Raw genomic sequence first — 40,652 nt, 5'->3', positions numbered from 1 at the left:
GATAAAATATTACAGTCAAAAAAAGTAATTGAAAAATCAAACAGCATCAATTTCTTGGGTTATAAAATAGGTTCATTAAAAAGTACATTCGATAGCACTGGTACTTCAACCGGAACTTCTTCTCTCAAAACGACCTATGAACTTTGCGTTCATCTATCAGATAACAAAATTGACAAATATTTAAAAAAAATACAACTGTCGTTTAAATACTTTGACAAAAAGAAGAACCACAACCGAAAATACGCTTTTAAATTGCTTTGTGCTAGAATTGGTTATCTTACATCTAATACCAAATTAAAAAATAATAAAGACAAAGTGTTTGTAGGGATTTATTTCTCAAATCCTTTTTTAAATAGTCACACTTCTTTAGAAAAATTACAAAAAAGATTAAAGTGGTACATTTCTAGGGCAAAATTAAGTGCAGTCGAAAAAACAATAATTGAAAATTATTCATTTATTCTTGGCTTTACAAATAGATCTTTTCATTTTCTGCCATTAAAAAATAAAAAATATAAATCTCATAATCGAAAAAAAAACGATGTTCCAAATAGAAACAATAAAGGCATTTTGCAATTTGGACTTGCAGAAATTAATTCAATTTGGAAATGAGAAAAAGAGCTAGTAAAAATATTGGTTACAAAAAAGAAAGGGTTGTGCTTTCAGACATTCTCCCTTACGAAGTCCCCCCTTTTTTTTCAAACAGATACTTTTATAATTTCTTAATTAATCATAAAATTTCAATTGTAGGGGATGAAATCAGATTTAAAAAAGATCGTTCAGGAACGTTAGAAAAGTTAATTGCCATTTTATTTGGATTAGGCAACTCGAATAAACCAAAAAAAAACAGCTCCAATTATGACTATTATAAAATAGATTTAGAGAAATCACTAGTTACAATTCCTTTCAAATTTAAGGTTACTCATAAAGACAATGACTTCAGAGAACTGACAGTAATTCACCCTATTAATCAACTACATTTAATTGGTTTTTACGATAAATATAGAAATACAATTTTAGATAACTCTTCATTAAGTAAGTTTTCTTTGAGAAGAGCAGCAAAGGTATCATCTCTGAAGTATTTCAAAGATTCTTCGAACAAAAGTAGAAAATCAAAAAGTCCGGAAATTGAAATTATTGAGACAACCGATAAAGAATATACAAGCTTAAAAACATTTTTTTCGTATAAAAAATATAGTAATATATATAAATTCTATGAATCATATGAGTATCAAAGAGCAGAAAAGAGATTCGACAATTTATTAAAATTTGATGTCTCCAGATGCTTTGATAGTATCTATACACACACGCTTCCATGGGCATTGATAAACAAAAAGATAGTTAAAGACAATATCTACTCTGCTAAAAATTCATTTGGCGGCAAATTTGATAAAATTATGCAGCAAATGAATTACAATGAAACGAATGGGATAGTTATTGGTCCTGAATTTTCAAGAATTTTTGCTGAATTAATTCTTCAAAGAATTGACAGGAATGTTGAAAAAGCTCTGAATGAAAAGGGCTATAGATATAAGGAGGACTACGATGTTTATAGGTATGTAGATGACTTTTTTGTTTTTTACACTGACGAAAAAATTAAATTAGAAATACTTAATACGTATAAGCTAAAATTACAGGAATACAACTTATTCTTCAACGAATCTAAAACAAAAAATTTCACTAAACCGATTATTACAAATATTACAATTGCGAAGGAAGAAATAAGAAAGCTTGTTGAGTTTTCAATGATTTTCCAATTTTATGAAAATGAAGCCAAAAGTCAAATTGGTCTGAAATATTATTCTTCCAAAGACATTATAACAAACTACAAGCTAATTCTTTCAAATACCGAAACAAGTTATAAAGATTTACAAAATTATTTTTTATCTATTATATTTAACAAACTAAAAGGGCTAATAAAAAAGATTCAAATTGAGCAAGAAGTGTTATTTGACTTGTTTTCTCAAAAAAGGTTGAAAATATTAGAGATTAATAGTTCATCTGGAGAAGAGAGAGAAGAGAATGAGAAGAAATTACAATCTACTAGAGAAAAACAAGCAGATCAAGAAAAAGTACTTAAAATTTATCATCAACAGCTTTATAAAAACCTTAATGAAATAATCGAGTTAACTTTTTTTATCTATTCGGTTCTACCACGAGTTACTTACTCAATAAAGGTGTGCCATATCCTATTTAGGATAATAGATTTTATTAAAAATCAAGAAAGCACAAAGAAAGCTTATCTCTCTAAAATACCTTATGTCAATGATGATGAATTAAAATTCATTGCCTATGATTTCGACAAGAAACACAATTTGTTTAAAAAAATTTTTGACGGCATCTCTATTGTTTTCAAAAGAAGTTCGTCATCTGAATATGCTGAAGTTGAAACTCTTTATTTGCTACCAATAATAAATGAATTAGGACATCATTATCAATTTGATGAGATACTACTTACTAAGCATTTTAACGTTAATATAAACACCACAAAACTAAATTATGACATAAATTATTTTACAATAATATCATTACTTAATCATATAAAAAGAAATTCAAAATTCAATCATTTGAGGCAAAAATTGCAAGAAATTATTCTTAAAAAATTTACTAAATTTGAAAGCAATAACGCAGAAGATACATTCCTATTAATTGATGTATTAACCTGTCCTTATATTTCAAATACAGATACGGACGCAAACAATTTCAGAAAAAAAGTTCTAAATCAAATTAAATTCTTCGATAACGGCACTACTAATTCTGAAAAACAAAATATTATTGAAAACATAGGGGGAGTTTATTCTAATTTGTTTTTTACCTGGAAAGGTAGCGATATCGGAATAGAATTAAATACTAAAAGAGGCCATAGTGTTTACTAAAGATCATATGGGGCAAGCAATTAAAATTGTAACTCTGAACGCCTTCAAATTTTTGGTGCAGACGGTAACCAATACACACAAGCCCTAAAAAACTCTTAGAGTTTTATACGGACAGGGATGGAGTCCTGTCCTATTTTTTTTTATTAGAAAATGTATTTATTCATAGCTACTACATTTGAATAAATAGTTGATTATTTACATGCCTTTTCCCCAAAATAGACTCAGGTACTTCCTCCAACTCAAACCTCAACTTCACATTAACTCTTTCTATAAAGGCGTTTTGTTTTCTCAAAAGCCCCAGGAGATCATGCACGGCATCCAATATATTAGACAATTTTGAATAATAAAATGAGTGTCTTTTTTTATATTGTAACATTTTTATATCCTTTCCCTAAACCTTACATGAAAACGCAAATCATCATTCTTCTGCTTTCAAGCCTCTCGCTCATCTGTTGCAAAACTACCGGAGAACATAAGGCCGATGCAAGGTTGAGAGAAGCCATTTCCGGCGACTGGGAGGAAATTATTGAAGGGGATGATTTGCCAGTACCTTTCTTTATTTCTCCTGAGGGAATGAGCATATACAGCGACAGTATCGAGTTTTACACTGGTTTTTATAAAGACGACGAAACTACGGGTAAAAGAACAAGTAGACATTTGACCAATTTTGTTCCATATAAAACGAATGAGGGCAACATCATCATCAAAGATCCAATAAGTGGTAAATGGAGAGCAAAATGGAAATTTATCGGCAAAAAAAACGACACGCTACAACTTGCCGTTAACGATTCAACGATCGTCCGATACAGAAAAATTTTAAATAAACCTGACATCTTATCTGACTTCGATCAGATTATTTACTCCAGTTCAGGCTGTTACGGCACCTGCCCGATCATCGACATTTCGGTAAGCAAACAAGGGAGCATTTTATTTCAGGGAGAAGGATATGCAAAGCCGTTGGGCTTTTATTCGGGCCGCATTGATGCAGGGATGAAGGATTACATTTTTGACAAATTCAGACGAGCAAATCCCTTGAGACTAAAAGACTACTATGCTGCTAATCACACGGATGATGAATCGCTGACTACAACATTTATTCAGTCTGGGAAGATAGTTAAGACCATTCATGACTATGGGAAAAAAGCAACAAATGAATTGATTTGGGCCTATGTACCGATCTCTACCGTCCACGATCACATTAAACTTGACAGCCTGCCTCCAGACCAACCCTACTACCCAAAACTCCGTTACTTTGCATTTGAAAAAAATGGACGATTGCTGGAGCTCGAAAAGTCGGAAAGCTTCTTCCTGTGGACTGAACTCATAAAATCAAAACATACCAACAAGACATTTAAACCAAGATACAAAGTCAGCTTCACAGGTAATTACGCTTACTGGGGCCCTGATCCGAATAAAAAAGCATACCAGCATTCCATTAAATCAATATCAACAGACGGCCAATTTTTTACATTTGAATTTAGTGACAGGCAGCCGGCGACGACCTATGATTTGGGATACAACTTCGTAGACCGCAACTTTAAACCGGCTGACTTCAGGCGGAGAAGTGACTAGGCAGAAAATAGATTGTGTAAGACGTTATATATATATTCGCCCCCGGTAGTTCTTCTACCACAAAAAGCCCTTTTAACTTTTATCTAAATACATTTAAATATGCCCCTGACAGACAAATTAAAACTTGTGAGGAATACCGCTTCAAAACTTCAGCAAAATCATACGACTGCGAACATTAATATATTGCTGAGTGAATACGGAATTAAAATAAAAGAAACAAGTTTTGTCCGCGACAAGAAAGGGTATGTAATTGATCTACTCCAGGACCAGTCCGTGGAAACAATTGTAAACCTGGCAAAAAGTCTGGGTCTAAAAATTCCGGAAAGCTTAAAATCCCTACACATTGAAGTTCCTCATAAAGCTGATAAGATATTTATAAGCCATTCAAGTTTAGACCGTAAAATTGTGGAGCAAATCATCGACACTTTGGAAGCTATTGGTGTCCCTAGTGACAAAATATTCTGCAGCTCATTTGAAGGCTATGGCGTAAAATTAGGTTCCGATTTTCTGGAAACAATAAAGAAAGAATTAAACAATAATGTTTTAGTCCTGTTTGTTTTATCTACTAATTTCTATGCAAGTACAATAAGTATCTGCGAAATGGGTGCCACGTGGGTTAAGACCAATAATCACATACCCATTCTTATCCCTCCCTTTGAATACGTGGATGTCAAGGGGGTAATTCCTACTACCCACGGAATGAAAATTAACGAAAAGGATAAATTCAACTCTTTGAAGGAAAAAGTCGAGACCTTGCTACAATTACCATCTGTAATACCAAATGTTTGGGAAAGAAAAAGGGATAAAATTCTTAAAGAGATTAATTTGATTCTTGCATCTGATTACGAGTTATCCTAGTATCTAACTATTGCAAAAAAGACCCGTCAAAAGAAGAAGAGGGTCAATTTTGAATTTTGAATGAGTAAATTATTGGATGATGGAGACCTTATTTAGTTAACTTAGTGATAGGATTAATTAGGAAGACCACGTAAAGCAGAAGACCACGTAAAGCAGTTGATATGTTAAAATTCATAACAAAACTTCTGGTGTTATTCATAGTAAGCACTAATTGTAATGATTTATATGCCAGTCCGCAACTTCCTGATTATATCATTTACAAAAATGATACCCTTCCTACTTATCATTTGCTGGTAGAGCAATATCTACAGAAGAAATACCCCGGTGACGAAAAATTGTTCGGCCTGAGTTTCAGAAACACCTTGAATAAAGATGGCAGCGTTCTTCTCAGCTGCTGGAGAGGATACCAGGCAATCTATAAAATTGAAAACGACAGTTTGTTTTTAGTCTCCATCATTGACTGTGGCTCGATTAAAAATTTCAGAAAGGGAGAGTCAAATGCTAACTTGAGTTTAATCTTTAATGACAAAGTAAAAAATGGCAAGGTATTCATCGACTGGTTTAAAGGAGATATAAGTTTTCGTCTGAAAGACAAGCCCAATGAAGTAATCAGATGGGACGGAGTTTTTGAAGTCATTTATCGTTTCGAAACTTTAATAAGTAGTAGAAATGGTAAAATAACAAAAGAAGAAATCGTTGAAAACTATCTGGACGACCCTGACAGAATAAACAGAAAAAGCAACTACAGTGAGCTTTCTGATATATCAGACGTTCTTTTTGAGAAAATCAAAAATTATAAATGGACCAGGCAAAACGAGTTTGATTGTTCCGAAACTTATAAAATCAGGATCAGCATAAATGGAAAAATCGACCGGGTTACCATGCTCCTTACTGATAACAAATGGAAAGACTTTTATAGCAGAAAAGAATACAAACACTGTATCAATTTCGTCAAAAAATCATTGAGCGACCTGCAATTCGACATCGTGAAACGGAAAGGAAAGCCCATCACAGAATATGTCTTTCTTAAATTGTGGTTTGACGAAGACAGAACAATTGAAAAATGGTGATTATATTCAAGCCATTTTAAGCAAATACTCACAACGCCTACTTCAAAAAATAAAACCTCTCCGTGTGCTCACACAAAGTAAAAATATGTAAATTCGACTATGAACAATATTTATACGTACGAAATACTTAAAAATAACTGGTGTACAATTTGTACCCCAGTTGAAATGAAGGCCACAGATGGCAAAAAAAAGGTGTGGGCATAAGAGGCTAAAGATCTGCTCAGAATCATCCAGTCTTCAACCAATTAAAATCAAATGATCCTCGAAACCCAAAGACTCATTATCCGAAGCTGGCTGGAAAAGGACCTGGACGACCTGGTCGAGGGATTGAATAACCTCAATGTGTCCAGATGGATGGCTTTTGTGCCTTTTCCTTACACAAAGGAAGACGCGGAGCGGTGGATCAGCTATTGTATGAACAACGACCAAGATGGTAATAAGGGCGGGTATGAACTGGCTGTCGAGTTAAAATCGGCTCATAAGGTGATCGGAGGCGTCGGTGTTTCGGGCATCAGTAAAATTCACGGGACCGCCACAGGGGGCATTTGGATCAACGAAAGTTTTCATGGACACGGCTACGGGAAAGAGACATTTGCCGAAAAAATACGGTTTGCATTCGAAGACCTTGGTCTTAGAAAGCTGGAAAACGGCTTTTTTACAGGAAACGAAGCCTCAAAACGCATGCAGGAAGGGCTTGGATATAGAATAGAAGGAATAAGACGTAAGAAATATCGCTGTATGGCCGATGGAGAGTTAAAGGATGAGGTAATTACGGGTTTATTGAAGGAGGAATGGATTAGACGGTTATAGATAGTTATACACTATTAAGGCATTCTAGTATTTTAGATTTTTTTTGATTTAATTGCCGTTGCCGGCCAATAGCAGCGGCACTTTTAAATAATCCTGACTTTTAATCCCCATACTTTTGAAAGACAATGAAAACAGAAAAATATAACCTGAAAGCAGATTCACACGTTTCGAATTTATAAGCGAAGGCTCGAAAGGTGTAATACGAAAGTTGATTGAATTTCAGGAAACGACGATCCCCGGTGTTTACAATCTGGCGTTTGGAGACTTTAACCCTCAAACACAACAAATTGATGATTTAGCTGTTTCTGATAATGGAGATACTGAGAAAGTCTTAGCAACAGTTGTCGATGCTGTTTATACATTTTTCAACAAATATCCGGATGCATATATTTATGCAACGGGAAGTACCAAAACCCGGACAAGATTATATAGAATGGGAATAACGAGGTTTTATGATAAAATGAAAAAAGATTTTTATCTTTATGGACAAATTGGTGACGATTTCGTGGAGTTTAAAACCGGCACAGCATATGATGGATTTTTAGCACAAAGAAAATTTTAAATACTACAATAATGAAAACATTAAAAAATATATCCAGACAAAACCTCCCACTGGTGGTTGTAGACAAAAATCTCGACAAACTACGTGACAAAATTATGTTTCCTGAAAAATTAGAAAAGGCCAACAAAACCCTTTCAACTGCAAAACTTCCGAAAAAGAAGCCGTAAGCCTAAATCCCTGCTCCGCTAACTGGTGGAATATCCGTTTCTATACCCTCATCAGTGTATTACAGTTTTTGATCGTCTCAATCAGCACCAACCCTCCAATTTTCATACATTCCCAAATTTATAAACCTACCTTTCAACTTATCCCCTATTTTTACGCTCCTAAACCAACCTGATATGCGTAGACCTCTTTTACTGATACCTTTTTATGCCCTGGCCGTTTCGGTGAGTGCCCAGAAAAACAACCTTATCCAATATGTGGACCCGCTCATTGGTACTGCCAAAATGGGACATACTTTTCCCGGAGCTACGGTGCCGTTTGGTGCGGTGCAACTAAGCCCGGATACAGATACCGTTTCTTATGATTTTGGTGGTAAATACAATCCTGAAGTGTACACCTTCTGTGCCGGATACCGTTATCAGGACCCTAATATCGTGGGTTTCAGTCATACGCATTTCAGTGGCACGGGGCATTCCGATCTGGGTGATTTCCTGATCATGCCTACACAAGGTAAACTGCAAATGAATCCCGGCACCGCCACGAACCCGGAAACAGGTTTCAGGTCGAGATACAGCCATGCCAATGAAAAGGCAGAACCCAATTATTACAAGGTACTGCTGGAGGACCACAACATTCAGGCGGAGCTGACCACCAGTGCCCGCACGGGTTTTCACCGCTATACTTTTCCTAAAAAAGACGAGGCCCACATCATCCTGGACCTGATTTCGGGTATCTATAACTATGAGGCCAAAAATGTGTGGACAGTGGTGAGCATCCTGAACGACAGCACCGTGACAGGCTACCGCCAGACCACAGGCTGGGCACGAACTCGCACCGTCTATTTCTCAATGACCTTCTCCAAACCTTTCAAATCATACGGCAGCAAAAATTACGACAAAGCCCAGGCTTACAAGGGTTTCTGGCGGAAATTCAACCAGGAAGACAACTTCCCCGATCTGGCCGGACATCAGCTCCGTCTGCATTTTGATTTTGATGCGGAAGCGGGCGAAGCCATTATGGTGAAATTTGCCCTTTCACCTGTGAGCATGTCGAATGCCACGGCCAACAGGCAGGCGGAAATCCCTCACTGGAACTTCGACAAAACCAAAACCGACGGCCAAACCCTCTGGGAAAATGAATTGGGCAGGATCACGGCGAAACTTCCTGAAAAGAAAGACTATGTCAATTTCTATACGGCGATGTACCACGCCGCCCTGATGCCCACCGTATATATGGACACGGATGGCAGTTATAAAGGCCTTGACCATGAGATACACCAGGCCAAAGGTTTTACGAATTACACCTCATTTTCACTCTGGGACACGTTCCGGGCTTTTCATCCTTACCTTAACATCGTCAATCCGTCGAGGAACGCCGACATGGTGCAGTCGATGATGGCACATTACCAGCAAAGCAACCTGAAAATGCTGCCGATCTGGTCACATTATGCCAACGACAACTGGTGCATGAGCGGTTACCACAGCGTATCCGTCATTGCCGATGCGATCATCAAAGGCGTGTACAAAGGTGACGCCAACGAAGCCCTGCAGGCCTGTGTAGCCACCGCCAGGCAAAGACGTTACGAAGGCATAGGCGTTTATATGGACAAGGGTTACATTCCGTCCGAAACCAACAGCACCTCAGTATCTAACACGCTTGAATACGCCTACGACGACTGGTGCATTGCCCGGCTGGCGAAACACCTGGGAAAAACAAGTATTTATGATGAGTTTATCAAACGCTCTGAAAACTGGAAAAATGTTTATGATGCTTCTATCGGCTTCATGCGTCCGAGGCTTGCAGACGGCAGTTTCAGAAAGGATTTTGATGTGTTGGAAACCCACGGACAGGGTTTTATTGAGGGCAATACCTGGAATTACAGTTTGTATGTACCGCATAATCCCGAAGCCCTGATGCAGACCATGGGCGGCGAAAAGAGACTGGTGCGTTACCTGGATTCGCTCTTTACGATGCACCTGCCGGATGCGTTTTTTGCGAATACGGAAGATATCACCCGCGAGGGCATCATCGGTAACTATGTGCATGGCAATGAACCTGCCCACCACGTGGCTTACCTGTACAACATCACTACTCAGCCCTGGAAAACCCAGGAAAAGATCAGGATGATTCTGAAAAACCAGTACGATAACGGGTCAGACGGTCTGCGAGGCAATGACGACGCCGGACAAATGAGTGCCTGGTACCTGTTTAACAGCATGGGCTTCTACCCGGTTGCTCCGGGTTCAGACGAATACTGGCTGGGCAGTCCCCTGGTGCACAACGCCGACATCCGCCTGGAAAACGGCAAAACGTTTTCAGTAGAAAGCATTAATCCCGGCGAAAAGAACGTCTACGTACAGAAAGTCCTGTTAAATGGCCAGCCGCTGAAAAGCCTCCGCCTTAAACACGCGGACATCGTCAACGGCGGCAAGCTGCAGTTTTTTATGGGGAGTAAAAGGCCGTGAAGTGGGAAGCGATTGACTGTAAGCAATAAGCTGCAGGCGATAAGTTATAAGCTTTAAGCTTTTTGAGGTTTGCGAAGTCTGGATTTGGCTAAGCAATAAAAAAAACTGCAACGCAAAGAGCTGCGTTGCAGTTTTTTTTATAACTACCTCGATCCCTCTATTGTTTCAACAATTTCCTGACCAGGACGTCTTCTTTATTGCTTGCTTTCACGAAATAAACACCGGATGGGTAACCTGATAAACTAACGCTTAAGCGATGCGAATCAGACATTTGATCCAGCATCCATTTTTTCAGGATTTTGCCATTTATATCCGTCAGCTCAATGTGCACCGGAAATACTTTGGAAGAAGTCAGCCGAATCTCCACCATCTCGTGAGCGGGATTGGGAGCGATAGTCAGCTCCAGGTTTCCCGGCTTATCGTCAGGTTCATTAGCCAAGGGGGTTTCGATGCTTACCTTAACGACATTTGAAGAAGCGGTACAGCCCTGAGATTTCACCTCAACGGAATAATTCCCTGATTCTTTTGCCTCGTAAATGGCTTCTGTAGCTCCGGGAATATTTAAGTTGTTAACTTTCCATTGATAGCGAGCACTATCGATTTTCGCTACTCCCAAGCTTATGGTGCCCGGTTTATAGATAACTTCCGGAGTAGCTGGAGTAACAATAGCTGCCAGTTTTCTTTCAGATACTATATAGCCTTGAGAACTCAGCTTGCAGCCATTGTCGGTCCTAACTGATACAGTATATGTACCGGTCTCTTTTACTGAATATTTGCTTGAATTAGTTCCTACAGTGTCCAGCCCTTTGAACCATTGGTAAGAAAAAAAATGACTATCCATTTCAGGAACTGACAATACCGTACTCTCTCCTGAACAAAAAAATGAATTCCCTTTAATTTCAATTTCATTTAGAATATCAAACGCTTGACTCTCCTTACTTTCAAGCCAATTCTCACCCATACTATATTTAAAACGATATCCTTTACCTCTGGTACTTCCAGGAATAATAAAACTGATCTCACCATTTGAATAAGAAGCATCTAAACGACGGAAATTGCTTGACGAGGAATCTGAAAGATATACTTTTAAATTATTTTGTTGAGCATCTCCTTTTGGAGGCAAACTAACACCCACTTGGAATCTAATTCTGCACCCCGCAAAAATGGTTTTTTGTTCAAAACCAGCTATAATGCTTTTATTATCAAATTCAAGGAGCGACCCTGGTGCTTGTAAATATGACATTTTCTGTTTGTCGTCAACAACAGGATTAAAAAAAAGCGTGTGTAATCCTCCATAAGAATAACGAGCCCACCAATTCTTACCATCTGTTTCCAAATATGCATAAGATTGCCATGGGCCTATAAAAAAGTAAGTGTGATTACCTGACTTATATACCGATTGGACAGAAATTTCACCGTAAGTATTAATATTAGTCATCTCGCCTGTCATATCATCAATTGCTTGAATAGATCGTCCGTAGATTGATTTATGTCTCCCTCCTTTCTCATTTACAAGTATCAAACTATCTCCATAAATAATATAAATATTCCCTTCGTTGTCTATGTGCGGGGAAGAGTATCTAGTTTTGGTAAAAAGCTCTGAAGTAGCAGAATCATCATTCCATTTTGCACCATCGTAAATCCTGACTCTAACATATGCTCCTATATAGACCGTTACCCAAAGATTACCTTCTTTATCAGTTCTTAACAATATCCTTTGTCCTTCGGTAATATCACTTCCTTCACTTATATCTTTAAACTCCTTTCCATCATATTGAAAGATCCGATTGGTATTTTGTCCATTAAAATAGACAATATTTTTGTTTGAAATCGCTAAATGCTCTGGACGCCCTTCAATAAAATCTTTTGTCCATAATGTGTGGGGGAAGCTTTTCCAACTTCCATTATAATATGTCATCAGACCATTAGAAACTCCCACCCAAAGTCTTCCATCGTTGCCTTGCTTTATAAAATTAACATCGTAGGACATTAATTTTTCAGGTCCTCCAGGAACGATTTCTTTTTGCTCACTTCCATCGGAGGAAATTATGTACATACCTCCATTTCCATACATCCATCTGTTATTTAATTTATCTAGAAAAATATTATTCATTGTTGGATTAAATGGCAGAATAGAGTTTTCATAATTATACATCCTCCATCTTTTCTCATAACTTGTCCTAAAATCAGAAGATATCCAATCCGAACTATCAAGGCCTGTTTTTACCTTATAACGATAGTAAAAAGTTTTATTCGGCGGTAAAGAATCTACAAACATTGTATTGAAAACCCAACCGTTGGCTGATTTTCCCTTGTATTCATAATGCAATCTCTTTTTGACAAGAATCTGGTTAAATTTACTGCTTTCAGACAATTCCAGATCATATGTTTTACTAAGATTCTCTTCCCTAAACCAAAAGTTACCTATGTTAAAAATTCTGTCCAAAAAGTTTAAAGGAACATAGCTACCAATCGAATATGGATATTTATACAAATCCGTTTTAGGCTCTATTTCCCCAAGTTGAGCTTTGCTCCATAACGATGAACTATTATTATTAACAGCTTTAACTCTCCAATTGTACCTCCCATAGTCATTTACCATTTCCCCTAACCGAAAAGATTTATTTGAAATAGTCTTTTCAAATAAAATCTTGCCATCCCAAGCATCTGAGAATTGCACTACATATTGCTCGGCATCGTTGATAGATTTGAAAGACATTATTTGATCTGCTCCTTTTTTAACATCATTCACTCTATTTATAATGGGAGTCCTCAGTTGCTCTTGCGAATGAGATCTAAAAGAAAATACTCTCGACCATTCTCCGTTACCTAAATGATTTTTAGCTCTTACCCTCCAATAATATGTTGTACTTCTTTTTAAGCTCTTCATCATATAAAACGTATTCTCTTGAACAAGCGTGTCAAGGACAATCTTAGAGAAATCATTTGTTTCCGCAACTACTACTTCATAATTGTTGATTTTTTCAACGGAGGACCAAGAAAAAAAGTCTGTAGGATAAAAATCAGTCATATTATTCCTTGGATAATAAGGTGAAACTACTCCTTTTGGCTTTTCGTCCATTCTTTTTAAAAATGGGTAGCTTATCCGTTGGATTACATCAACACTAAGTGGATGAAAACTAGGCACTTGATAACCGCAATAGCTCATAGCAGATCCCCAAATAGTACTTATAGAACCTTCACAATCCCATTCGGGTGTCCAACAGACTTCAATTGGGCCATCTGGCCATTCACAGGAATGTGTGTGTGGAGAACCCAATACATGTCCCAATTCATGCAAAAATAATGAAGGATAAAAATGTGGTGAGTGCTCTTGAGTAAGGAGCTGAAATGCGGCATAATCATCTCCTATTCCAGCTAAACCTGCAATTCCGGAATAGGGTTCTTTATTCCTAATTGTCCACAACATCATGACATCGCGTTTTATATCTGATCTTTTCGCATATTCTTGGCGAAATTTCAAAAAGGAAAGATATGAATTATACCCTTGAGGTTTTGTTAAAAATTCAATGTAGCTTACATTTACCCGAATGTTCAATTGGGCTTCTAAAACTTGGGATGAAGCAAAACGTATTGCGTTATATATAGATTCCTTGATCGCATTAGTATCCTTATTAAAAAAGTTATAAACAGTAGAATCTATAACGACGGCTAGTCGTAATTCTCTTAGTTCATCCTTTGCTAGTCTTGCAGACTTGACAGGCCGAGCCGATCTTACTATATTTAGCAGCTCTGGACTCAATTCTTCACTTGTTCCACATATAAACGATTTCTCGTTTTGTTGACCAAAAGTAAACTGAACCAGAAAAACTAGATAAAAAAAGAGGAAACGCATTTTCATAAGGATAATGATAGTCTTAACGAAGTAAGAATATACAACGTTATCAAACAACAAGGCTTTTGCTTACCAAAAATGACATACGAAACATTCGGCAATATATTAAAAAAACCACCTTCCACAAAACAGGAAAACAAAGAAAGCGGTATTTTGACGACTCGGGGACAACACTACCGGATTCAGAAAAGTATATCAGTAATGGTGCTTTGTATACGCTCAATTATTGAAAACTTTACATACGGTTTCTTTCCAATGATATTTTATTAAAGTCCAAGCCTTAATTCCACATTTTCATCTTTATTTTTGGCGAAGATGAATAAGCTTACTAAAAAGAATCCTCCTGAAGCCATTGTATAAAATTGCTGACGAAAGATTTTTGCAGGTACTGGCTGATTAAAACGCCCGCCACTATTGCTTCAAACTTTCCACATAGTCCAGCCAGATGCTCGCGTAGATAACCCGAAGGGCAATAACGACGGCATCAAAGTCGGCCGTTTTGTTAAGTATTCTTGTTGCCAGTTTGTCGAAATTGTCTTTGTCAACAAGCTCCCAGATAGCATGATTTCTGTCTTTGCCGGCTTCTTTTTGCTGAAAAGTTTCGTACATACTTTTAAAAGCTACTTCTCCGTATTCACCATAAGACCCTTTTATTACACGGTTTTTAATTTGTTCAGGAAGATAGTTTTTCATGGCCTCCCGGATCGTCCCCCGCAATATCCCTTTGCTAAATTGTAATTTTAAGGGGGTGTTCAGGGTTAAAGAAAGCAATTCTGTATTATAAAAAGGATGCTCCTGCTTCATTGATTTTGCTCGCAGATAATTGAAACCGGCTTCGCTCCCTCTCACCGATAAGGCATAATAAAAAACACTGATCATACTCTTTTGTGCTGCAGACAATGGTTTGTTTGTGAGTTTATCCGTATCCAAAGCAATGAGATCATTAGGCTCTTCATCTGCTTTCTGCCAAAGTGCAGGCTTAAATATGCCACTGCCGGCAGCATTTTTCTTTTCTTTTTTTGCTTTCCAATACCTGAACATTGTCTCAAAAACCTCGCCGCCCCAACAGGAAAAATAGCGGTTCAAGACCCATATCGTTTCAATTGAATTTCTTAAACTGAAGTTTTGCTTTGCCTTTTTCAACATAAAGTCACAAGCAAACTTCTTCACACTTTCAATGACACCGGATGCCACCCAAAAGAAATGAAGAACATCCTGGTTTTTATAAAAATCGTACCGGATATCCACAAACCGGTAGATGGCTTCCTGCAACGCCCTCCATTTTTTTTGCTTATACAATTCGTCCAGATACCCCTTTCCTATACCTACCACCTGATCTCCCCCCCTGCCGGAAAGCAATCCATCGATGTGGTTCTCTGCGAAAAAATCAATACTGGTCGATAACATCGAACTCGGCACCAGCATGGCTTCCGGTACGCCGGTTTGCCTGATGACTTCTTCAGAAATTTCATAAACATTTTGTGCCGGTTTAACATTTTTATGGGTGGTTTTATACCTCCGCAGCATCATATCTACAAATTCCTGTTCAGAGGCGAGCACAGAATCAATGTCGTAATAGGAAGTATAAATTGGTTTTTCAGATACCGAGCCTGTTACTGCCAGAATGGAAGAAGAATCGATCCCTCCGCTTATATGGATACCAAGCCGTGAGAAAGGTCTGACTGCGTTTTTAACAGACTCTGTAAAAATCTGTTCAAAATGTCTGATATAATCCTCCTCATCAAGGCCTTTGTATTTCTCAACATCTATTGGTTTTGCCGGGAAGATTCTATCCTCCTGCCCATCTTCAAGCAGTAAAACATGATTCGGTAAAAGGCGATGAACTCCTTCAAAAAATGTCTGGTTGTCAACGATAGAGATCTTTTTCGCCGGGTTTAAGAAATCTGCCAGGTGCCTGTAATTAACCAAGGCGGCCATTTCTCCGGAAGTAACAACATCATTAATAGAAAAAGAAAACAAATACCTGTTTCCGGTATTGGCATAAAACAGGGGAGTTAAACCGAAAAAATCACGGTAAGCAATAGTTCGTTTCCGGGCATAATCGATCAATACAAACGAAGTATCGAATGTAATTTCACTATAAAACATTTCGCTTTGGGTGTAAGCCTCTATAATAGCCTGTGCAGACCACGGCTTAGCACACCAAAGCGATAGTTCCCCGGAATAGTGAGTACCCGTGTACTTTCCGTCAAGGAAAACCGGCGGCAAATTATTCATTTTCGGTAATGAATAATTTAATGAGACTTAAGCTCCATTTTCAAACTCAGACGGGCCTCCGTCAGGGAAAAGAGAACCACCGCCCATGGTTAATTTTGAAACTTGTCCAAATTTTGTAAGTTTTGGGCTTTTGTAGGCACGCTTTGGCGTACCAATCTCAATAAAGGGGGCTTTTTTTTGTTTTTTCATGTTAAACATTTTTTGTAAGAAATTACCACATCAGGTATATTTTACATATAGCTTATGTAATCATTTAGACGTGAAGGGTCACAAAAAGTAACATAAGAGTGTGAAAAATTAAACAATCTCCCGCATTAAAATAGTGCAGTCATCAAAAAAAAACCTCATCAAAACACTGATTATAAACACATTAAATAAAAAATACAGCTTATTCCTCGAGCATTGAAATAATTAAAATATTTTGTCATATGTGACTTCCCGACTGTTTTATCTGTGAATTGAAGCGGAAAAAGAACCGTTTAAATCCGCAGGGATTGTTGCTGCCGGAAGTGATTACACTCATGACGCGTTTCAACAGATCATATTTTAGTGACTTTAGGGCTTTTAACAGTACGAAGGCGAAACCTCCGCTCAACAGAAACGAAAATTCACTAAATTTGAAAGCGATGAAAACAAAAAAATAACAATGCAAAATAAACTGACAACCCTCACCCCATTCCTCGTAGTTAAAAACGGCAAAGAGGCGGCGGAGTTTTACAAGGCTGGTTTCGGTGCGGAGATTCTCGACAGATTTGAAGGGCCTGACGGGCGGCTGACAGCCAGGATCAGTGTGGACGGGGCAGAATTCTGGATGGGCGACGAAGAACCGGAATACAACAACCTCAGTCCTGAGACCGTGGGTGGCACTGCCGCACGGTTCGTCCTGACCGTTGAAGACCCGGATGCCCTGTTTACTAAAGCCATGAACGCCGGAGCAAAGCAGATATGCCCGATGACTACAGAGGAATTCTGGAGGATAGGAAAACTCTACGATCCGTCCGGCCACATCTGGGAAATCGGCAAGCCGTTGGACAGCTCTCCAACGTCTCAGACGTAAGCGGGCGTCCCGCGGTCTATGACCGCCTACAGGTCCGATATTCGGGCTAATAGTGCCAACTTTAGCCCTAAACTTCCCAAATCCTGATATTTCTGATGCTCAATTTCATGTTTTACCTTCAAATTGGCAGTCCGAGCTCCAATTTGGCAGTCAAAGCTCTAACATTGGCAGTGCGAGCTCCAATTTGCCAGTCAAAGCTCCAACATTGACGGTCCGAGCTCCAATTTGGAGGTAAAAGCTGTAATTTGCGAGTCAAAGCTCCAATATCGGAGCTTGATAGCTCTAAATCGGAGCTCTGATGCTCTAAATTAGAGCCTTAGGGCTCAAAATTCGAGCTATCGAGCTCTAATTTGGAGGGTGACAGCTCTAAATCAGAGCCCTGTTGCTGCAATTTAGAGCCCTTGGGCTCCAAATTGCAGCATTATAGCTGTAAATCAGAGCTATGAAGCTCTAATTCAGAGGTTTGAGCTCCAATTTTGCCCCGCTCAACGACCTCTCTGACGTAAAGAGGGGGACGGCCAGTCGGGAAAATGCGGTCTCTGACCTTTGCCAGAGGGCACTAAAAGTTAAAAGCTAAAAGTCAGAATCCCGGATTCATATTATTCCGGTCAGAGACCGGATGACACCGTCTTCACGTCGGAGACGTTGGACAGCGATCATAAATTCCTGAGCAAACCAATCCACTTATCAGATTATTTATATTTTCTCATGATTTCTCTGCCAAATCATGTCCTGTATTTATTATTTTTTCAGTAATATTGTTAGTCAGTTATTTTAAATCCATTTTGTTTATTTTGAAGCGAAACAGATAAAGGAGTGGATGATTATTGACAAGCTTTCACCCTGCCCTGCCAATGGCCTGAGGGCCTGATGGTTTCACTCCCCCGTAGCGAAACCGCTTCTCCTGATAAACAACATGGATTTACTCATAAAAGACACTCATTACGCTCATTTTGAGTGCAATACCCTGTTATAGCACCTGAAAAACTAACTATTAAAAATGACTAAAAAATCGATTAATGCGACCGATCTGTTTCTGCTCATGCTGGCATTGCTCCTCATCAGCGTAAGTTTTTACCAGACCTGGCTTGGGCTTGAACAAATTTTCGGAGAAGCCTCCCTTGTTATTGCACTGGCCCTTTCTCTCCTTTTGCTTTTTCTTTGCTGGATGATCCGGGCAGCCAAACTGGAAGGACGTTCGCCCGTGAGTCTCATCCTTATCTACATCTTTATCGCTTCGTTTTGTTTTATCGCCAATTTCAACGCTCTTTACACGAGGTTTATGCGTACAGACATCTATACCAGCGAGTTAAGAGACATTAACCAGAAATACAATACCCTCGAAACCGACATACAGAGCAAACTGGGGTACAAATACGATAAAGAAACTACCCAGAACATCGAGATCAAGAAGAAACAGCTGATGGAGCAGATCAAAGATCCGGGCAACAAAGGCCTGGGCGAAAGAGCCAGGGCCCTGATCAAGGACATCGAAAAACTGACGGGGCAAAAGGTTGATTTCCTCACCCCTCAGGACAATGATTACGAGGACTTGTCTGAAAGAATGGGCAGGCAGGTTGATAATATGATGAACGACTTGTCGACCAATGAACAGGAACTGAAAGCGGATGTCAACACGGCCGTTTTGAAATGGAACAAAAAGATACAGGAAACGCTCCTGTTGTCTAAAAAAGAAAAGGACGAAGTTTCCCAGGGCCTTATTGATGAATCCCTCGGTGAATATAACAAACTGGGCATCAGGGCAGGCTCTGTGCTGGGCGGCGATAGTTTCAGGTTTGAGCCGGTCTTCTCCAAAACCCAGGACGTAGGCAAAATCGGGTATGCTTTTGAACATGCGGTGCAGCATTTCGGGATTTACCAGGGCGTTGTGCTGGCGGGTTGTATTTTGCTGGACTTCCTGATCGTGATCCTTATTCTGCTGGTAACCGACCCGGCCACCAGGAGCAACCAGAGCGGCAGTGTATTTAACAACAAACGCAGCGGGACAACCCTCATTCCTAACCACTGAGACCATGAGCGAAGAAAAAGAGCAACTGACCCCATTGTCTTTTGATAATGATACTGAAGAGACCCTGCAACCGCTGATCCTGGACCACCAGGAAAATAACAGCAGGGGTTTTGTGCCCATAGCCCAAACCACGACCAATTCCATCAAGGAAAAGGACAGTAACTTTGTTTTCTTTTTCGGCACCGCCGAATCAGGGAAATCAGTGATATTGTCTTCCATGCTTTTTTACCTGAGTTCCCAGGCCGGGGCCCTCAGACCAAAACTGAGCACGCCCAACACGAAAGAAGCAGAAGTATTGCTGTATGATTTCCTGGAAAACCTGCGTAAGGGCATCCTGCCGAGCAGAACCACCCGCGACCAGGTCACCCGGCTCGACCTTGTGTTTGAGCCCAACAACCGCTCCAAAAAAGTCAAACCGGTGAACCTCACCTTTCTCGAAACCTCGGGTGAAAACCACAATGAGATCAGGAGAGGCGGGCATTATCATAACAGCATCGAAGAATACCTGAGTGCGAACATTCCTCTGAGTTTTATACTGGTTACCAGCTATGAAACGGCTCACAATGACGACGTCCTGATGTTTACATTTCTGAACGAACTGGAAAGAAAAGGTAAAAGTCTGAAATCAGTAGATGCCATCCTGGTCATTTCCAAGTGGGATAAATCCGGTTCATTCGGGGTGTCGAACGCTGAGCAGCTCGAAAACTTTATCAGGGAACGCCTGCCGATGACCAGCCAGCGGCTCGACACCTATGGCCTCAACAAAACCTACTATACCATCGGCAACCTGGAGAAAAACAGCACAGGCGAAGAGAGACTGACCTCGCTGAACCTGCAGACCGCCCAGGTGTTGTCGGAATGGCTGTACAGAAGCATTACCGGGTATGACATCAACTATGAAGGTACCTTCTGGGAACGTATAAAATTCAGTCTGTTCAAATGAATGTAGATTTAATTGCATTTGGTACATTCGGAACCCCACACGGATTCAGACAAAGTTCGTTTTTGAGAAACCCTCATTTTCTGAAGGTGAAAACGTTTGACCTGAACACCAATGCCATCAAATTGTTTCCCGGCAATACTGTTTACTCCATCAGGAAAGAACACGTCGACGGCCTGAATGCCATCGCCTACTCGGTGTATTCCTATGCCAAAGAAAGAACCTCTGACAGGGGCGGTACTTTTATAGGTTCCAGCCTGCTTTTTTATGAGAAAATCGCAGAAGAGGGTCTGACGGTCCGTTGTCTCCGGGAATTTCACGGTGATGTGATGAAGGACAATGTGGCCGGTGATATCCTGCAGGTCAATCATTCCGATAAACTCGTAGCTAAAAAGCCAGGGCAGTTTGATAAGATCGGCAACAGCTTAAAGAACATCAGCTACGACCTGAATTTTGAAGAAAATACGCTGAAAAGCCTGGTGGTGTACAGCGAAGTGACACCGGAAAGCAAGCTGACGGAGCTTTTCCGGAAGTCAACGGAGTTACTGGGTCTATATGATACCGTCTTCTTCACGGCCAGTGCCGAAGTGGGTCAGTTTGTAAGAGAAAAACGCCTGTTTAAAATCGTCGATTACCAGGGTTTTATCCGGGAGATCGAATCGTATAGAATCCATAAGGAAGAAGAAAGAAAAAGAAAGATCAGAGAGGGCATAGAGCAACTGGAACGGGAAAGAACCCAACTGACAGAGGCCAGGAACCGTTACGAAAACCGGACCCGGACCCAGACGGAGGAAAATGAAAAACAACATGCAGAAAACCGTCAGCAGATGGACGCCGCCAGGCTGCAGCACGAAAAAGTAAGCCGGCAGTTTGGAGAAAGTCTCCGGCAACTCGGAGAGGCCATCCTGCAAATCAAAGAAGAAAGAAAGGCTCCGGACACAGCCCGGGACATCATCGAAGAAAGCAGAAGACAACTGGAAGCTGCCCACGGCAAAACAGTGCCGGGAACCATCAGGAACATCAGTCAGACAGAGCGAGTCAGAGAAACTGAAAAGAAAGCAAGGTCAGAAGACAAAGAAACTTTCCTGTCCCGTATCAACCTCCCTATATCTCCTGAGATGTACAAGGCCCTGACCCTGTTGTTCTTCGCGTTATGGCTGTTTACCTTGTTATTCTTCTTATTATCAGGCGATAAAAAAGAAACTGTAAAAGTACCTGTCAAGATAACCCAGCCTCAGCCCCTAGTGACTGTTCTTGAAGAGCTTAATCCCAAACCCAACGATGAACTGGACAAAAAAGCCTGGCAGAAACTGGCCCGGAAACTAAAACCCGGCACCAAAATAAGCGAGGTGGTCAAAACAATTTTTGACGCCAACCCCAGAGACATAAAACAGTCATACGCAAACCAGACAGACCTCTACGCCAGACATCTCGCGAAACTCAACCCCACTTGCTTTGAGAAAAAGGGAGACGACGTTTATTTTGTGGGGGATACGCTGAGGAGGGTGATGGCTTATCGGAAGTAGATAAAATATATTCTTAACAACCCTGACAATTAGGATTACCTGAAAGTCTATCACTATCCAACGAAAGAATATAATTATACGTCAAAAGATGATCAACATAAGCTTCCGGGTTATATTTTGTATCCCAGAGTGAGGAATGACCCTGAGGTTGCTTCGCATATCCCTGAAAACAATTAAACACCCTAAACCCGGAATGAAGAATTTTTTAATTATTGCTGCTTTTCTGATCAATTTTCAAGGCTTCGGACAAACAGGCAAGACTGTCAGCGACTCTGCCAAATTCAATAAGTATGTACTCCAACATTCAAGCTCGTTTACTTTTGACGGACAAAAACCCGAAGGCAAAGGCTGGACCATCCTCGAAAAACAATTTGCAGACAACCAGTTTGTGGCCTGGGGAGAATACCACAATTCGCCTTTGATTTCTCAATTATCGACCTATGCTCTTGAAACGGCCGCAAAGAATGGGTTCAAAAACTGGTGCGTAGAAACCAGTCCGTTTGTAGCCGGCGAACTGACCCGGATTTCCAAAATGAAAGACCCTGCGGGAGAAATTCTCGAAATATCCAAAGACAAAGGAGCTTACGGCACCTTCCCTTTCTTTAAAACCAAAGAGGATGCCAGCATGCTGGTCACAGCCAATAAACACAATTTTAAGATCTGGGGCATCGACCAGGAATACCAGATGGCTTTTACCTATTGCCTGGAAAAGGTTTACAATGCCCAGCCGCCAAAAGTTAAGACACAATACAAAGCGGTGTACGACAGTTTGCTGGCCAAATGGTGGATGCCGAAAGTGAAGTTGCTCGACAGCCTGAAAAACGGTATTGCCCAGAAAGACCTGAAAATGATCCTGGAAGACATTAAAATATCCAGAACGATCTACTACGAAGACAATTCACTGATGAGAGCCACGCTGATGAAAAATAATTTCTACCATTATTACGACCGTACCCCGTCTAAAAATGAAAAGGTATTTTTTAAAATGGGGGCCAATCACCTGGCCAAAGGGCTTAACCTGACAACGCATTTGTATGACATCGGCAACGCGGCTTACGAACTTACCCAGCGGAATAAAACCAACTTTACCAATGTGTTTTTTGTCAACAGATTCACTACAGAAAAGGGAGTAATCATCGATGATCTCGAAAGTGAATACAATGAATATCCAAAGGAGTTTCTGAAGTTATATGACAAAGAAAAATGGGTTGTGGTGGATTTACGTCCATTCAGGGTCAGATATAAAAATGATAAAACACTCACGGAAGACACCTATCAGCTTATTTATAAGTATGATTTTGTTGTAGTATCACCGGAAGTAATGAAATAAGCTCCGCTCTCCAACGTCTGAGACGCTGGAGAGCGGACGCCCAGTCGGCGAAACGCGGTCGCTGACCGCCGTCAGACGTTGTTAAAAGACAGTTCCGGCAAGTCAATAACGCAGATTCTCATCACTCCGGTCAGAGACCGCGTTACACCGTCCGATACGTCGGAGACGTTGGACAGTCTGAGAAAAGATCAAACAAGAAATTTGAAGCCCACGCAAGTTTCTCTTACTTTTGATCCATCAGCCATTAATGAAGAAAATCTGACCCCGGATGAACGACAACGACACCAAACGCCTTTCTCGGCTCGTCGCGATACTGACGCAGTTTCAGACGAAACGGATCCTGACGGCTCCGGAACTGGCCCTGAAATTCTCAGTCAGCAACAGGACTATTTACCGGGACATCAAGGCCCTGGAGCAGGCAGGGGTACCGATTCTTACGGAAGATGGCAAAGGCTATACCCTTATGGAAGGTTACCGGGTACCCCCGGTGATGTTTACTGAGAATCAAGCCAATGCCCTGATCCTGGCCGAGCAACTGGTCCTTAAAAACAAAGACACCTCTTTTATCAAAGATTATACAGAGGCCATCGACAAGATCAAGGCAGTGCTTAGGAATACAATGAAGGAAAAAGCCAACCTCCTGGCCGAACGCACCCGGTTTGACCAGAACATCAACCGTGAAAGAAACAGCAATAATTTATCCGATCTGCAATTTTGCATTACCAGCTTTTACCTGGCTAAAATTGAGTACATCAACGAAGCCAATGAAGGCTCCGTCAGGCTGATAGAAGCTTTTGCCTTGCTGCATACCCAGGAAAACTGGCTGCTGGTAGCCTGGTGCCGTCTGAGAAACGGCTTCCGGTATTTCCGCCTCGACAGGATCAGAAAACTGGAAGTCCTCACCGAAAAATTCACCCCTCACAAAATGACTTTGCAGGAGTTTTTTGACAGGAATCATGGGGAGCGATAAGCTGCAGGATAAGCTTTAAGCAACAGGCTGCAGGCGATTAGCTTTGATCAGAAGCCGTGTGCCTCAATTCATCTTCCTTACTGCCTATAGCTTAAAGCCTTTTTTTATTTTTACCCATGTTGTACCCTTGACATACCGCTGTCACAGCACGCTCTTAGGTTTGCATCATAAACTAAAAAAAACAAAATGATGATGAATCAATTAGCCCATCTGAACTGGATCAGCGTCCTGGTCGCCTTTGTCGTGTACTTTATTCTCGGAGCCTTGTGGTTCACGTTGTTCTTCAGCAAACCCTACAAAATTTCTTTAGGGAAAGAAAACGAAGTGCTACCCAATAAACCCATTTTTATCGTCGGGCCTGCCCTTTGTTCCCTCGTGATTACCCTCGCAACTGCCGTGTTAATGTCTGCCCTGCACATTGAAACTATCGATGCAGCCATAGAGTTTGCATTGATTGTAGGTGTGGGATACCTGGTAGCCAATACGGTCAATATCGCCATCAATCCCAACGTTCCAAAACCAATTCTTTACGGAATTATCAGCGGGGCCTATCATTTATTGGGTATTCTGATAGTAAGTGTTATTTTAGTGGTATAATAACCGGAGAAAGGAAAAAGCCTGTCATGTCCTTGCTCCTTTTTCCTTCCTGCTCTCTCCAATAACAACAAATGAAAAAAGAAACAGAAACTTTTTACCCTGAAAACCGCGATGAATGGCGGAAGTGGCTGGCAGAAAACCACAGCTCAAAGCAGTCTGTCTGGCTGATTCATCACAAGAAAAAAACCGGCGTGCCCTCGGTGGCCTGGAGTGATGCGGTGGATGAAGCCCTTTGCTTCGGATGGATAGACAGTACCCGCAGATCTCTGGAAAATGATATGTTTATGCAGTTTTTCAGCAAAAGGAAAGCGAAAAGCGTCTGGTCAAAAATAAACAAAGACAAAATAGAACGGCTCACAGAAGAAGGACTGATGACACAAGCGGGTTTGGCGGTCATCGAAGCAGCCAAAGCCGACGGCTCCTGGACCACATTGGACGAGGCGGAAAAACTGGTCATTCCTGCCGACCTGACAGCCGCGTTTCAAACCCGGCCGGGCTCGGAAGATTTCTTTTTAAGCCTGAGCAAGTCTTCCAGGAAAGCTATCCTGCAATGGTTGTTACTCGCCAAACAACAGGAAACCAGGCAGCGACGGATCAATGAAATAGCCGAACTGGCCGGGCAAGGATTGAAACCGAAGCAGTTCTGAAGGAGAAATTTCATAATGGATTTAAGGCAACTTATTCCTACATTTGAAAGAAAAATATAGCCGTAATGAGCCAGATATTAAGACATCAGATAGAAAAAATAATTTCGCTTACCGATGCGGAGTTTGAGTATGTTTTGTCTCATTTCAGGTTCAGGAAATTTAAAAAACACCAGTTTGTGGTGCAGGAAGGGCTGCTTGTTGAAAATGATTTTTTTATCCTGAGCGGTTGTCTGAAATCCTACAGCACAGACGCCAACGGCAAAGAACACATCATCCAGTTCGGGCTGCAGGACTGGTGGATCACCGATTACCAGGCTTATTACGACCAGGGTGTGGCTACGGTCAACATCGACTGCGTAGAAGAAACCGAACTGCTTTGTCTGTCTTATCAAAACCGGGAAAAACTGTGTGCTGAGATGCATAAGATCGAACACTTTTTCCGAAAAAAAACCAACAAAAGAAATGTGGCCCTGCAGCAACGCATCCTCTCCTTACTCAGCAGCAGTGCGAAAGAAAGATACGACAAACTGCTGGAGCAATATCCACAGCTTTTCCAGAAAGTACCCAAACAACTGATCGCCTCTTACCTCGGCGTTACCCGCGAAACCCTCAGCCGTTTCAACGCTTCCTCAAAGTAAAATGTGAGGTACCTCACATGAAACTTGTGCGGTACGTCCTTTCAGATTTTTACTGCCCTGGAGAACTTTGCATCATCAAATAATTCAAAAAAAAATGGCAAAGTTCAAAATTCAGAAAACAAGCAGCGTCGTCAACTGGACGGGCAAAAAAGTATTGGGGCTGCACACCGGAACCATCGGTATTGCAGACGGTCATATCGACCTGGAAAATGGTAAAATCAATAGCGGAGAGGTCGTTATAGACATGACTTCGATCATCATTACAGACATCGAAGACCTGAAAACCAACCAGGATTTTAAGGACCATTTATTCCATGATGATTTTTTTGGAGTGGATCATTTCCCCACTTCCAGCCTCCTCATCGAACATGGAACAGCCCTGAACGACAATCAATTCAGACTGACGGGCATGCTCACCATCAAGGGCATAGCCCACCCGGCGAGTTTCATAGCCAGAACAGAGGTGTTTACTGATACCCTGCATTCGCTTGGTGAGATTGTCATCGATCGTACGCTGTACAACATCCGTTATGGCTCCGGTAAATTTATTCCCAACCTGGGAGACAAGCTGATCCACGATGATTTTGTGCTGCAATTCAAGATAGTCGCCCAAAAGGAAAGCTGATGAAACGGCGGAATGCATTGAAAGGCATGGCGATAGCCGGAATTTCATTAAATTCGTTACCTGGTTTTGGAACAGTAAACCCTCATAAAACAAACAAGAATATGTGGAATAATACAAAATTTACGGGGCTGCTGGGTATTCAATACCCGATAGTTCAGGGACCGTTTGGCGGTGGTTTGTCCTCGGTTGCCCTCACGGCGGCAGTGTCGAACGCCGGAGGGCTGGGTTCTTTCGGCGGGCAACCGTATTCAGCAAAAGAAATCATTGAAACCTCTGCGGCCATCAGAAAAGCAACGGATAAGCCCTTCAATATCAACCTTTGGGTCAATGACAGGGACCGTCGTCTGGCAGAATTTGACAGTGAGGATTATAAAAAATTGACGGATTTGTTCACCCCTTATTTTAAAGAACTCGATTTGCCCATACCCGAAAGACCCACTAACCTGGGAGCTAAATTTGAAGACCAGTTAGAGGCCATTTATGAAGTCAGACCGGCGGTTTTCAGTTTTGTGTATGGTATACCGTCTGAAGATATCCTGGAGAAATGCAGAAGCCTGGGCATCAAAACAGTCGGGGCCGCCACTACTGTTGATGAAGCCATCGCCCTGGAAAAAGCAGGCGTGGATGCCATCGTCGCCACAGGCTGTGAAGCGGGCGGACACCGGGTTTCGTTCTTAAGATCAGCCGAAGATTCCCTGACAGGGACTTTCGCCCTGATTCCTCAAGTGGCAGACAATGTAAAAATACCGGTGATAGCCGCAGGGGGCATTGCTGATGTGAGAGGGGTAAAAGCTGCCCTGGCCTTAGGGGCTGACGCAGTGCAGATGGGGACAGCCTTCTTAGCCACCAACCAGTCTAACGCCACGCAGGACCACAAAGACAAACTGTTTTCAGAAGAAGGAAAAGATACCGTACTCACCAAAGTTTTTACGGGAAGACTTGCCAGGGGACTGCGAAACAGGCTGACGGAAGAATTAAAGGATAGCCAACATCTGATGGCCCCTTATCCTCTTCAGGGCAAATTTATGGGCCATCTGAAAGCCTACCCGGCCACAGAAGGCAGCAACTCAGCCTTCAGGTCTTACTGGTCAGGCCAATCTGCCTCCCTCCTGAAATTCAGGGATGCCGGAGAGTTGATGTTATCGATCATCAATGAAATGAATAAAGCCTGAGGAGATTCAGATTCGTAAAAGCAAAACCGGTTGGGTTTTGCTTTTTTGTTGAAGTTCCTTGATATCCTTCATTCCCCATAATTTGAAAAGGATTCAGTTCATTTTTCCAACTTTTAACACCATCCACCAGCAATAAACCAAAATTTTCCGCTTATTTTACATCTGTAAAAGCTATACTGTTGCTATGACTGCGGGCAAAGAAATTTTATTATTCCTGGGGGCTCTCGGGGCCTTCAACGGGCTCGTGCTGAGTGGGTATTTTCTGGTTACCTCCCGGAAAAAGCATGTGTCGACCATTTTATTTATCGGCCTGCTCCTGATGCTCAGTCTGCGGATCACCAAATCTATTTTTGCCTCGCTGGACCGTTCATTGCCCAAAATCTATCTGCAGATTGGTCTCACTGCCTGCTTTTTTATCGGACCATTCCTCTATTATTTCCTGAGATCAGCCCTTAACCCGGCCAATCCCTTTCCGAAGTCATCCAGGCGTAACCTGATCATATTAACAGCTTTTATCCTGATCACCGGCGTGGTCTACTCTTATCCTGCTTATCCTAAACTCTGGAATAAATACTTTGTCCAGTTCATTTACGCAGAATGGTTTGTCTACATGGTGGCTTCAGGCTTTGTATTGAAAGGCTTGTTCAAAAATCTCTTTACCCGCGACTACAAAATGAAACCCACCGAGATATGGCTGCTGGCGATCTTCGGATGCACAGCCCTGATCTTCACTTTCTTTCAGCTGGCTTTATGGATCGCTTCTTTTTCATTGTATCTCAACGGTGCGGTGGCCTTTTCTTTCAGTGTTTATCTTATCCTCTTCATGCTTCTGCATAAGAAAAAGAGCAGCGACTTTTTTATACCAGGTCAGCCCAAATCTCCGGCCCGGAAAGTAAACGACGAAGATGCCGACAGGTTGATCGCCAGGTTGGAGAAAAGTATGACAGAAAAAGGATTGTACAGAAATCCCGATCTCAAACTGCATGAAGTATCCAAAGAACTCAATATCTCAGGTCATCAGTTGTCACAGCTCCTCAACGACAACCTGGGCAAAAACTTCACTACTTATGTCAATGAATTCAGGATCAATGAGGCCTGCAGCATGATTGCTTCCAGTAATCGCCTCACTCTGGAGTCGATAGGCTATGAAGTAGGATTCAACTCCAAATCTACCTTTTTTGCAGCTTTCAAGAAGCTTACCGGCAAGACTCCCGCTGCCTATCAGCAAAAGACGCAGTCAGACCCTGCCGTATGACGGTGCGGATTTATAAAACCGTACTCCTGATTCCTTATTATGCCCCTTCCATCCGCTGATTGTTTTGGAATTTTGAACAAAAAACCAAAGCAAACTTATGTACAAGACACTCCTGATTTTCTTCATCAGCCTTCATGCTTACGCCCAGCAGGGAATTATCAAGGGAAAAGCCATCGACCTCAACACCCGGAAAGGGGTAGAATTTGCGACGGTTTCCCTGCTTTATGCCAGGGATTCATCCATCATCAAAAGCACTTTTACAGACGCTATAGGAGCATTTGAAATAAGCCTTGTGCCGGAGGGAGTTTACCTGCTCGCGGTTTCGTCGGTGGAATACGAAAAAACATACAAAGGCCCGGTGACCATCAGCCCAGCTCAGCTGATTTCAGATCTTGGCGAGGTGGCTATGCAGGTCAGCCAAAAGACTTTAGGCGAGGTAAGAGTGACAGGACAAGCCCCTTTGTTCAGCAACAAAGCCAATGGAACGGTGGAAGTCAATGTGGCCAACACCCTGCTGGCCACGAGCACCTCTCCCATCGAAATTCTTTCCAGGTCTCCCGGCGTGAACGTGACGGAAGACGGCATCTTTGTGCCGGGAAAAGGCGAAGCCATCATTTACCTGAACGGAAGGCGTATCACTACCGAGCAATTCGCTTCCATTTCGGCATCCCAGATCAAAAAGATGGAGATCATCGCCAATCCGTCTTCGAGATACGATGCGGAAGGCAAGGCCGTAATAAACGTAATCACCATTACCAATGCCGACGAAGGTTACAAAGGCAATATCAGGCAGGTCTTTACGGCCTCAGATTTCAGTCCGCCCAGCGGCAACACGAACATGGATGTCAATTATAAAAAAGACAAACTTTCCCTGACCGGAAGCTACGGGCTGTTGCTGGGCAGAACCCGCGAAATACTGAATACGACCCGTTCGAGGCTGAAATCGGCAGACCTGTTTCAGTCTGTCCTGATGACCGACTGGAACAGGCGATACGACAACTTCTCCAATTATAACTTCGGCGGGCAATATGACCTGAACGAAAAAAGCTATATCTCAGCTGAATACAGCGGTTCATACAACCACCTCGGAGGCAACACACAGAGTGAAAACGCCATTACCTCTGCCACCATGAACGGGCTGTTTAAAAGTGACGTGTCCAATAACAATATTGTCCGTAATAATGCTCTTACCTTTAACTACAGCCTAACTCCGGACAACAAGGGCTCTTCGTTGTTCGTCGGTGGACAATATGCCGGCTATGTTTCGGACACAGATGATGATATCAGGGAGAAAAACCTGGTCGGCGGGCTGGCATCGTCCAGACTTCTGAACAACAAAGCCGGTTACAATATCAGGCTGGCTAATATTCAGGCAGATTATTCCAGAGCCATTCATCAGTATCATAAACTTGACTTTGGGGTCAAATACAGCAACGCTCACAATTCTTCTTATTCAGATTTTTATGCCGGCGTCGAGGGTAAAGACCTCGTACCCGACAATACGCGGTCTGCTGACTTTAAATACCTGGAGAACATTCCTGCTGCCTACCTGAGTTTGAATAGTGAAATGGACAAAAAGTTAAGTTATACCCTGGGACTAAGAAGTGAATGGACCAGCTACACCCTGCAAACGGACGTAAAAGGATTTGAAATGATTAGGGATAATTACCTCAATCTCTTTCCCAATGCCCAGGTATCTCTTAAACCGTCTGATCAATTTCAGCTGAGCCTGTCCTATACTTCCAGGATCACCAGGCCGCGGTACCAGGCCCTGAATCCTTCCGGCATTTACCAGGATGCCTACACAAGTATTGAAGGCAATCCTTTTCTGAAGCCTGAAAAAACCAATGCATTTGAAATAGGTGCCACTTATGATAAATATTACTTAAAAGCAGGATACACCCACACCAAAGATGCCATCTCGGGAGCAGCCGTACAGGGAGAAGCAGAAAACAGCTATGTCCTGAAGCCCATGAATTTCTCCCGTTTAAACGCCTGGTATGTTTCCTTATCAGCACCGTTTACGCTTTCCTGGTGGAATTCTATGAACACCGTCGATATCATTTACAACAAATACACCAGCGACGACTTTTCATTTGTTCTGAGAGCCAGCCGGCCTCAACTGAACCTCTATTCCGGCAACACCTTTAATATCAGCAATCTGTTTAAAATACAGGCCATCGGCAGGTATAACGGAGACAAGTATGACGGCATTTTTTACCGGCATAACCAGCTCATGGCAGCTATGGGTATTGAAAAAGATTTCTTTGACAAGACACTGAAAGTCAATTTGATGGCTAACGATATCTTCAGGCTGGATAAACCTTCAGGCCACTATGAAATCGGGCAGACTTATATTGATTTTGCCCGAAAGAATAACAACAAATATTACCGGATAACGCTTACCTATAGTTTCGGTCAGCTGAAAAAGGTAAACTATAAAAACAGATCGACAGGCCAGGCAGAAAACAGCCGAGCCTTGTAGCCAGCACCCCGAGGGTGGGCCTGCAAGGCTCGGTGAGTCGTTAATCCTGTCCCTGAGGGGCAGGATTACAATGTCTTGATTTTAATATTCCGGAAAGATATTCCTTTTGACCACTCCTGTAGCCCGATCCGGCCTTTGGTGGCCTTTCCGAATTCAGGGAAATGCTGGAAGCCGGTAGAAGCGATCAGGTCTTTCCAGGCCTGATTAGTCAGGTCTTCCTGTACAGTGAGAACACCGTTCAGATAAAACTCGATCTTACCGCCTGTCTGTTTGATTTCCGACTGGTTCCATTCTCCAACGGGTTTGGGTGATACCGGGTTCTTTTGCTCAAACAGGTTGAACATTCCACCAGCACGCTTTTTAGGGCTGGTAGCATAATCCGGGTGAGAGGCTTCAAGCAACTGATATTCAGGTGCTGAAGCCCATGCTGTAGGAATTTCAGGCTTTTCTACCACATTGATAAATACACCGCTGTTACCTTCTTTCGGGATCTTCCATTCAAATTTCAGATCAAAGTTTTCGAACTCTTTATCAGAAACCAGGTCTCCATGTTCAACTTCGGTGGTGTCGAACCTGCAATGCAGGCTGCTGTCCTGAACCACCCAGGCTGAAGCAACTTTGCCCTTGTTGTACAAATGCCAGCCATCAGTGGTTTTACCATCAAAAAGAGAAACCCACCCATCTTTCTTCTCCTGTTCGGTCAGTTCATTGACTTTGGCCTCCTCCGGTTTGGAAGAACAAGACACCATGGTTAAAAAGCAAAGTGAAACACCGAGTCCGGTAAGTAATTTTTTCATAGAATACATTAAAATTTTAAAGGTTGAATTGCAGGGAAAAATCCCTGGGATAAATTTCAGAAGAAATACTCACATAACCACGTCTGGCGTTCAAGAAAAGAACTCCTGTATTCGAAAAATTAGAATTTGCCTTAAAAAAGAAAATACCAAGGCGTGGGAGTAATTGCATGTAAAGAAAAATACCTTTCCTTAAGATAAAAGATTCTTTCGTACTTTTACACCCAAACTCCGAATTAAAACCATTACCACTTCATATTGGTATCAGCCTTTTACGATATGTATCCGAAAATTCTCTTCTTGCTTTGCTTTGCCTTCCGTCTGACTTTTGTATCCGGGCAAGAGCCTGTCGACGTCACCGACCAGACTTTTAAAATCGGGGCGAAGAAAGACGAGGAACTTTATTTCGGATTTGCGAAGGGCGACAAGATTATCTTTAGTTTCCAGGAAAATGACGGGAAGGAATTAAAAGAAATTCAGATCCTGGAGTACCCTTCCAACGCGAGGTTTTCCGATTATAAGACCTCCAGGATCGAAAACAAGGTCATCCAGGTGACCCAAAAAGGGGTTTATATTTTTCGATTCAACAATTCCGCCATTTCCGGTCGTATCTGTAAAATCAAAATCCAGCGTATTCCCGAAAATGATGATACCCGGGTTTTCAATACGGCAGTGGTATGGCAGGAACAGCAGCAAACCACTTACAACAGCTATACCAAAGATGCCATCGTGGGTTATGACACTTCCTACGTTCAGAAAACCAGGAAGGAACTTGCCAAAAAAGAATTGTCTGAAGACAGGATTATCGAGAAAGTGGAAAGGATACACTCGGCCAGGAATTTTGAAAATAAGAATTATAAAACCATTGAGGTGGTATTCCCAGCCAACGAAGTTTCAGCTTACAAGACCCGGAAAATCATCGGCTGGGCGTACTGGATCGGTGTAGGTAAAGAGGCTTCCGAAGCGTGGAAGAAAAACCTGAGTTTGTTTAAAAACATTGCACAGGGAGCTTCATATATACTGGGTGGCGGACCGCTGGCGGGTATTGCTATCGGCACCGTCGGGACGCTGGTCATGCCCTCGGTAGGCGAAGATGTACAATATTGCTTTTTGCCTGACCTCCGCAACGCGGAAAAGTTCATGAAGAAAGATGCCTCTTACGAAGCCTTCGATAAGGGTAAGGGTGTGGCCGCCTATGGCAAAAACCCGGTCCTGAAAAAGAACAACTTCTATATCGGCCTGCTAAATGACAACCAGGTGCAGGCCATCGACGTGGATGTGAAAATATCAGTGATCTGGGAAACCAGCATTTACCAGGACAAGCCGTTTAAAGAAATGGTGGTAACGCCCCGTTATGGCAAAAAGGAATTTTCTGAACCGGTGATTAAGACGGTGAAAGTGCCGGTGACAGGGTTGTGAAAATTAGTTGAATTTCAAAAGATACGAATTAAGATTATAATTCGATTTCAATAAATCTTATGCTGAAACAAACTTTCATGTCTCTTGTCGGTAATTATTTCGACAATATTCAACTCTCGGAAAAACTCTGGCTTGAATTTGAAAAACATTACTCCCAGAAAAGCAGACATTATCACACACTCGGCCATCTTGAAAATCTGTATATTCAGTTGGAAAAAGTAAAAGACCAGATTGTAAATCAGGATGTTTTATTGTTTTCTCTCTACTATCATGATGTCATATACAAAACGACCAGCAAAAACAACGAACGCAAAAGTGCTGAATTAGCCACAGACAGACTAAAGGACATCAATTATCCTCCTGATAAAATCGCTCAGGTTAATGAAACTATACTTGCAACAGCAAGCCATTCTATAAGTACAAACAATGATATAAATCTTTTCACTGACGCCGACCTGGCCATTCTTGGACAAGACGGGACAACATATCAAAACTATTGCCATCAGATCAGGAAAGAATTTTCTATTTATCCTGATTTTGTGTACAAACCCGGCAGGAAAAAAGTATTGCAACATTTCCTGAACATGGAAAGAATTTACAAAACAGATTACTTCTTTCATTTATATGAGTCTGCAGCCTTAGAAAACATTCAAAAAGAACTGGAAACTCTTTAACACAAAAGAAGCCACCCAAAAAAATCCGGGTGACCTCTTCATATTTTCAAGTGCCTGATTACTTCTTCGCACTGATTTCCTTCAACAATTCATCAACAGCTACTTTCAGCTGCTCGTCCGTACCTTTTGAGATCCAGTCCGGTTGGTTTTCTACGATAATATCCGGTACAGCAGGCCCCAATTCCTGGTTTTTATCAGTGGCTTTGGTATACCATCCGCGACCGGGAAGTCTTACAAATGAACCATCCATCAGGCCTTTACCTCCTGTAGAAATCACAGATCCGTTGGTAGGAACACCCACGAGTTTGCCAATCCCAAGGGTTTTGTAAGCGTGTGAGAAAATCTCCGCGTTGGAATAACTTCCTTCGTTACAAAGAGCGATAGACGGCTTGGTCCAGGCGGCATACACCAGACGCTCTCCGATGGGGTAATAATCCTTGAACTTAAGTTTGTCTTTTTCCAGGTTATCACTCGCTCCTCTCGGGATGGTGTAAGCATGCTGTTTATAGTTCAGGATGGTCATCAGGTAGTCGGTGGTAGACCCGCCACCGTTATAGCGGACGTCAATGATCAAACCTTCTTTTCCAAAACCGGCTGCTGTAAATTCTCTTTCAACCACTTCAAAACTTGGAAAATCCATGCCTTTGATATGGATATAACCAAGGCGACCGTTCGAGAATTTCTCTACCAGTTTTTTCCTTCCGTCCACCCATTCATTATATAGGTCATTAGCGATGCTGGCCGTAAGACGGATCACCACTTCTCTTGATTTGCCGTCAGTTCCTTTTACGCTCAACAAGACTTTTTCATTCACCAGCCCGTTGACCATTTCATGAAAATTGTCATTCTCTCCAATGCTCTGACCATTCACGGCAGTGATCACATCTCCTTCATTGAGCTTGCTTCTTTCTTTATCCGCCGGTGTTTCCGGCACTACGTGACTTACTTTCACACCGTCTGAAACAGGCACCAGTTCAGTCCCTAACAATCCGGTGGCCTCACGCTGGGTATCTGTCCTGTCTGTGACGGTCAATCCCATATGGCTTGAGTTCAGTTCTCCAAGCAGTAAGTTAAACATATCTCTGAAATCGTTTCCGGTACTTGAGTAAACGCAACGTTCCTTGTATTTATCGTGTAGTTTCACCCAATCGTTACCATGGAATTTCGGATCGTAAAACCCATCCCTAATGGTCCTCCATGCCTCTTCAAAAACCTGAGTGCGTTCGGCATTGTAATCAATTTTCATTTTGGCAGCATAAGGCAGCCCCTCTGTCGCATTTGATTTCAGATCTATCCGGCTGATACCGCCCATCCGGCTGAAATAAAGGTATTTGGCATCTTTATCCATCCTCACATTTCCAGGACCAGATCCTCCTTTCGTTATTTCTTTCAGATCTTTGCCGTCCCATTTAATGCTGTACAAATCCCTGCCCTTAGCGTTGCTGCTGGACGTGGTATAATAAAACGTTTCGCCGTCTTTAGAAATAACCAGGTCACTTTCATCACCCGGAAAACTGGTAACCTGTACGATTCTTTCGTGTATTTTATCAAAATCAATTTTGATCGGCTTCGGTCCTTTTTTCTCACCTTTAGCCGGGGCTGCGTCTGCGGCCGGGGTATCACGCTCCTGCCAGTCCTGGGTTTCCTTTTCCCAGTCTTCTTTTTTCAGCCAAACAAACCAGACATCATTGCTTCTGTCTGAACTTCTGCCCGAAATAAAACCTAATTTTGAGCCATCTGCACTCCAGTAAGGTCTGCTGTCTGTACGCGGGTGCATCGTAACGTTCACTGGTTTACCTGAGTTATCAGCTGCCTGAATGAAGATTTCCTGGTTAAAATACAGATCGCTGATGGCATACGCCAGCCATTTGCTGTCCGGACTCCAGGCTATGCCGTTCGGGGCATCCCAGCTGTTACTCAGTATTTTTTCATTGGTCAGTTTGCCGTCAGCACTGATATCGCTTACCACAAAAGTACCTCTGCCCCTCACATAAGCTATTTTTTTGCCGTCCGGAGAAATCTCCAGGGATGTTTCATCTTCCGTGGTTTTGGTAATCTGAGTAAGCTTGTGCTTCATGGTTTTGAAGATATTCCGCTGACTTGTATCGGCAGAACTGACCATAAAAACATCATAATTCCCGTTAAGCCTGTCGCTCGTAAAAAGCAAGGTAGAATCATTCAGCCAGGTCGGCTCGATGTCCCGGAAAGCATGATTGGAAACATTGATGCTTCTTGATTTTTCCTTATCCGCTTCTTTGATAAATACCTCACCCCTTACTGAGAAAGCCATTAGCTTTCCGTTGGGAGATACCGAATACTCTGTAGCTCCGCTGGTCAGGGTCTTTTGTTCTGTAGCGTCCAGGTGCTCATCAGCGTTGATCTGTACGTTCAGTTTCTGGGTAGAACCACCGCTGGTTTTTAAGGTGTAAAGATTAAGATCCTTTTCAAAAACAATAACAGAGCCATTGGCAGACACGCTGAAGGCTCGGATGGATTCATCTTTGAAATTAGTCAGCTTCTCAGGTGCATTAGCGGCTTTTCCGTTAGCATCAATCTTCAGTTTGTAAATATTATAGGCTCCGTCGTTACTGCTTAAGAAATAAAGAACGTCGTTGCTTCCCCATTGCGGAAACACGTCATTGGTTTCAAACCCGGGAAGCTGGGCATACGTTTTATTTTTGGTGTCATAAATCCACAGGTCACGATCAGAACTTCCTTTGTAGTCCTGTCTGGCTACCGGGTTAATGTCCCCCCTGACAAAAGCCAGAAAACGGCCGTTGGGCGACAATACCGGGTCAAACCCTACAGCATCCAGAAAGCGTGATTCTGTACCACCTTTGGGACTGATCGAATACACTTCATTGGGACGTTCGATCTGCCGGAACTCGCGGTTGGTCGAAAACAGGATTTTATCCGGCTGTGTCCAGCTGGCAATGTTGTCGATACCAGAGTGGTAAGTCAGACGCTTCGGTAAGCCTCCTTCAACAGGCATCACAAAAACATCATTATTCCCGAATCTGGCACCGGAGAAAGCGATTTGTTTGCCATCCGGGCTAAAAACCGGGTTAGACTCATAAGCTTCATGAACGGTAAGGCGTGTTCCTTTTCCGCCGGATGCCGGCACTGTCCAGATATCGCCCTGAAACGAAAAAGCCACTACAGAACCATCTGCATTGATGGCAGGCTGGCGTAGAATTAAGGGAGTTTGGGCCTGGGTGTAAAAGACTGATAACAAGACAATTTTTAAAGTAATAGCTACTTTTTTCATCGTTTTTTGGTTTGTTGATTTTAAAAATTAGACTTTCAATAAATTAACAGGCCAAAATAACTGTATTTTTCACATGATTGTATTTTAGCACGGGTAAAATTATTCAGATTGTCGACGTATGATCAGAAAAAAAAGATCAATTGATTTAAAATTTAAAACAGAGAAAGAATTTGCAATTGCTTACCTAAGATTTTGAACGGATTTGGCCTGAAAGTGATACTCTTGCATTCATTATATCTGGGAAAAGTTTTAAAATGTGGAAATGAATAATGCCAATCACATCCGTTAAAATCTTTTTTTATTAAATTATGTTATACATTTGTGATGAAAATAAACAAAGAAATGGCAAAACCTATTAAGATAACTCCTGTTTTAAAAGGACAAGATGCCGTTAATTTTTTCGGAAAACTCAAATCCAACAGTTCGAAAAAAATTAACGCAGAAACTTTATTGTCAATTCAAAGAGACGCTGAAAAAATCCAGGCTATTTTAAAAAATTAATGAATGATATTTGAAGATTTATCCTTGCTAAAAGTGGATAAAAATACTTCAATAAAACCTTTCGATTGCGGAGACGAAGACCTAAACGATTTTCTGTTTAACAAATCCATACCATTTTCAGAAGAACTTTTAGCTACTACTTTTTTAATTGAGGGTGAGCAAAAAACAATTGCTTATTTTAGTATTTTTAACGACAGCTTAAAAGTAGAAGAAAATGATTTTTCTTCCAGATCCTCTTTAAAACGCTTTTTAAAGAGCTTGGTCACACACCCCAAAAGGCACTTGAAGAGTTTTCCGGCTATTAAAATCGGGCGTTTAGCGGTTGATGTGTCAAGTAAACAATCCGGACTTGGTAAGATGCTCGTAAACTATATTATAGCCCAGGCTTTAAAACACAATGAATCCTGTGCCTGTAAATTAATTACGGTTGATGCATATGAAAAACCCCCGGCGTTTTATGAAAAGAGGGGGTTTGAGTACCTTTCAGAAGAAGATAATGACAAAGACACCCGTCAAATGTATCTGGACCTTACTCCCTATATCAATGCAATAGTCTGATTAATCTGGAAAAATGTGGAGTAAATAGCATAATAAAAAAACCACTCTCGTCTGAACTCCCTATTTCTTTGTATCAAGAAAATCAAAATTTACGTCAAAACATTTTTTTATATGAAATTTAATTCTACATTTGTAGAGTATAATACATAAACATAGAGCAATGGCACTTTCGAAAGCAGAAGAACAACTGATGGAACTGATCTGGAAACAGGAAAAAGTCTTTATGAAAGACCTCATCGATCTTCATCCGGACCCTAAACCTGCTACCACCACTATCGCTACCTTGCTGAAACGTATGCAGGACAAGGGTTTTGTAGGATACACTCTTTTCGGAAATTCAAGAGAGTACTATCCGCTGATTCAGAAGACTGACTATTTTTCAAGGCATGTTAATGGGATGATCAAAAACTATTTTGATAATTCTCCCATGCAGTTTGCCTCATTCTTTACCACCGCAACGAACCTGTCGGCCGGAGAACTGGAGGAACTCAAGAAGATCGTTGAACAGGAAATTAACAAAAAGAAAAAATGACTATCTACCTTATCAAAGTCATTTTGTGCTCCGCCTTGTTTCTGCAGGCCTATCATCTCTTGCTGGAGAAAGAAAAGATGCACAAATTCAACAGGTTTTACCTGCTGGGCAGCCTGGTCCTGGCTTTCGTAATACCGGCTTTTACGCTCGATCTGTCCTATGACATCCTGAAACCTGTAAACGTCATTTTGCCGGGATCAAATTCTTACAGAAATTTAAGTACAATGGCTTCCCCAGAAGGCAACTGGGCTAATTTCGATTTCAGCAGATTCCTGTGGCCGGCTTATGCAGTCATCGTTGCCTTACTTTTGTTTCGACTGGGAAAAAACATTTTCAGCATTTTCAGGAGAATACCTCAGAATGAAGCAATTCCGTACCAGGACTCAAAGATTGTACTGATTAATGAAAAACTGACACCTCACAGCTTCCTGGGTTACATTTTCGTTCATCGCGAAGCCTACCAGCAGGGTAAAATTGAAGAAGAAATTCTATTGCATGAGCTGACCCATGTAACGCAGAAACATTCCCTGGATGTTCTTTTTATTGAATTGTTACAAACCATATTCTGGTTTAACCCTGTCTTTATTTTTTACAAAAGGGCCATCAGGCTAAACCACGAGTTTCTTGCCGACGAAGCCGTCATCCGGACTTACAACAATGCTTACGCTTACCAGCATCTTTTGCTGGGCAAAGTAAGTCAGCTCAGCGGTGCTTCCCTGAGCAGTCAGATCAATTTTTCACTCACTAAAAAACGCCTCATTATGATGGTCAAAACAACCAACCCCGTAAAAGCTTTCTGTGTGAAGCTCGCGATTGTTCCGGTTATTGGACTAGCCGTTATGGCATTCAGTACCAGGATTGCCGCCCAGAAGCCAGCAGCGAAGGCTCCGGCAACACAAAACCCGGTGAACACCAAAGGAGCCACTCCGGAGATGATGGAAGAGTATAAACAAATCATCAAGAAGTCAACCAAAACCGTAAACGGAAGTACCCATTACAAGATTACTTCCCCGGATGCAGACCGCCTCGATTACATTTATTCGCTTATGAGTGATGCACAGCGGGAAGAGGATTTCGTTTTACCTCCTCCTCCACCGCCTCCGCCACCTCCAAAAGCGAGACACGGTATTCCACCCCCGCCTCCACCTGCACCTGCTGTGAAAGGC

32 protein-coding genes and 1 pseudogene are annotated in these 40,652 nt (G+C 41.8%); 28 read left to right on the top strand and 5 right to left on the bottom strand.

Going from position 1 to position 40,652, the window contains the following annotated elements; translation table 11 throughout:
* The 9 genes and pseudogenes from GVN16_RS25650 to GVN16_RS25610 form a co-directional block, all read left to right on the top strand.
* On the top strand, positions 1-609 hold a 609-nt coding region (locus GVN16_RS25650), incomplete at its 5' end, for a hypothetical protein (RefSeq protein WP_205748997.1).
* Entirely contained in the window at positions 606-2,873 is a 2,268-nt protein-coding gene (gene drt3b, locus GVN16_RS25645) for an antiviral reverse transcriptase Drt3b (protein WP_166566835.1), read from the top strand. The genes GVN16_RS25650 and drt3b, both read left to right, overlap by 4 nt.
* A 402-nt stretch (positions 2,874-3,275) precedes the next feature.
* Positions 3,276-4,445 carry a DUF6438 domain-containing protein gene (locus tag GVN16_RS25640; protein ID WP_166566834.1) on the top strand — a complete coding sequence of 390 codons (1,170 nt, stop codon included), beginning with the start codon at positions 3,276-3,278 and terminating at the stop codon, positions 4,443-4,445.
* A gap of 99 nt (positions 4,446-4,544) precedes the next feature.
* A complete protein-coding gene (locus tag GVN16_RS25635) occupies positions 4,545-5,303 on the top strand; it encodes a toll/interleukin-1 receptor domain-containing protein (protein ID WP_166566833.1) in 759 nt (252 codons plus the stop codon).
* 161 nt (positions 5,304-5,464) lie between these two features.
* Positions 5,465-6,373 carry a hypothetical protein gene (locus GVN16_RS25630; RefSeq protein ID WP_166566832.1) on the top strand — a complete coding sequence of 303 codons (909 nt, stop codon included), beginning with the start codon at positions 5,465-5,467 and terminating at the stop codon, positions 6,371-6,373.
* A 255-nt stretch (positions 6,374-6,628) separates the two neighbouring features.
* Positions 6,629-7,183: a GNAT family N-acetyltransferase gene (locus tag GVN16_RS25625; RefSeq protein ID WP_166566831.1), complete on the top strand. Its 555-nt coding sequence runs from the start codon at positions 6,629-6,631 to the stop codon at positions 7,181-7,183.
* Positions 7,184-7,346: 163 nt separating this feature from the next.
* A pseudogene (locus tag GVN16_RS25620) lies at positions 7,347-7,745 on the top strand (DUF6934 family protein); the annotation flags it as partial.
* An 11-nt stretch (positions 7,746-7,756) separates the two neighbouring features.
* A complete protein-coding gene (locus GVN16_RS25615; protein WP_166566830.1) occupies positions 7,757-7,912 on the top strand; it encodes a hypothetical protein in 156 nt (51 codons plus the stop codon).
* Positions 7,913-8,086: 174 nt separating this feature from the next.
* Complete coding sequence (locus tag GVN16_RS25610; RefSeq protein ID WP_166566829.1) at positions 8,087-10,375, top strand: GH92 family glycosyl hydrolase; 2,289 nt, start codon at positions 8,087-8,089, stop codon at positions 10,373-10,375.
* Positions 10,376-10,532: 157 nt separating this feature from the next.
* On the opposite strand, the gene GVN16_RS25605 is transcribed toward GVN16_RS25610, so the two are convergent.
* The 3 genes from GVN16_RS25605 to GVN16_RS25595 all read right to left on the bottom strand — a co-directional run bounded on the left by GVN16_RS25605 (position 10,533) and on the right by GVN16_RS25595 (position 16,658).
* The gene (locus GVN16_RS25605; RefSeq protein ID WP_166566828.1) at positions 10,533-14,231 is read right to left on the bottom strand and encodes a M12 family metallo-peptidase; all 3,699 of its coding nucleotides are present in this window, start codon (positions 14,229-14,231) and stop codon (positions 10,533-10,535) included.
* Between the two features lie 411 nt (positions 14,232-14,642).
* Positions 14,643-16,469, bottom strand: a complete 1,827-nt coding sequence (locus GVN16_RS25600) for an asparagine synthase-related protein (RefSeq protein WP_166566827.1) — start codon at positions 16,467-16,469, stop codon at positions 14,643-14,645.
* Positions 16,470-16,496: 27 nt separating this feature from the next.
* Complete coding sequence (locus GVN16_RS25595) at positions 16,497-16,658, bottom strand: hypothetical protein (RefSeq protein WP_166566826.1); 162 nt, start codon at positions 16,656-16,658, stop codon at positions 16,497-16,499.
* Positions 16,659-17,115: 457 nt separating this feature from the next.
* On the opposite strand from GVN16_RS25595, the gene GVN16_RS25590 reads away from it, so the two are divergent.
* From GVN16_RS25590 to GVN16_RS25530, 13 genes are all read left to right on the top strand, one after another.
* A complete protein-coding gene (locus GVN16_RS25590) occupies positions 17,116-17,526 on the top strand; it encodes a VOC family protein (RefSeq protein WP_166566825.1) in 411 nt (136 codons plus the stop codon).
* 1,000 nt (positions 17,527-18,526) lie between these two features.
* The gene (locus GVN16_RS25585; protein WP_166566824.1) at positions 18,527-19,555 is read left to right on the top strand and encodes a hypothetical protein; all 1,029 of its coding nucleotides are present in this window, start codon (positions 18,527-18,529) and stop codon (positions 19,553-19,555) included.
* A 4-nt stretch (positions 19,556-19,559) separates the two neighbouring features.
* Positions 19,560-20,498, top strand: a complete 939-nt coding sequence (locus GVN16_RS25580; protein WP_166566823.1) for a hypothetical protein — start codon at positions 19,560-19,562, stop codon at positions 20,496-20,498.
* Complete coding sequence (locus GVN16_RS25575; RefSeq protein ID WP_166566822.1) at positions 20,495-22,021, top strand: hypothetical protein; 1,527 nt, start codon at positions 20,495-20,497, stop codon at positions 22,019-22,021. Before GVN16_RS25580 ends, GVN16_RS25575 begins: the two co-directional genes overlap by 4 nt.
* 193 nt (positions 22,022-22,214) lie before the next feature.
* Entirely contained in the window at positions 22,215-23,351 is a 1,137-nt protein-coding gene (locus tag GVN16_RS25570; protein WP_166566821.1) for a hypothetical protein, read from the top strand.
* 268 nt (positions 23,352-23,619) lie between these two features.
* The gene (locus GVN16_RS25565; RefSeq protein WP_166566820.1) at positions 23,620-24,321 is read left to right on the top strand and encodes a YafY family protein; all 702 of its coding nucleotides are present in this window, start codon (positions 23,620-23,622) and stop codon (positions 24,319-24,321) included.
* A gap of 186 nt (positions 24,322-24,507) precedes the next feature.
* Entirely contained in the window at positions 24,508-24,918 is a 411-nt protein-coding gene (locus GVN16_RS25560; protein WP_229244371.1) for a DUF1761 domain-containing protein, read from the top strand.
* A 71-nt stretch (positions 24,919-24,989) separates the two neighbouring features.
* On the top strand, positions 24,990-25,565 hold the full coding sequence (locus GVN16_RS25555; RefSeq protein ID WP_166566819.1) for a YdeI family protein: 576 nt from the start codon (positions 24,990-24,992) through the stop codon (positions 25,563-25,565).
* A 65-nt stretch (positions 25,566-25,630) separates the two neighbouring features.
* Entirely contained in the window at positions 25,631-26,203 is a 573-nt protein-coding gene (locus tag GVN16_RS25550) for a Crp/Fnr family transcriptional regulator (protein ID WP_166566818.1), read from the top strand.
* A gap of 94 nt (positions 26,204-26,297) precedes the next feature.
* On the top strand, positions 26,298-26,828 hold the full coding sequence (locus GVN16_RS25545) for a YceI family protein (RefSeq protein WP_166566817.1): 531 nt from the start codon (positions 26,298-26,300) through the stop codon (positions 26,826-26,828).
* Positions 26,828-28,000 carry a nitronate monooxygenase family protein gene (locus tag GVN16_RS25540; RefSeq protein ID WP_229244370.1) on the top strand — a complete coding sequence of 391 codons (1,173 nt, stop codon included), beginning with the start codon at positions 26,828-26,830 and terminating at the stop codon, positions 27,998-28,000. The genes GVN16_RS25545 and GVN16_RS25540 overlap by 1 nt, the downstream gene beginning before the upstream one ends.
* A gap of 184 nt (positions 28,001-28,184) precedes the next feature.
* Entirely contained in the window at positions 28,185-29,255 is a 1,071-nt protein-coding gene (locus GVN16_RS25535) for an AraC family transcriptional regulator (RefSeq protein WP_166566816.1), read from the top strand.
* Positions 29,256-29,352: 97 nt separating this feature from the next.
* Positions 29,353-31,740, top strand: a complete 2,388-nt coding sequence (locus GVN16_RS25530; RefSeq protein WP_166566815.1) for an outer membrane beta-barrel family protein — start codon at positions 29,353-29,355, stop codon at positions 31,738-31,740.
* A 65-nt stretch (positions 31,741-31,805) separates the two neighbouring features.
* Here GVN16_RS25530 and GVN16_RS25525 read toward each other — a convergent pair whose 3' ends face one another.
* Entirely contained in the window at positions 31,806-32,537 is a 732-nt protein-coding gene (locus tag GVN16_RS25525) for a DUF1080 domain-containing protein (protein ID WP_166566814.1), read from the bottom strand.
* A gap of 276 nt (positions 32,538-32,813) precedes the next feature.
* Here GVN16_RS25525 and GVN16_RS25520 point away from each other — a divergent pair, with 276 nt between their 5' ends.
* Both GVN16_RS25520 and GVN16_RS25515 read left to right on the top strand, forming a co-directional pair.
* On the top strand, positions 32,814-33,953 hold the full coding sequence (locus GVN16_RS25520) for a hypothetical protein (RefSeq protein WP_166566813.1): 1,140 nt from the start codon (positions 32,814-32,816) through the stop codon (positions 33,951-33,953).
* A gap of 59 nt (positions 33,954-34,012) precedes the next feature.
* A complete protein-coding gene (locus tag GVN16_RS25515; RefSeq protein WP_205748995.1) occupies positions 34,013-34,627 on the top strand; it encodes a hypothetical protein in 615 nt (204 codons plus the stop codon).
* A gap of 58 nt (positions 34,628-34,685) precedes the next feature.
* On the opposite strand, the gene GVN16_RS25510 is transcribed toward GVN16_RS25515, so the two are convergent.
* Entirely contained in the window at positions 34,686-37,895 is a 3,210-nt protein-coding gene (locus tag GVN16_RS25510; protein WP_166566812.1) for a S41 family peptidase, read from the bottom strand.
* Between the two features lie 342 nt (positions 37,896-38,237).
* Here GVN16_RS25510 and GVN16_RS25505 point away from each other — a divergent pair, with 342 nt between their 5' ends.
* The 4 genes from GVN16_RS25505 to GVN16_RS25490 all read left to right on the top strand — a co-directional run.
* Positions 38,238-38,396 carry a hypothetical protein gene (locus GVN16_RS25505; RefSeq protein WP_166566811.1) on the top strand — a complete coding sequence of 53 codons (159 nt, stop codon included), beginning with the start codon at positions 38,238-38,240 and terminating at the stop codon, positions 38,394-38,396.
* 3 nt (positions 38,397-38,399) lie between these two features.
* A complete protein-coding gene (locus GVN16_RS25500) occupies positions 38,400-38,954 on the top strand; it encodes a GNAT family N-acetyltransferase (RefSeq protein WP_166566810.1) in 555 nt (184 codons plus the stop codon).
* A 160-nt stretch (positions 38,955-39,114) separates the two neighbouring features.
* Entirely contained in the window at positions 39,115-39,486 is a 372-nt protein-coding gene (locus tag GVN16_RS25495) for a BlaI/MecI/CopY family transcriptional regulator (protein ID WP_166566809.1), read from the top strand.
* A partial coding sequence (locus GVN16_RS25490) for a M56 family metallopeptidase (protein ID WP_166566808.1) occupies positions 39,483-40,652 on the top strand: 1,170 nt, incomplete at its 3' end. The genes GVN16_RS25495 and GVN16_RS25490, both read left to right, overlap by 4 nt.

The sequence above is a fragment of the Emticicia sp. CRIBPO genome (assembly GCF_009905725.1).
GTDB lineage: Bacteria > Bacteroidota > Bacteroidia > Cytophagales > Spirosomataceae > Leadbetterella.
This window is presented reverse-complemented; position numbering and strand designations above follow the sequence as displayed.

What these genes read in the sequence shown, in the direction of transcription:
- drt3b (WP_166566835.1), top strand. Translation starts at nt 606, where the DNA reads ATGAGAAAAAGAGCTAGTAAAAATATTGGTTACAAAAAAGAAAGGGTT.
- GVN16_RS25640 (WP_166566834.1), top strand. Translation starts at nt 3,276, where the DNA reads ATGAAAACGCAAATCATCATTCTTCTGCTTTCAAGCCTCTCGCTCATC.
- GVN16_RS25635 (WP_166566833.1), top strand. Translation starts at nt 4,545, where the DNA reads ATGCCCCTGACAGACAAATTAAAACTTGTGAGGAATACCGCTTCAAAA.
- GVN16_RS25630 (WP_166566832.1), top strand. Translation starts at nt 5,465, where the DNA reads ATGTTAAAATTCATAACAAAACTTCTGGTGTTATTCATAGTAAGCACT.
- GVN16_RS25625 (WP_166566831.1), top strand. Translation starts at nt 6,629, where the DNA reads ATGATCCTCGAAACCCAAAGACTCATTATCCGAAGCTGGCTGGAAAAG.
- GVN16_RS25615 (WP_166566830.1), top strand. Translation starts at nt 7,757, where the DNA reads ATGAAAACATTAAAAAATATATCCAGACAAAACCTCCCACTGGTGGTT.
- GVN16_RS25610 (WP_166566829.1), top strand. Translation starts at nt 8,087, where the DNA reads ATGCGTAGACCTCTTTTACTGATACCTTTTTATGCCCTGGCCGTTTCG.
- GVN16_RS25605 (WP_166566828.1), bottom strand. Translation starts at nt 14,231, where the DNA reads ATGCGTTTCCTCTTTTTTTATCTAGTTTTTCTGGTTCAGTTTACTTTT.
- GVN16_RS25600 (WP_166566827.1), bottom strand. Translation starts at nt 16,469, where the DNA reads ATGAATAATTTGCCGCCGGTTTTCCTTGACGGAAAGTACACGGGTACT.
- GVN16_RS25595 (WP_166566826.1), bottom strand. Translation starts at nt 16,658, where the DNA reads ATGAAAAAACAAAAAAAAGCCCCCTTTATTGAGATTGGTACGCCAAAG.
- GVN16_RS25590 (WP_166566825.1), top strand. Translation starts at nt 17,116, where the DNA reads ATGCAAAATAAACTGACAACCCTCACCCCATTCCTCGTAGTTAAAAAC.
- GVN16_RS25585 (WP_166566824.1), top strand. Translation starts at nt 18,527, where the DNA reads ATGACTAAAAAATCGATTAATGCGACCGATCTGTTTCTGCTCATGCTG.
- GVN16_RS25580 (WP_166566823.1), top strand. Translation starts at nt 19,560, where the DNA reads ATGAGCGAAGAAAAAGAGCAACTGACCCCATTGTCTTTTGATAATGAT.
- GVN16_RS25575 (WP_166566822.1), top strand. Translation starts at nt 20,495, where the DNA reads ATGAATGTAGATTTAATTGCATTTGGTACATTCGGAACCCCACACGGA.
- GVN16_RS25570 (WP_166566821.1), top strand. Translation starts at nt 22,215, where the DNA reads ATGAAGAATTTTTTAATTATTGCTGCTTTTCTGATCAATTTTCAAGGC.
- GVN16_RS25565 (WP_166566820.1), top strand. Translation starts at nt 23,620, where the DNA reads ATGAACGACAACGACACCAAACGCCTTTCTCGGCTCGTCGCGATACTG.
- GVN16_RS25560 (WP_229244371.1), top strand. Translation starts at nt 24,508, where the DNA reads ATGATGATGAATCAATTAGCCCATCTGAACTGGATCAGCGTCCTGGTC.
- GVN16_RS25555 (WP_166566819.1), top strand. Translation starts at nt 24,990, where the DNA reads ATGAAAAAAGAAACAGAAACTTTTTACCCTGAAAACCGCGATGAATGG.
- GVN16_RS25550 (WP_166566818.1), top strand. Translation starts at nt 25,631, where the DNA reads ATGAGCCAGATATTAAGACATCAGATAGAAAAAATAATTTCGCTTACC.
- GVN16_RS25545 (WP_166566817.1), top strand. Translation starts at nt 26,298, where the DNA reads ATGGCAAAGTTCAAAATTCAGAAAACAAGCAGCGTCGTCAACTGGACG.
- GVN16_RS25540 (WP_229244370.1), top strand. Translation starts at nt 26,828, where the DNA reads ATGAAACGGCGGAATGCATTGAAAGGCATGGCGATAGCCGGAATTTCA.
- GVN16_RS25535 (WP_166566816.1), top strand. Translation starts at nt 28,185, where the DNA reads ATGACTGCGGGCAAAGAAATTTTATTATTCCTGGGGGCTCTCGGGGCC.
- GVN16_RS25530 (WP_166566815.1), top strand. Translation starts at nt 29,353, where the DNA reads ATGTACAAGACACTCCTGATTTTCTTCATCAGCCTTCATGCTTACGCC.
- GVN16_RS25525 (WP_166566814.1), bottom strand. Translation starts at nt 32,537, where the DNA reads ATGAAAAAATTACTTACCGGACTCGGTGTTTCACTTTGCTTTTTAACC.
- GVN16_RS25520 (WP_166566813.1), top strand. Translation starts at nt 32,814, where the DNA reads ATGTATCCGAAAATTCTCTTCTTGCTTTGCTTTGCCTTCCGTCTGACT.
- GVN16_RS25515 (WP_205748995.1), top strand. Translation starts at nt 34,013, where the DNA reads ATGCTGAAACAAACTTTCATGTCTCTTGTCGGTAATTATTTCGACAAT.
- GVN16_RS25510 (WP_166566812.1), bottom strand. Translation starts at nt 37,895, where the DNA reads ATGAAAAAAGTAGCTATTACTTTAAAAATTGTCTTGTTATCAGTCTTT.
- GVN16_RS25505 (WP_166566811.1), top strand. Translation starts at nt 38,238, where the DNA reads ATGGCAAAACCTATTAAGATAACTCCTGTTTTAAAAGGACAAGATGCC.
- GVN16_RS25500 (WP_166566810.1), top strand. Translation starts at nt 38,400, where the DNA reads ATGATATTTGAAGATTTATCCTTGCTAAAAGTGGATAAAAATACTTCA.
- GVN16_RS25495 (WP_166566809.1), top strand. Translation starts at nt 39,115, where the DNA reads ATGGCACTTTCGAAAGCAGAAGAACAACTGATGGAACTGATCTGGAAA.